46 protein-coding genes are annotated in these 44,552 nt (G+C 70.1%); 21 read left to right on the top strand and 25 right to left on the bottom strand.

Going from position 1 to position 44,552, the window contains the following annotated elements; translation table 11 throughout:
- On the top strand, positions 1-831 hold an 831-nt coding region (locus VF330_RS24290; protein WP_330853973.1), incomplete at its 5' end, for an aldo/keto reductase.
- 135 nt (positions 832-966) lie between these two features.
- On the opposite strand, the gene VF330_RS24285 is transcribed toward VF330_RS24290, so the two are convergent.
- The 6 genes from VF330_RS24285 to VF330_RS24260 form a co-directional block, all read right to left on the bottom strand.
- Positions 967-2,157: an acyl-CoA dehydrogenase family protein gene (locus VF330_RS24285; RefSeq protein ID WP_330853972.1), complete on the bottom strand. Its 1,191-nt coding sequence runs from the start codon at positions 2,155-2,157 to the stop codon at positions 967-969.
- The gene (locus tag VF330_RS24280) at positions 2,154-2,987 is read right to left on the bottom strand and encodes a 3-hydroxyacyl-CoA dehydrogenase NAD-binding domain-containing protein (protein WP_330853971.1); all 834 of its coding nucleotides are present in this window, start codon (positions 2,985-2,987) and stop codon (positions 2,154-2,156) included. Before VF330_RS24280 ends, VF330_RS24285 begins: the two co-directional genes overlap by 4 nt.
- A complete protein-coding gene (locus tag VF330_RS24275; RefSeq protein ID WP_330853970.1) occupies positions 2,984-3,703 on the bottom strand; it encodes an acetoacetate decarboxylase in 720 nt (239 codons plus the stop codon). Before VF330_RS24275 ends, VF330_RS24280 begins: the two co-directional genes overlap by 4 nt.
- A 2-nt stretch (positions 3,704-3,705) precedes the next feature.
- On the bottom strand, positions 3,706-4,449 hold the full coding sequence (locus tag VF330_RS24270; RefSeq protein WP_330853969.1) for a crotonase/enoyl-CoA hydratase family protein: 744 nt from the start codon (positions 4,447-4,449) through the stop codon (positions 3,706-3,708).
- Positions 4,446-5,594, bottom strand: coding sequence for a CoA transferase (locus VF330_RS24265; protein ID WP_330853968.1), 1,149 nt, complete (start codon positions 5,592-5,594; stop codon positions 4,446-4,448). Before VF330_RS24265 ends, VF330_RS24270 begins: the two co-directional genes overlap by 4 nt.
- Positions 5,595-5,703: 109 nt before the next feature.
- On the bottom strand, positions 5,704-6,609 hold the full coding sequence (locus VF330_RS24260) for a LysR family transcriptional regulator (RefSeq protein WP_330853967.1): 906 nt from the start codon (positions 6,607-6,609) through the stop codon (positions 5,704-5,706).
- 112 nt (positions 6,610-6,721) lie between these two features.
- Here VF330_RS24260 and VF330_RS24255 point away from each other — a divergent pair, with 112 nt between their 5' ends.
- Positions 6,722-8,011, top strand: a complete 1,290-nt coding sequence (locus VF330_RS24255) for an FAD-binding oxidoreductase (RefSeq protein ID WP_330853966.1) — start codon at positions 6,722-6,724, stop codon at positions 8,009-8,011.
- A gap of 4 nt (positions 8,012-8,015) precedes the next feature.
- Here VF330_RS24255 and VF330_RS24250 read toward each other — a convergent pair whose 3' ends face one another.
- Positions 8,016-10,562 (bottom strand): AfsR/SARP family transcriptional regulator, encoded by a 2,547-nt coding sequence (locus VF330_RS24250; RefSeq protein ID WP_330853965.1) that lies wholly within the window; start codon positions 10,560-10,562, stop codon positions 8,016-8,018.
- Between the two features lie 62 nt (positions 10,563-10,624).
- Between VF330_RS24250 and VF330_RS24245 the strand changes: the two genes are divergently transcribed.
- Genes VF330_RS24245 through VF330_RS24235 form a run of 3 tightly spaced genes read left to right on the top strand, consistent with a single transcriptional unit; the run spans position 10,625 to position 13,485 of the window.
- Positions 10,625-12,247 carry a C39 family peptidase gene (locus VF330_RS24245; RefSeq protein WP_330853964.1) on the top strand — a complete coding sequence of 541 codons (1,623 nt, stop codon included), beginning with the start codon at positions 10,625-10,627 and terminating at the stop codon, positions 12,245-12,247.
- A 42-nt stretch (positions 12,248-12,289) separates the two neighbouring features.
- Positions 12,290-12,754, top strand: coding sequence for a hypothetical protein (locus tag VF330_RS24240; protein ID WP_330853963.1), 465 nt, complete (start codon positions 12,290-12,292; stop codon positions 12,752-12,754).
- A complete protein-coding gene (locus tag VF330_RS24235; protein ID WP_330853962.1) occupies positions 12,751-13,485 on the top strand; it encodes an alpha/beta hydrolase in 735 nt (244 codons plus the stop codon). Before VF330_RS24240 ends, VF330_RS24235 begins: the two co-directional genes overlap by 4 nt.
- Here VF330_RS24235 and VF330_RS24230 read toward each other — a convergent pair.
- On the bottom strand, positions 13,455-14,054 hold the full coding sequence (locus tag VF330_RS24230) for a TetR/AcrR family transcriptional regulator (RefSeq protein ID WP_330853961.1): 600 nt from the start codon (positions 14,052-14,054) through the stop codon (positions 13,455-13,457). The two genes, VF330_RS24235 and VF330_RS24230, sit on opposite strands and share 31 nt — an antisense overlap.
- Before the next feature lie 90 nt (positions 14,055-14,144).
- On the opposite strand from VF330_RS24230, the gene VF330_RS24225 reads away from it, so the two are divergent.
- Positions 14,145-15,089 (top strand): beta-ketoacyl-ACP synthase III, encoded by a 945-nt coding sequence (locus VF330_RS24225; RefSeq protein ID WP_330853960.1) that lies wholly within the window; start codon positions 14,145-14,147, stop codon positions 15,087-15,089.
- A gap of 606 nt (positions 15,090-15,695) precedes the next feature.
- Here VF330_RS24225 and VF330_RS24220 read toward each other — a convergent pair.
- The 4 genes from VF330_RS24220 to VF330_RS24205 form a co-directional block, all read right to left on the bottom strand.
- Positions 15,696-17,075 (bottom strand): NAD(P)/FAD-dependent oxidoreductase, encoded by a 1,380-nt coding sequence (locus VF330_RS24220; protein ID WP_330853959.1) that lies wholly within the window; start codon positions 17,073-17,075, stop codon positions 15,696-15,698.
- Positions 17,072-17,875, bottom strand: coding sequence for a 4Fe-4S domain-containing protein (locus tag VF330_RS24215; RefSeq protein ID WP_330853958.1), 804 nt, complete (start codon positions 17,873-17,875; stop codon positions 17,072-17,074). The genes VF330_RS24220 and VF330_RS24215 overlap by 4 nt, the downstream gene beginning before the upstream one ends.
- Before the next feature lie 189 nt (positions 17,876-18,064).
- Positions 18,065-18,799: a DUF4142 domain-containing protein gene (locus VF330_RS24210; protein ID WP_330853957.1), complete on the bottom strand. Its 735-nt coding sequence runs from the start codon at positions 18,797-18,799 to the stop codon at positions 18,065-18,067.
- A gap of 37 nt (positions 18,800-18,836) precedes the next feature.
- Entirely contained in the window at positions 18,837-19,433 is a 597-nt protein-coding gene (locus VF330_RS24205) for a hypothetical protein (protein WP_330853956.1), read from the bottom strand.
- A 114-nt stretch (positions 19,434-19,547) separates the two neighbouring features.
- Between VF330_RS24205 and VF330_RS24200 the strand changes: the two genes are divergently transcribed.
- From VF330_RS24200 to VF330_RS24185, 4 genes are all read left to right on the top strand, one after another.
- Positions 19,548-20,117, top strand: a complete 570-nt coding sequence (locus VF330_RS24200) for a sigma-70 family RNA polymerase sigma factor (RefSeq protein WP_090055807.1) — start codon at positions 19,548-19,550, stop codon at positions 20,115-20,117.
- A complete protein-coding gene (locus VF330_RS24195; protein ID WP_330853955.1) occupies positions 20,114-20,851 on the top strand; it encodes a zf-HC2 domain-containing protein in 738 nt (245 codons plus the stop codon). The genes VF330_RS24200 and VF330_RS24195 overlap by 4 nt, the downstream gene beginning before the upstream one ends.
- 89 nt (positions 20,852-20,940) lie before the next feature.
- A complete protein-coding gene (locus VF330_RS24190; RefSeq protein ID WP_330853954.1) occupies positions 20,941-21,360 on the top strand; it encodes a hypothetical protein in 420 nt (139 codons plus the stop codon).
- A gap of 14 nt (positions 21,361-21,374) precedes the next feature.
- Positions 21,375-21,845, top strand: a complete 471-nt coding sequence (locus VF330_RS24185) for a YkvA family protein (protein WP_330853953.1) — start codon at positions 21,375-21,377, stop codon at positions 21,843-21,845.
- Here the strand turns inward: VF330_RS24185 and VF330_RS24180 are convergent.
- The gene (locus tag VF330_RS24180) at positions 21,780-22,265 is read right to left on the bottom strand and encodes a GNAT family N-acetyltransferase (protein ID WP_330853974.1); all 486 of its coding nucleotides are present in this window, start codon (positions 22,263-22,265) and stop codon (positions 21,780-21,782) included. The genes VF330_RS24185 and VF330_RS24180 overlap by 66 nt on opposite strands.
- A gap of 66 nt (positions 22,266-22,331) precedes the next feature.
- Here VF330_RS24180 and VF330_RS24175 point away from each other — a divergent pair, with 66 nt between their 5' ends.
- The 3 genes from VF330_RS24175 to VF330_RS24165 are packed head-to-tail and all read left to right on the top strand — an operon-like array spanning position 22,332 to position 25,427.
- Positions 22,332-23,477: a PP2C family protein-serine/threonine phosphatase gene (locus tag VF330_RS24175; protein WP_330853952.1), complete on the top strand. Its 1,146-nt coding sequence runs from the start codon at positions 22,332-22,334 to the stop codon at positions 23,475-23,477.
- Positions 23,474-24,994: a sensor histidine kinase gene (locus VF330_RS24170; RefSeq protein ID WP_330853951.1), complete on the top strand. Its 1,521-nt coding sequence runs from the start codon at positions 23,474-23,476 to the stop codon at positions 24,992-24,994. The genes VF330_RS24175 and VF330_RS24170 overlap by 4 nt, the downstream gene beginning before the upstream one ends.
- Positions 24,987-25,427: a response regulator gene (locus VF330_RS24165; RefSeq protein ID WP_330853950.1), complete on the top strand. Its 441-nt coding sequence runs from the start codon at positions 24,987-24,989 to the stop codon at positions 25,425-25,427. The genes VF330_RS24170 and VF330_RS24165 overlap by 8 nt, the downstream gene beginning before the upstream one ends.
- A gap of 351 nt (positions 25,428-25,778) precedes the next feature.
- Here the strand turns inward: VF330_RS24165 and VF330_RS24160 are convergent, their stop codons facing one another.
- The 5 genes from VF330_RS24160 to VF330_RS24140 form a co-directional block, all read right to left on the bottom strand.
- On the bottom strand, positions 25,779-26,219 hold the full coding sequence (locus VF330_RS24160) for a ClpX C4-type zinc finger protein (protein ID WP_330853949.1): 441 nt from the start codon (positions 26,217-26,219) through the stop codon (positions 25,779-25,781).
- Positions 26,220-26,280: 61 nt separating this feature from the next.
- Positions 26,281-26,430: a hypothetical protein gene (locus VF330_RS24155; RefSeq protein WP_330853948.1), complete on the bottom strand. Its 150-nt coding sequence runs from the start codon at positions 26,428-26,430 to the stop codon at positions 26,281-26,283.
- Positions 26,427-27,152: a lysophospholipid acyltransferase family protein gene (locus tag VF330_RS24150; RefSeq protein WP_330853947.1), complete on the bottom strand. Its 726-nt coding sequence runs from the start codon at positions 27,150-27,152 to the stop codon at positions 26,427-26,429. Before VF330_RS24150 ends, VF330_RS24155 begins: the two co-directional genes overlap by 4 nt.
- The gene (locus VF330_RS24145; protein WP_330853946.1) at positions 27,149-28,141 is read right to left on the bottom strand and encodes an MBL fold metallo-hydrolase; all 993 of its coding nucleotides are present in this window, start codon (positions 28,139-28,141) and stop codon (positions 27,149-27,151) included. Before VF330_RS24145 ends, VF330_RS24150 begins: the two co-directional genes overlap by 4 nt.
- 32 nt (positions 28,142-28,173) lie before the next feature.
- Positions 28,174-28,443: a GNAT family N-acetyltransferase gene (locus tag VF330_RS24140; protein ID WP_330853945.1), complete on the bottom strand. Its 270-nt coding sequence runs from the start codon at positions 28,441-28,443 to the stop codon at positions 28,174-28,176.
- Between the two features lie 39 nt (positions 28,444-28,482).
- Between VF330_RS24140 and VF330_RS24135 the strand changes: the two genes are divergently transcribed.
- From VF330_RS24135 to VF330_RS24120, 4 genes are all read left to right on the top strand, one after another.
- Positions 28,483-29,460: an LLM class flavin-dependent oxidoreductase gene (locus VF330_RS24135; protein WP_330853944.1), complete on the top strand. Its 978-nt coding sequence runs from the start codon at positions 28,483-28,485 to the stop codon at positions 29,458-29,460.
- 46 nt (positions 29,461-29,506) lie between these two features.
- A complete protein-coding gene (locus tag VF330_RS24130; RefSeq protein ID WP_330853943.1) occupies positions 29,507-29,995 on the top strand; it encodes a hypothetical protein in 489 nt (162 codons plus the stop codon).
- A 207-nt stretch (positions 29,996-30,202) separates the two neighbouring features.
- A complete protein-coding gene (locus tag VF330_RS24125; protein ID WP_330853942.1) occupies positions 30,203-30,973 on the top strand; it encodes an ABC transporter ATP-binding protein in 771 nt (256 codons plus the stop codon).
- Complete coding sequence (locus VF330_RS24120; RefSeq protein ID WP_330853941.1) at positions 30,966-33,485, top strand: ABC transporter permease; 2,520 nt, start codon at positions 30,966-30,968, stop codon at positions 33,483-33,485. Before VF330_RS24125 ends, VF330_RS24120 begins: the two co-directional genes overlap by 8 nt.
- 57 nt (positions 33,486-33,542) lie before the next feature.
- Here the strand turns inward: VF330_RS24120 and VF330_RS24115 are convergent, their stop codons facing one another.
- Positions 33,543-34,382, bottom strand: a complete 840-nt coding sequence (locus tag VF330_RS24115) for a dienelactone hydrolase family protein (protein WP_330853940.1) — start codon at positions 34,380-34,382, stop codon at positions 33,543-33,545.
- 241 nt (positions 34,383-34,623) lie between these two features.
- Here VF330_RS24115 and VF330_RS24110 point away from each other — a divergent pair, with 241 nt between their 5' ends.
- Positions 34,624-36,543, top strand: a complete 1,920-nt coding sequence (locus tag VF330_RS24110) for an endo-beta-N-acetylglucosaminidase (RefSeq protein ID WP_330853939.1) — start codon at positions 34,624-34,626, stop codon at positions 36,541-36,543.
- On the opposite strand, the gene VF330_RS24105 is transcribed toward VF330_RS24110, so the two are convergent.
- Complete coding sequence (locus tag VF330_RS24105; RefSeq protein WP_330853938.1) at positions 36,527-38,245, bottom strand: discoidin domain-containing protein; 1,719 nt, start codon at positions 38,243-38,245, stop codon at positions 36,527-36,529. The genes VF330_RS24110 and VF330_RS24105 overlap by 17 nt on opposite strands.
- A 215-nt stretch (positions 38,246-38,460) precedes the next feature.
- Here VF330_RS24105 and VF330_RS24100 point away from each other — a divergent pair, with 215 nt between their 5' ends.
- Genes VF330_RS24100 through VF330_RS24090 form a run of 3 tightly spaced genes read left to right on the top strand, consistent with a single transcriptional unit; the run spans position 38,461 to position 40,729 of the window.
- Positions 38,461-39,294: a DUF1996 domain-containing protein gene (locus VF330_RS24100; protein ID WP_330853937.1), complete on the top strand. Its 834-nt coding sequence runs from the start codon at positions 38,461-38,463 to the stop codon at positions 39,292-39,294.
- On the top strand, positions 39,291-39,752 hold the full coding sequence (locus VF330_RS24095) for a hypothetical protein (RefSeq protein WP_330853936.1): 462 nt from the start codon (positions 39,291-39,293) through the stop codon (positions 39,750-39,752). The genes VF330_RS24100 and VF330_RS24095 overlap by 4 nt, the downstream gene beginning before the upstream one ends.
- Before the next feature lie 5 nt (positions 39,753-39,757).
- Positions 39,758-40,729, top strand: a complete 972-nt coding sequence (locus VF330_RS24090; RefSeq protein ID WP_330853935.1) for a LacI family DNA-binding transcriptional regulator — start codon at positions 39,758-39,760, stop codon at positions 40,727-40,729.
- A 21-nt stretch (positions 40,730-40,750) separates the two neighbouring features.
- Here the strand turns inward: VF330_RS24090 and VF330_RS24085 are convergent, their stop codons facing one another.
- The 5 genes from VF330_RS24085 to VF330_RS24065 all read right to left on the bottom strand — a co-directional run bounded on the left by VF330_RS24085 (position 40,751) and on the right by VF330_RS24065 (position 44,264).
- On the bottom strand, positions 40,751-41,407 hold the full coding sequence (locus VF330_RS24085) for a hypothetical protein (RefSeq protein ID WP_330853934.1): 657 nt from the start codon (positions 41,405-41,407) through the stop codon (positions 40,751-40,753).
- Positions 41,404-42,258 carry an ABC transporter ATP-binding protein gene (locus tag VF330_RS24080; protein WP_330853933.1) on the bottom strand — a complete coding sequence of 285 codons (855 nt, stop codon included), beginning with the start codon at positions 42,256-42,258 and terminating at the stop codon, positions 41,404-41,406. Before VF330_RS24080 ends, VF330_RS24085 begins: the two co-directional genes overlap by 4 nt.
- A 20-nt stretch (positions 42,259-42,278) precedes the next feature.
- Positions 42,279-42,644: a GntR family transcriptional regulator gene (locus tag VF330_RS24075; RefSeq protein WP_330853932.1), complete on the bottom strand. Its 366-nt coding sequence runs from the start codon at positions 42,642-42,644 to the stop codon at positions 42,279-42,281.
- Between the two features lie 159 nt (positions 42,645-42,803).
- On the bottom strand, positions 42,804-42,998 hold the full coding sequence (locus tag VF330_RS24070; protein WP_330853931.1) for an MbtH family protein: 195 nt from the start codon (positions 42,996-42,998) through the stop codon (positions 42,804-42,806).
- Positions 42,999-43,016: 18 nt separating this feature from the next.
- A complete protein-coding gene (locus VF330_RS24065) occupies positions 43,017-44,264 on the bottom strand; it encodes a lysine N(6)-hydroxylase/L-ornithine N(5)-oxygenase family protein (protein WP_330853930.1) in 1,248 nt (415 codons plus the stop codon).
- Positions 44,265-44,552: the final 288 nt, after the last annotated feature.

The raw sequence follows: 44,552 nt of genomic DNA, 5'->3' as shown, positions 1-44,552 counted from the left end.
CTCGAGGCCGGGATCAATTTCTTCGACACCGCCGACATGTACTCGATGGGCGTCTCCGAGGAGATCACGGGTCGCGCGCTCCGCGCCCACGGGCGGATGGAGGAGATCGTCCTCGCGACGAAGGTCCATTTCCCGATGTCGGACGCGCCGAACATGGGCGGGCTCTCGAGAAAGCACGTCGTGCAGGGCTGCGAGGCTAGCCTGAAACGCCTCGGCGTCGAGACGATCGACCTGTACCAGATCCACCGCTGGGACGGCTCCGTGCCGCTCGACGAGACGCTCGCGGCGCTCGACCTGCTCGTGACACAGGGCAAGGTGCGCTACATCGGCGCCAGCTCCGGCCCGGCGTACAAGCTCGCGAAGGCCCTCGCGCTCTCGGACGCGCGCGGCTGGGCGCGGTTCGCCGCGATGCAGAACCACTACAACCTCCTCTACCGCGAGGAGGAGCGCGAGATGCTGCCGCTGTGCGCGGACCAGGGCGTCGCCGTGATCCCGTGGAGCCCGCTGGCCCGCGGCCGGCTGACCCGCGACTGGGACGCGACGACCGCCCGCACCGAGACCGACGAGTTCGGCTCGACGCTGTACGTGGAGTCGGACCGCGCGATCGTCGAGCAGGTCGCCGCCGTCGCCGCGGACCGGGGCGTGTCCCGCGCGCAGGTCGCGCTGGCGTGGCTGCTGCGCAACCCCGTCGTGACGGCGCCGATCATCGGCGTGACCAAGCTGGCGCAGCTCGACGACGCGGTGGCGGCGCTGGACGTGGAGCTGACCGACGACGAGGTGCGCTCGCTGGAGTCGGCCTACGAGCCGCACCGGATCGCCGGCCACTCCTGACCCGGCCCGGGACGCGGCGAGGGGTGCGGCACGACCTCGAAGGTCACCGCACCCCGTGCTCGTCCGCCGGCCGCCGCGGGTTCGCGAGGTCCGCCCGGCGCGGTCCTCGACGCGCGAGGCCACGCGCACGCCGGGTCACACGAAGGCGCTCTGCCCGGTGATCGCCTTGCCCACGATCAGCGTGTTCATCTCGCGGGTGCCCTCGAACGAGTAGATCGCCTCGGCGTCGGCGAAGAACCGCGCCACGTCGTAGCCGAGCACGATCCCGTTGCCGCCGAAGATCTCCCGCGCCCAGGCGACGACCTCGCGCATCCGGGAGGTGACGAACGCCTTCGCGAGCGACGAGTGCTCGTCCTGGAAGACGCCGGCGTCCTGGAGGCGGGCCAGCTGCACGAGCATGCCCCAGGAGGCGGTGATGTTGCCGAGCGACTGCACCAGCTTGTCCTGCACCAGCTGGAACCCGGCGATCGGGCGGCCGAACTGCTCGCGTTCCTTCGCGTAGGCGAGGGCGAGCTCGTAGGCGCCGATCATCACGCCGAGCGCCTGCCACGCGACGCCGCCGCGGGTGGCGCGCAGGATCTCCGCGACGTCGCGGAACGAGTCGATGCCCTGCAGCCGGTTCTCCTCCGGCACGCGGACGTCGGTGAGGGTGATCTCGGCGTTCTCGACGATCCGGAACGCGATCTTGCCCTCGATCTTCTCGGCGGTGAAACCGGGCGTGCCCTTCTCGACGACGAACCCCTTGACCTGGTTGTCGTCGAGGTCGCGCGCCCACACCACCACGTAGTCGGCGAAGGTGGCGTTGCCGATCCACTTCTTGGCGCCGTTGAGCACCCACGCGTCGCCGTCGCGCTGGGCCGTGGTGCGCATGCCGCCCGCCACGTCCGAGCCGCCGAGCGGTTCGGTCATCGCGAACGCGCCGATCTTGTCCATCGCGGCCATGGCGGGCAGCCAGCGGTCGCGCTGCTCCTGCGAGCCGCCGGAGTAGATCGAGTACATCGCGAGTCCGTTGTGGACGCCGAAGAACGTGGCGACGGACGCGTCCGTGCGGCTCATCTCCATCGCCAGCATGCCGGTGAGGAGGTTGCTGACGGCGGCGGGGTGCTCGCCGTAGCCCTCGTAGGACAGCGCGGCGAGGCCGGCGTCCTTGAACTTGCCGATCAGCTCGTGCGGGAACTCGCCCTTCTCCCAGTACTCGTTGACCATCGGCTTGATCTCGGTGGTCATGAACTCGCGGGCGCCGAGCAGGATCTTGCGCTCCTCGTCGCCGAGCAGCGCCTCGTAGTTGTAGAAGTCGGCGGTCAGCTGGTCTTCCACGCGGTTCATCGGGTCTCCTCCACTGCGGTCAGAACGGCGAGCTGCCTGCGGTCGCGCGACTCGGCGAGCGCCGGGTACGCGGAGGAGCCGTAAGCGTCTTCCACGGCCTTGATCAGCCGTTCGGGGTCGGTCGACGGGGTGCCGAGCCGCAGGCCCGCCATGGACCTGCCGATGTGCTCGGCGAGGTGGCGGTAGCCGCCGGGGCCACCACCGAGGTGGGCGCCGAGGAACGGGCCGACGGTCGCCCAGCGCGGGCCGAGCGAGCTCGTGACCACGGTGTCCAGGTCCTGCGGCGTGACGACGCCCTGCTCGACGAGGTAGGCGGCTTCGCGCGACAGCGCGGCCTGGAGCCGGTTGCCGACGAAACCGGGAACCTCCTTGCGTTCCACGACGGGCGTGCGGCCGACCGAGCGGTAGAACTCGACGGCGCCGCGCACGGACTCCTCGGTCGTCTGCTCCCCCGGCACGACCTCCACCAGCGGCAGCACGTGCGGCGGGTTGAACGGGTGCCCGACGAGGACGCGCGAGCCGTCGATGCCGCCGGTGAACGCGGTCGACGGGATGGCGGACGACGAGCTGAGCAGCAGGGCGTGCGCCGGGGCCTGCTCGACCAGCTCGGCGAACAGGGCCTTCTTGAACTCCAGGTCCTCCGGGCCGTTCTCCTGCACGAAGTCGGCGTCCCGCACGGCTTCCTCGACGGTCGCGCTGACCTCGACGCCCGCGGGGACCTCCAGGTCGGGACGCGGGTCCACGACGCGCACGGTCAGGCCGTGCTCCGCGAACAGGCGGGCCCACGACAGGCCGATGACTCCGGCCCCGATGACGGCGACGGTGCTCATGCTTCCTCCAGGTAGTCGTGCACCGGCTTGGCGGGAGCGAGCGTCAGGTCGGCGATGAGGTGGCTGGCGGAGACGACCTCCAGCACGGGGAGGTCCGCGAGCGGCGCGAGGACGTGCTGGAAGAGCTGCAGGCGCGCCGGGCCGGTGTACGCGGCCTTGACCACGACGTCGGTGATCTCCGTGCGCACGAGCTCCTGGACCCGCGGTGTTCCGTCATAGTCGGGGATGGTCTTCAGCATGAAGGTCGGAACCGTGATCTCCGCCTCAGCCCGGCGGGTGTCCAGTTCGCACTGCTTGTATCCCATGGTCGCCGTGGCCACCCGGATGGTGCCGTAGTCGAGGGTGCCGACCAGCGCGCCGTGGTCGGCGTAGAGCTCCGGCGAGCCCATGACCTTCGGGTAGGCGCTGACCTCGCGGCCGGACGCGGTGGCGGCGAAGCTGTCGAGGTACATGGCGTGCAGGTACTCGCCGCGCTCGCCGTCGAAGACGACCGGGATCGCCTGGCCGGCCTCGGTGTACGGGCCGTAGCCGGTGACGTCGTTCATCTTCATGACCTCGAACCGGACGAGCGGCTCGTCGATCCGCAGGGGCTCCGGGACGACGGCCCTGAGCGCCTCGGGGTCGGTCCGGTAGACGATGTTCAGGTACTCGCGGTCGAAGAACCGGGGCCGCACCGCGGGAAACGCGGGTGCGCTCAACGGGGTGGTGCCGAGCACGGTCACTCTCCTGTCCACTGTGGAGCGCGGCGCTCGGCGAAGGCGGTCATGCCCTCGCGGACGTCCGCGGTGGTCATCAGCCGGGCGTTCGCGGCGCGCTGGGCGGCCCAGGGGTCGCCGGAACGCACGACGGTCTTCACGGCGGCGAGCGCCAGCGGGGCGTTGACGGCGATCCGTTCAGCCAGCTGGAGCGCGACCGCGGCGGCCTCGCCGTTCGGGACGACCCGGTTGGCCAGGCCCAGCTCGGCGGCGCGGCGGCCGTCGATCGGCTCGCCGGTCAGCAGCATCTCCAGCGCGAGGTGGTGCGGGATGCGCCGCGGCAGCCGGACGACTCCCCCGGCGCCGGCGATGAGGCCGCGCTTCACCTCGGGCAGTCCGAACTTCGCGTCCTCGGCGGCGACGATCAGGTCGCACGCCAGTGCCATCTCGAAACCGCCGCCCAGCGCGAACCCCTCGACCGCGGCGATCAACGGCTTGCTCAGCGCGGCCTCGGTGAGACCGCCGAGCCCGCGCTCGCCGACCGCCGGTGACTCGCCCCGGAGCGCGGCCTTGAGGTCCATGCCCGCGCTGAACGACCCGCCGGCGCCGGTCAGCACGCCCACGCGCAGTTCCGGTGTGGACTCCAGCTCGTCCAGGGCGGCGGAGAGCTGCTCCGCGACCGCCGCGTCGACGGCGTTGCGGGCTTCCGGGCGGTCGATCGTGATCAGCAGCGCCGAGCCGACGCGTTCGGTGCGGACCTCGTTCATGCCAGCTCCTTCAACACTTCTGCGGTGTCCTGACCGGGCAGCGGGGCCTGGCGGCGGACGGTGGCGGGCGTGGCGGAGAACCGGACGGGGATGCCGATCGACCGGATCGCGCCCTCGCTCGGGTGCTGCACGACGTCGAGCAGGTGGCCGTCGCGGACATAGTCGTCCTCGTGCGCCCGGTCGAGCTCCAGCACCGGCCCGAACGGGATGCTGTGCTTCGCGCACACCTCGGCCCACCCGCCGGTCGTCAACGCGGTCGCGCACTCGTCGACCAGGCCCATCAGGTCGTCGCTGTCACCGGGGTCGATCCGCTCACCGGCCACCCGCGGGTCCTCGACCAGGTCGGGACGGCCCGCGGCGGCGAAGAAGTCGCGGAAGTTCCGCGGGGTGTAGGGCACGACGCACGCCAGGCCGTCCCGCGTGTGCACGGCGTGGTGACCCTTGGCCATCGACAGGGTGAACCCCGTCGGCCCCTCCTCCGGCACGAACGCGTGCCCCGAGAGGTGCTCGACCAGGTTGAACGCGATCATCGTGTCGGCCATGGGGACCTCGACCCGCTGCCCCTCACCGGTGGCGTTGCGGTGCACGAGCGCGGCGAGCACGCTGTAGGCGATGGTCAGCGACGACACCTTGTCGCCGAGGATCGTCGGCAGGTAGACGGGCCGCCCGAACGCGCGGTTCGCGATGTCGACGAGCCCGGACGCGCCCTGGATCGTCTCGTCGTAGGCGGCGGTGCCCGCGCGGCAGGAGTCGCCGCGGAAGCCCTGGGCGTGGGCGTAGACCAGTCCCGGGTTGCGTGCGGCGACGTCGGCGTAGTCCAGGCCGAGCCTGCTCAACGCGCCGGGACGCATGTTGGTGATCAGCACGTCGGCGGTGTCGACCAGCCTGAGCGCGGTCTCGCGGTCGTCTTCGTCCTTGAGGTTCAGCGCGATGCTGCGCTTGTTCCTGTTGACGTTGAGGCTCAGCGGCGTCATGCCCGGCGTGGTGCGGTAGCGGCCGTTGCGGACCGTGTCCACCGGCGACTCGATCTTGATCACGTCGGCGCCGAGGTCTCCGAGGATCTGGGCCGCGTACGGGCCCATCACCACGGTCGAGAGGTCGATCACCCGCACGCCGTCCAGCGGACCGGCGGTGATGTCCTTCATCGTTCGTCCTTTCGCACCTGTTCGTCCTGCACCACCGAAGTTAGTGACGAACCGCGGGAAGGGGAACGATCATGTCGCGAACAATGGTGCGACCACGGCGGTCACACCATTACCGGACAACGGGTTCCGGGAAGATCCCGCGAGCGGCTTCCACTATTTCCGCGATGTCCTGGGCGCCCCGGTCGCGCCGCCACAGCAGGCCGGTGTCGAGCTGCGCGCGGAAGTCCTCGAACGGCAGGACCGCCACGTTCTCCAGGCGATAACCGTGCATCGCGCTGTCCTCGTCGAGCATCGAGACGGAGAACCCGAGCCCGCTCGACACGATCTCCGACGTGCCCTGGTAACCGGTGTTGCTCAGCTGGATGCGCTTTTTGATGCCCAGCTCGTCCAACTGCCGGTCGAGCTGCTCGAAATACGCCGGCAGGATTTCCTCGGGCGACTTCGCATAGGCGAGGTCCGCGAGGTCGGCGAGTTTCACCGATTCCCTGTTCTCGAACCGGTCGGCGGGCACCACGGCACCGAGACGCTCCGTCATCACGTGCAGCGTCTCCAGCGACGCCTCCTGCACGGGCAGCCGTGCCAGCGTGAGCGCGAGCCTGCCGTCCTTCACCGCCGCGACCAGGTCGGCGGTCGTCCCCGGCCACCGCTTCACCTCGAACCGCTCGCCGACGCGGTCCGCCAGCACGCCCAGCCGTGCGCGCAGGACCGGGTGGACCCCGGCCGGCATGCCGACGAACACGGTCGACCGCGCGGGCTTCGCGGCCTGGTCGAGCCGCCACCGGATCGAGCCGACCCGGTCGAGGACGTCCCGCGCCATCGGCAGCAGGGCGCTGCCGGCGTCGGTCAGCGCCACGTGGTGGGTGCTGCGGTCGAAGAGCTGCCGCCCCAGCTCGTGCTCCAGGTCCTTGATGCGCTGGCTCAGCGGCGACGCGGCCATGTGCAGCTTGCGGGCGGCCGCCGAGAAGTTGAGCTCTTCCGCGACCGCGACGAAGTACCGGAGGTGCAGCAGTTCCACGCGACCCAGACTAGGCCGTTCGGATCAGCCCCACCCGAAGGCGATCGGATGCGCGCCGTATCGTGATGATCACTCACAGTTCCGCCGGCATCGATTCCCAGGGAGAGCCCACGTGATCCTCGACCGGCCCACGGCGTTCCGCCCGCGCACGATCGCCGGCGTCCTCCGGCCCGCCACGGCCGACGAGGTCGTGGAGGTCGTCCGCTCCGGCCCCCGGCCGCTGCACCCGACCAGCGCGGGCCGCAACTGGGGACTGGGTTCGGGCCTGCCTGTCGCCGATGGAGCGACCGTCCTCGACCTGGCGGGCCTCGACCGCGTCCGCGAGCTGGACCTCGAGCGCGGCTACGCCGTGGTGGAGCCCGGCGTCACGCAGGGCGCGCTCGCGGAGCTGCTGCGCGGCACCGGGCGGATCTTCAACCTGACCGGCTCCTCCTTGCACACCAGCGTCATCGGCAACGCCCTGGAACGCGGTGTCGGCGTGCACCGGGCGCGCGCGGAGGACCTCGTCGGGCTGGAGGTCGTGCTGGCCGACGGCGAACGCGAGCAGGTCGGCTGGTGGCCGGGCACCTCGGCCGTCCCCCGCCCGCACGGGCTCGGCCCGACGCTCACGCACCTGTTCACGCAGTCGTCGTTCGCGGTCGTCACCGCCGCGGTCGTCCGGCTGCTGCCCAGGCCGGAGGAGGTCCGGGTGCTGCCCTTCACGTTCGCCCCCGGCGACCTCGCCGACGCGGTCGACGTGCTCCGGTCGTGGACCGCGCAGAAGCTCGTGCCGCCGACCACGAAGGTCTACAACCCCGTCGCGGCGCAGGCGAGCGGCGTGCGCGACGAGTACCTGGCGCACATCTGCCTCAGCGGGTCGGCCGAGGTCGTGGAGGCGCTCGGCTCGGTGCTGTCCGCCGCCGCCCGGCGGTCGCCGCTCGTGCCCGCACCGGCCTCCGCCGCCGACGAGGTCGTCCGCGCCACCTACGCCGGTGACCCCGACCCGGCCGACACCTGGTTCCTGCGCAAGAGCCAGGGCTGCCCGGCGGACCGCTTCGACGCCGACCGCGGCCTGCTGATGTTCCTGCCGGTCGTGCCGTTCTCCGGCGCGGCCGCCACGCGCACGGCCGAGATGGTGCGGGCCTGCTGCGTCGCCGCTCCCGGCGTCACGATGAACGTCCTGGACAGCGACGCGGCCGACCACGTCATCGGGATCGCCTTCCCGGCGGACGACCCCGCGGGCGTCGCCGAGGCGCGGGAGACGCTCGACCGGTTGCACGAGGTGTTCGGCGCGGAGGGGTTCCTGCCGTACCGGCGCGACGTCGACCGGCCGGGAGACGCGGCCCGGTTGCAGAGGAGGATCGGGGACGCGCTCGACCCCGGCGGGGTGTTCGCGGCCGGCCGGTACGCGGGCCGGCGCTGACGGCTCAGCCGTCGAGCGCCGCCAGCTTCCGCGACGCCTCCGACTCGCCCCAGCGGAACCCGATCCGGCGCGACAGCTCCACCGCCTCGCCGTAGGAGGACCGCGCCAGCGCCGCCCGTCCCGCCAGCTCGTGCACCGTCCCGCGGTCGAGCAGCACGCCGGCCTCGATCTGCCGGTCCCCCACCGACCGCGCGAGCCGCAGCGCCTCCTCCGCCAGCTCCAGCGCCCGGTCCAGGGAGCCGAGCCGGCGGTGGGCGTCGGCCATGTTCGCGAGCGCGTGCAGCTCGCCCGACCTGTCGCCGCAGGCGCGCAACGTCGTCAGGGTCTCCTCGTAGCAGGTCAGCGCGGCCGGGAGGTCGCCGCGTGCCGCGTGCACGAGTCCCAGGTTGGTGCGCACGTAGGCGGCGCCCTGCGAGTCGTCCAGCTCCTCGCGCAGCGTCAGCGACGCCTCGAGCGACGTCACCGCCGCCGGGAGGTCGCGGCGGCGCCAGTGCACGATGCCGAGGTTGTTGAGCGTCACGGCTTCGAGCCGGCGGTCGTGCAGCGCGCGGGCGAGCGCGAACGCCGCGGTCCAGTGCTGCTGGGCCTCCGCGAACCTGAAGCCGCGTTCGCAGGCCGCGCCGAGCTCCTTCAACGCCAGCGCTTCGGCGCGGACGTCTCCCAGCGTCCTGGCCGCCTCCAGGGCCAGCGCGTTCAGCTCGGTCCAGTCCGCGACCTCGGAGCGGCGGCGGAAGTACCAGGACAGCCCCGCCGCGAACGCGATCGCGTCGGCCGGTGAGGCCTGGTGCGCGGCGGCGAGGAGGTTGTCGCGTTCCTGGGCGAGCCAGAGGTCGGCCGGGCTGTCGGCCAGTGCCTCCAGGTAGTGCTTGTGCAGGCGTTCCAGCGCGAGCGACCGCTCCTCGGCCGACTCCGATCCGCGGCAGCGTTCGCGGGCGAACAGCCGCAGCAGGTCGTGCAGGGCGAAGCGGCCCGGCACCGGTTCCTCGACGAGGTGCGCGTCGGCCAGCTCGGCGAGCAGCTCCTCCACGTCCGGCACGTCGGTGAGCGCGCGTGCCGCCTCGACGGCGAAGTCCGGGCCGTCCACCAGCCCGAGGAGGCGGAAAACCCGTGCCACGGCGGGAGAGCCGAGCTCGGCGTAGCTGACCTCGAACGCCGAGCGCACCGCCACGTCACCGAGCTTGAGCTCGTCGAGCCGCCGGGTCTCGTCGGCGAGCCGCGCGGCCAGCAGCGGCGCGGTCCACTGTGGACGGGCGGCGAGCCGGGCGCCCGCGATCCGCAGCGCCAGCGGAAGGCCGCCGCACCAGCGCACGAGCTCGGCGGCGTCCTCGACCTTCCCCGCGACCCCTTCGAGCAGCGGGAAGGCCTCCTCCAGCGGCAGGGCGCCGAGCTTGACGTACGACGCGCCATGCAACGACGTCAGCGGACGGCGGGACGTGATCAGCACGGCCGAGCCGGGCCCGGTCGGCAGCAGGCGCTTGACCTGCGCGGCCGTCGAGACGTTGTCCAGCACCACGAGCAGCCGTCGTGACGCGGTGAGCGAGCGGTAGCGCAACGCCTCCTCGTCGCCGGGCCGTTCGCCCAGCGCGCGCAGGAACTGGCTCAGCACCCGGCCGGACGCGCCGTCGGAGAGGTCGGCGTAGAGCTGGCCGTCGGGGAACCCCGGCGCGATCTCGTGGGCGGCGCGGACCGCGAGCGCCGACTTGCCGATGCCCGCCTGACCGGTGATCACGCACACCGCGACCCTGTCCCGGCTCAGCCGCGCCTTCACCAGGCGGAGCTCGCGGCCGCGGCCGGAGAACGTGACCACGTCCGGCGGCAGCTGCCGGACCGCCGCCGCACCGGCGGGTTTCGCGCGCAGGATCTCGGCCTGCAGCCGCCGCAACGACTCCCCCGGCTCGACGCCGAGCTCGTCGAGCAGCACCCGGCGGCACTCCCGGTAGGCGGCGAGGGCCTCGGCGGGCCGTCCCGCGCGGTGCAGCGCGAGCATCTGCTGTTCGCGCAGGCGTTCGTTCAACGGGTGTTCGCGCACCCACTCGCCGAGGTCCGCGACGACCTCGACGTGCCGGCCGAGGTCGAGCTCCGCCTCGGCGCACTCGACCCGCGCGGCGAGCCGCAGCTCCTCCAGCTGCGCGACTACCCCGCGCAGCAACCCGGACGCGGCGAGGTCGGCGAGCGCCGGTCCGCGCCACAGCGCGAGCGCCTCCCGGTAGCGCTGGGGCGTGCGGTCGCGGCGGGCGACGTCGAGCAGCTCGGTGAAGCGGGTGAGGTCGAGCTCGGCCGGGTCGACCGACATCAGGTAGCCGGGCGGGCGCGACAGCAGCCGCGAGCCGACGATCTTGCGCAGCTGGTAGACGTACACCTGGAGGTTCTTGAGCGCCGTCTTCGGCGGGGCGTCGTCCCAGAGGACGCTGATCAGCCGGTCGACCGACAGCACCCGGCCGGGCTGGGCCAGCAGCAGCGCGAGCACCGCCCGTTGCTTGGGCGGCCCGAGGCCCAGGCGCGCGCCGTCGTCGGCGCGGCACTCCACCGGCCCGAGCACCCGGAACTCCACGCTCCCGATCGTAACTACCGGACGCATACCGAACACATGCCACGCGGGCTGACGTTTGACCCATGACGAGAACCTCACTGGCCCTGGTGGTGGCGTTCGGCACCCTCGCGGCCGCCGTGTCCCCCGCCCAGGCGGCCGAGCCCTACACGGACAGCCCCTCGAAGTCCTACGCCGTCCGGTCGGCCAACGGCTACGACGTGGTCGTCGGGGGCGCCAAGAGAGCGACCATCGACGTCAGCGACCCCGCCTACACCGTCCGTTCCACCTCCTCCGCCGACGGCTCGCTGGCCGCGGTGATCTCGGACTTCGACGGCACGCACGGCACGTCCCTGCGCACCGTCGACCGCTACGGCAAGTCGCGTCTCGTGGCCCGCGGCTCGATCACCTCGGCCGTCTTCCACGGCTCCACGCTGGCCTACGCCGACGGCGAGGACGTGGTGGTCGGCGGGGTGGCCGTGGGCAAGCTGAAGGGCCGTGCGCCCCAGCTGCTCGGCTTCACCACCGACGGCACCGGCCTGCTGGCCGTGCAGCACCCGGACGCGGCCGACGACAGCACGTACGTCGGGTCGCTGGTCAGGTTCGACCTGAAGTCGGGCGCCGCCAAGCCGTTGGTCACCTCCGACGCCACGGCGCTGTACCGCGACTTCAAGCTCGTGGACGTGCGGGGCGAGCGGCACGTCAGCTTCATCAAGCACAACGAGGTCTACCGCTGCGGCGGCGCCGAGCCGCAGTGGCTGGGGCTGGCGTCCGAGAACGGCGAGATCCGCTCGCTCGTCGGTGAGACCAAGCACCACTACCGCAGCGCGGTGTGGAGCACCGACGGCACGAGTGTGGCGTACGAGGTCATGGGGTGTGTGTCCGACAAGACCCTCGGACCCGACCAGTTCGCCGGCTTCAACGGCGTCTACGTCCAGGACCTGGCCTCCCGCAAGGCTTCCCGGGTCGTCGAGGGCCTGTCGTTCAACTACGCGCTGACCGGACTCGACGGCGCCACGCCCGTCATCGGCAGCCCGCAGAAGGGTTACGTGAAGGCCGCCGGGCTGTCCGCGGCCACGTTGGACGGCCAGGTGACCACGATGGGCCGACTGAACCGCGCCGAGTACATCCACCAGCTGTGGGACACGCGCAACGAGTTCAACGGCAACTCCTCGTGCGGCCCGACCAGCGCCGTGATCGACCTCGTCACCTACCAGCTGCCGAACGAGTTCGGCGTGCAGGTCTCGCAGCCGTCGTCGCACTGGTCGAAGTGGGGCCGCTACATCACCGACGAGTTCTCGAACGCCGGCACGACCTTCAACCGCAGCATGAACGACTGGTCGCGCACCGGCAGCTGGAAGGGCGCGCACGGCTGGATCACCGGCTACTACTGCGGCGGCAACCCGGCCCGCCCCTGCGCCTCCTGGGAGTCGGAGCGCGACTTCCTGGCCCGCAACGGCGCGGCCGTCCAGCAGGGCAACTTCACCCCGGCGCAGGTCCGCGCGTTCCTGGACCAGGGCAAGTTCGTGATCATGAGCGGCACGTGGGGCTCGACGGCCGGGCACCTGTCCGTGGTGATCGGCTACCACGACAACGGTTCGTTCTACGTCCACGACACGTACGGCGCGGGCACGGACGGCAGCTACGACGGCGCGAACCAGCTCTACACGTGGAACTACATCGCGCCCGTGCAGATGTGGGCGGCCTAGCTACTTGACGACTTAGGTCAAGTACTTGCTATCGTCTGTCAAGTGGCGACCACCTCGGAGCACGTGGACCTGCGGAACGACCTGATCCGGCTCGTGACGAGCCGGCTGCTCGACCCGCTGGAGATCCTGCTGCCGCAGGCCGATCTCGTCGGCCTGCGGCAGTCCGTCGAGGCCGACGCGGAGATGTGGGCGGCCCAGCTGCTGGGCCCCGACGACGCCGTGGCCCGGCAGACCGCGGTCCGCCTGATGACCGTGCTCCACCCCGGCGACACCCCGTTCGACCCGCCCGACTCGTGGTGGGCGACGCCGCTGGGCCGGGTGGCCGCCCGTCGCGTCGGCCACCCGAGCAGGGCGGGCGTGTCGTTCGGGGTGGCGGGCGCGATGCTCGGCATCACGCGTCAGGGCGTCCACGACCTGGTCAACCGCAACAAGCTGGTGCGCCACGACGACGGCGGCGTGACCGTCGACTCGATCCGCGCCCGGCTCGTCCTGAGGAGGCAGCAGTGAAGTTGGCGGCACGCGAACACGGAACGGACGGTCGGCCGTTCCTGCTCCTGCACGGCCTCGGCGGCGACAGCTCGGCGTGGGAGACGCTTGCGCCGCACCTGGACGGCCGCGCGGTGGCCGTGGACCTGCGCGGGCACGGCGAGTCGCCCGACGGTCCGTGGGACTGGGAGGCGGTGCTGGACGACCTCGACGACACCGCCGTCCACTTCGGACTGGACAACCCGGTCGTCGTCGGGCACTCGCTGGGCGGCATCCTCGCCGCCATGTGGGCCCTGCGGCACCCGGAGTGCCCTGCCGCGATCAGCCTGGACGGACACCGTTCCGCCACCACGGACCCGGCGAACTACGCGGGCCTGCCCGACGACCGGCTCCACGCCGGCCTGGCCCGCCTGAACGCGATCTTCACCGCCCAGCTGGAGACGGTCACGCGCCCGGACCGGTCGATCACGTCGGTCCTGCGCACCGCACCGGAGTTCCTGGACGCGCTACCGGTCTTCGCGAAGGTGACCAGCCCGTTCCTGCTGGTGCTGGCGACGAGGAACCTGCCGGTGCCACCCGACCTGCTGCCCCTGATGGACGCCCACCGCGCGGGCCTGCGCCGCGACCTGCCCGCGGTGTGCCCGAACGTCGACGTGCACGAGATCGACGCGACGCACGGCATGGTCGTCGAGCAGCCGCACGAGGTGGCGGCGGTCGTGAATCACTTCGTGAGCAACCGCTTCAACGCCTGACGGGCCCGGCGCGGCGCGGCGGCGTCGCGCTCCAGCTGCAGGAAGTGGTTGAGCGCCAGCATGACCCCGAGGATCTCGTAGACCAGCTGGTCGACGTCCGTGTCCGCGGGCAGCTCGTCGTCGCTGACCGCCCGCCGGATGTGGATCCGCAGATCCCTGCGCCACAACGCGTTCATGCCGGCCAGCGCGTCCCGCACCGGCCCGCTCCGCCCGTCGAACTCGGCCGTCGCCGCCGTGAAGAAGCAGCCGCCGGGCAGCACGTTCCGCTCCAGGTACGACACCCACGCCTCGGTGACGGCCTTGAGCCGCGTGAGCCCGGACGGCATCTGCTTGACCTTGCGCGGCACCTCGCGCTGGAAGACCTCCGCGGCCTGGTCGACGACGGCGAGCTGCAACGTCTCCTTGGTCCCGAAGTGCCCCAGCAGCCCGGCCTTGCTCATCCCGAGCTCCGCGGCCAGCCGCCCGATCGTCAACCCCTCCAGCCCTTCGGCCGACGCGATGGCCAGGCTGCGGTCGAGGATGCGCTGCCGGGTCGCCAGCGTGTCGGCGACGGATCGGCGCGGGCTCATCGTCACAGTCTACGACCCTTTAGCTACCGACCGATCGGTTGCTATATTCGCCGCGTCGCAGCCAGCGCCGCCTCGCAGAAGGAGCAGCCAGTGTCCGGATCCCGTGTCGTAGCGTTGGGCCACCACCAGCCGGAACGGGTGTTGACGAACGCCGACCTGGAGAAGATGGTCGACACCAACGACGAGTGGATCCTGCAGCGCACCGGCATCTCGACCCGCCGCATCGCCTCCGACGCGGAGTCCGTCGCGGACATGGCCTCCGAGGCAGGCGCCAAGGCCCTGGCCGCCTCCGGCCTCGCCCCGGCCGACATCGGCCAGGTCATCGTGGCCACCTGCTCGGCCAAGGACCGCTCCCCGTCGATCGCCGCCCAGGTGGCAGCCCGCCTGTCGATCCCGTCCCCGGTCTGCTTCGACCTGAACAACGCCTGCGCGGGCTTCTGCACGGCCCTCGCCACCGCGGACCACACCCTCAGGGCGGGCGCGGCACGACACGCACTGGTCATCGGCGCGGAGAAGATGTCCGACCTGGTCGACTGGACCGACCGCTCCTCGTGCATCCTCCTGGGCGACGGCGCGGGCGCGGCCGTCATCAGCGCCTCCGAAGACCCCGGCATCGGCCCGGTCACCTGGGGCTCCGACCCCTCCCGCGGCAACGCGGTCCGCCTCGTGGACGAGTGGCAGCCGCGCTTCGCCCAGGAGGGCCAGGCCGTCTTCCGCTGGGCGACCAGCGAACTCCCCTCGATCGCCGCCTCCGCCTGCGAACGCGCGGGCATCGCCACCACCGACCTGGCCGGCATCGTCACGCACCAGGCCAACCTCCGCATCATCGAGGCCATGACCCGCAAGCTGAAGCTCTCCGACACCGCCGTGATCGCCCGCGACGTCGTGGTCTCCGGCAACACCTCCGCCGCCTCGGTGCCTCTCGCCCTCTCGAAGATGGTGGAGCGCGGGGAACTCCCCTCGGGCCAGCCGGTACTGCTCTTCGCGTTCGGCGGCGGCCTCTCCTGGGCGGGCCAGGTCATCACCACCCCGTGACAAGGGCAGGCAGCACCGGATCAAGCAATGCCGAAGGCGAGCCGTACAAACCCCCGCACTTCCAAGCGAAGCCGAAGGCGAGCAGTCACCCCTGACGCCGATTAGAGCCGGTGAACCCATCCGTGGTTTGCGATTGGGGCTTGACTTTGGGTGCGAGGTGCTACCCCTTACGGGCTCGGCCGGTCGCGAAGCGTCCGGCCTTTTCCGGCCGACCACAGCACCTCGCAAGGGCCCCGAAGTCAAGCCCCAATCGCTATCGACGCGCCAGCGGCGATGAACCCTACTCTTTCGTCCGAGGTGCACGCCCACGCTGGAACAGGCACGGAAACCAACGCAACAGGACCACGCTGGAACCAAGGGCCCCACAACCAAAAACCCGCGCCCCCCGAACGGGAAACGCGGGAAAAGACCGGTGTGACGGCCCGGGAGCCCGCCGAGCCGCCACACCGCCGATGAACGCACGAGAGAGGGAGAACCACCCACCGACGCGGGGTACGAGCGCATCGCCCGCGTGACGTCGTAGGTCCGCCACCTGGCCACGCGGGACGACGTCGGAGTCGCCGTCCCCGCTTGCCCTGTGCCGGCAGGCGGTCCTCCCGGACCTGGTTAGGGCCTCGCGCGTCCTCCGCCCGTGCGCACCATCTCCGGCCTCGACCGCGAGTGCCTCCGCCGCTGCAATGGCGGGGACATCGACGACGAGACGGACGGGGGAACCGATGATGCGAGGGCGGCGACCGGTTCTGGAACTGGGATGAGCGCGGTGGGCAGGACCTCCGGCGCGGCGGCAGCGGCGGGTTCCTCCGGCTGCGTCCACACGGGGGTGTTGGTGTCCACCTGGTTCTGCCGGAACAGCTCCGGCGTCTCGGTGATGATCTTGCCCGGCTCCTCCAGGCCCACGATGCCGACGAGCTTGCCGTTGGCGATGAAGCCGGTGAGGCCGTTGACGTCCGTGGTGTCGGTGCCGAGGACCGGCAGGCCGGCGCCCTGGACGCGCATGCCGTACTGCTCGGTCCAGAAGCGCGGGACCGGGGTGTAGGTCTTGGCGTGGTTGCGGCCCACGAGGAGGTTCTCGGCCGCCGCTCTGCCGCCTTCGACGGCGTTGAGCCAGTGCTCGACGCGGCGCACGACGCCGTTGAAGCGCATGTTGGGCCAGCGCGCCACGTCACCGCAGGCGACGATGTTCTCGGCGCCCACCACGTGGTTCGTGGCGTCGCACAGCACGCCGTCCTCGATGTCGAGGCCGGAGCCGCGCAGCCAGTCGACGGCCGGCGAGGCGCCGACGGCCAGGACCACGCACGACGCGAAGAAGACCTGGCCGTCGCTCAGGTGGATCCCGATGCCGCCGGGCTGGCGCACCCAGTGCTTGATGCCGACGCCGGTCGCGAGGCGGACGCCGTGGTGGACGTGCGCCTCGGTGATCTTCTTGCCGATCTCGTCGCCGACGACACCGCCGAGCAGCGCGGGCGACCGCACGATCAGCGCCACGTCGCGGCCCATGTGGCGGACCGAGCAGGCGAGCTCGCAGCCGATGAACCCGCCGCCGATGACGGCGACGAGGCCCTGCGACTGCCGGATGTTCTTGCGGATCGCGACCGCGTCGTCCAACGTCCGCAGCACGTGCACCCGCGGGTCGTGGCGCGGAGCCCCGCCCATCGCCCTGGCGTCGACGCCGGTGGCGATGATCATGCCGTCGTACTTGATCTCCTCGCCGCCGGGCACCCAGACCGACTGCTTCTTCGGGTCCAGGTGCAGCGCCGGGGAGTTCAGCCGCCACTCGGCGTCGAGGTCACCCGAGAACGACAGGAGGGAGTCGTCCGGGGTCCACTCGCCGGTGATGATCTGCTTCGACAGGCAGGGGCGGTGGTACGGGAGGTGCCGTTCGGCGGACAGGATCGTGATCTGCCCGTCGAAACCCATCTCCCGCAGCCGTTCCGCGGAACGGACTCCACCGAGCCCACCGCCGACGACCACGATCCGTTCGCTCACTTCACTCGCTCCCTGATCTCGATCGCGCGCATCGGACACGCGCGCTGTGCCGCACGGGCCTGCGCGAAGTGCTCCTCCGGCGGCCTGCGGTTGTAGGTCAGGCGGTTGTCCTCGATCAGCTGGAAGACATCCGGTGCCTCCGCCTGGCAGGTGCCGTAGCGGTGGCATTTCTCGTTGTTGACGCTCACGTCCATCGCGTCGCCCTCGCCGACGCCGGGTTCCTTGCCGCGTTCGGAGTCGAGCATGCCGATGCGGACGAGGACCTCGGGCGGCAGGAACCTGGCCAGCGCCAGGGTCGCGGTGGGGACGAGGACGGTGAGGCCGGCGAGCCACAGGACGGACAGGTTGCCGTTCGCAATGGCGCCGAACCAGGAGTGCACCACGGTGATCGTCACCGCGATGTACGCCGTTTGGTGGAACCGCAACCACTTGCGGTAGAAGACCTTGTGCCTCATCGAGGCGAGGACGGCGATCGCGAGCATGACCTCCAGGCCGAGGATGCCCAGCGCGTGCCGGAAGAGACCGCCGTCGACGAACGGCAGGACGAGCTTGATGAAGCTGAAGGTACCGGTCTGGATCAGCGTGAAGGCGAACGCGTGGATGCAGCCGAACGCGATCGCCAGGGAGGCGAGCACCATGTGCCCGTTCTTCAGACCTTCACGGCCGGTGAGCTTCTCGGCCCAACCGGTCGCGATGAGCACGCCCCAGGACAAGGTCGCGCACATCATGACGTAAGCCAGCCTGGCAGACAGCTGTGCCATCTTCTTGACGCCCGAGTCGAACTCTGACGACTGGGCCACCAGGAGCGGAATCTGGCTCGACAACAACTCTTCCTCCGGAAAGAACTTTCTCGCGGGAACCCGCCCGGCCCTGCGGTGCAGGAGTGGACACTTCAGAGCCGGGCGGGTGGGAACAGGTCCGCGTTGGAGTGCCTCTGACGTTGCGACACCACCTCCGTTTCCCGTTGTCTCCGACGGGGTCTTGCAGAATCACCGCACCGGTCGTCGCGGGCGGAGTACTCGGAGCAGCAGGACCGTGAGGACGGCTCCCGCCGCGGTGACCGTGAGGATCACCCACATGTTCGGCCCCTCTCCGGAGGCCAGGGTCGCGTTGATGATGCCGCCGGCCGGCTGCGGTTCCGCGAACGACGAGTCGCCCGCGAGGCCGGTGCTCTCCAGCAGCGTCATGTGCTTCATCACCACGTCGATGCCGGCCTGCGCGAACCCGCGGATGACGTCGTTGCGGGTCTGCGTGCGGACCTTCGCGATGAAGTTGAAGACCTGGCCGTGCGCCGCCCGCAGCCGGGCGACGAAGGCCTGGTCGAACGCGTCTCCCTCGAGACCGTTGAGCTCTTCCATCCACGACTGCTGCGAGGGGTTCGGCACGTCCGGCGTGGTGAGCCCGAAACCGGCGGCCGTCTTCTTCGTCAAGGTGTCGAGCATCATGTGGTCGAGCATGATCATCTTGCCGATCTGCTTGACCCTGGCGTTCGACGCCTTGGTGGCCGTGAGCTCACCCATGGGCATCTCCCACAGGCCTGCCTGGCGCACCTTGTTCAGCAGTTCGCGGTCGTTCGCGGTCAGCGGTCCGCTCGGGGTGTCCATCACTCCCCCGGTGTCCGCGGGCTGCGCAGCAGCGGTGGCGGACAGGCCGGAGAAGAGGAACAACATCGCCAAGACGGTGGCGAGGGCTCTGGTCATCGTCTTGATGTCCTCGTTGTTCAAGGGAAGTCGGTGGGGGACGGGAACTGGAGCAGCGGGCTCAGTAGCCGGGCGCGCTCGGCGGCGGTTCGGACTGCGGCGTCCGACCGGCCGAACTGGGGGGTGCGCTCGGCGCGGTGCTGCTCTTGTTGCTGTTGTTCTGCGCTTTCCCGCCGGTGATCTTGGCTCCGTTGGGGGCGGTGGCGAACCACACCCCGCCCTTGCCCTGACCCTTCATGTCACCGGCCGCCTTGTCCTCGGCGAAGGTGTACTGCGGCCACCCGGCGATCGTCAGCTGCTTGCTGCCGTCCGACCTGGTCACGGTGCCCATGGAGATCGGGTCCACCCCGGTCGCCATGGCCGGCTTGTCCGCCGGCACCGGCTTCCAGGCCTTCGCGCACTCGCCCTCGCAGTTGGACTTGGACGGCTTCGCGACGTCCTTGTCGTAGCGGTAGAGCGGGAGCCCGTCGCCGTCGGTGACGAACCAGCCCATCTGCTCGGTGTTGGAGATGAAGAGCAGCATCGAGTCGTTCAGGTCAGCGTTCTTCGCCTGCAAGCCGCCCGTCGCGGCCCCTCCGGGAGGGGTCTGGGTGCTGCCGCACGCCGTGAGGCTGAGAGCCAGTGCCGCCAGGGCGGTGATGGCCTGTCCACGTCGCATCGGCTGGTCCTTTCTCGGCTTGGGTACCGAGGAGTACGGACACGATCCGGCAACGGTTCACGAACTTCGTGAGGAATATTTGCCTCTCGACTTGAGACGGTTGATGGGGCAAGGATGTCCCCCGTGGCGCGGCATAGACGTCAACGCGAGTTAGACGAGCAATCACCAAGACCGGGGTCTCTCGAGGAAGAGTTGATCCGTCGGCTGTACGAGGAATTCGGGAGTGCCCTGCTGGGACACTGCATGAGGTTGACGGGCCACGATCGTCAGTGGGCCGAGGACATCGTGCAGGAGACCCTGGTCAGGGCATGGCGCAACGCCGAGAAACTCGAGCGTGACCCCGTGCTCTTGCGGTCGTGGTTGTTCACGGTGGCAAGGCGGTTGGTCATCGACGACAGGCGCAAGCGAAGCGTCCGTCCGCAGGAGTTCGAACTGACCCCTTCGGACGAGTCGCCCTCCGGGAGTGAAGAGGATCGCACCCTCGCGGCGATCGTCGTGGCGGAGGCGATGAACGGTCTCTCCGAGGAACACAGGGAGGCTATTCTCGAAACATATCTGCGGGACCGCACCGTCGGTGAGGCCGCGGCGGCACTGGGAGTGCCGCCGGGAACGGTCAAGTCGAGGGTGTACTACGCGCTCCGTGCGTTGCGGCGTGCGTTGCACGAACGGGGAGAGACGCGGTGACAACGGCACCAGATCACCTCGACGTCGCCGCCTACGTGCTCGGCATTCTCGATGCCGAGGAGGTGGAGGCGTTCGAGAACCACCTGACGGAATGTCGCCGGTGTGCTCTTGACCTGCGCGACTTCGCGGTGGTGCCGGACCTCATCGACGAGGCCGACGCGGGCGGCATGCTGCGCGGCACGGCCCCGGAACGTCCGGACGGCAAGTCGGTCCGGGTCATGCTCGACGCCGTCTCCGCTCGCAGGAAGCGCAGGCGTTGGTTCGTCGCCCAGGGTGTCGCGGCCGCCGCCGCCGGCATCGTGGCGGTGACGATCGTCGCGACGACCCTCGTGGTCCGCGACGGCGACGACGGTGCGAACCAGGCAGCACCCCAGAACACCACGACGTCGCAGACGCCCGTGGCGAACAACTCGAGCGACGCCACGATGAAGGTCCAGCACCAGGACCCGAACAGCGGGGTGTCCACGAAGATCGCCGCGTCGGACGAGCCGTGGGGCACCACGATGGACATCGAGGTCAGCGGCATGTCCGGTCCCAGCAGGGGATCGCTCGTCGCCGTCGGACGCGCGGGCCGCGTCGCCCAGGTCACCTCCTGGTACGCGCCCGAGAAGGTGGCAGGCGACTCCAAGACCATCCGGCTCCAGGCGAACGTGGCCATGCGCTGGCACGAGATCGCGACGTTCCGGATCGTCGACGAGAACGGCAAGACCCTGCTCGAGGCCGTCGCGTCCTGACGTTTCCCGACACCAGCCCACTGCCCCCGCCGGATCCGTGAGATCCTGTGGGGGCAGTAGTCGTTTTCGGGGAGGCTTTCTACGTGGTGATGGGACCGTCAGCGGTCGAGCGCTGGCTCGATCTGTCCACAGAGGAGCTGCGCGCTCAGGTCAAGCAGCTCGTGTCCGCCCGGCTACCGGGTGATCACGCGGTGTGGCAGGCGGTCCGGCGGCATCCCGCGCTGGTCCCCCGCGTCCGCGGAGTCCTTTCCGGACTGGCCGCCACAGCTGCCGGCAGCAAGGACGAGGCGATGCAGAAGGTCTGGATCTCCAAGGCGCGCGCCGCCCTGGACCAGCCCTACGTCGCCCCGGTGAGGGCGGCGCGCAAACCCGCCGTCAAGGAAGTGCCGGTTGAACAGGCCCCCGCCGGGGAACCCGAACAGGCGATCGACCTGCGCGAGCCGGAGCCGTCCCAGCCGAGGCCACCGCACAAGGCCGTTCCGACGATGCTCTTCCAGGAACCCAACTAGGAGCCGCAGCCAAGATGGTCGTCTTCGGGTCGCTCATCTCCCTGTCCGGTCTGCTGATCCTGCTGTTCCGCACCGCCACCCTGGGCGGCCTGAGCCCCGCGGTGGTCGGGTGGGTGATGATCCCGCTCGGCCTGGTGTTCGCGGGACTGGGCGTGCTGCGCAACCGCCGCAAACGCGCTCAGAGGGGCCCCGGCCCGGTCGGGAACCCGATCCAGCGCGCGAAGGCGTTGCCGCGGCTGTGGAAGGCCTGGCGCAGCGGCAACTACCCCGACCTGCCCCGCAGCCAGGTGGTGCTGTGGGCGGTCGCGCTGGTCTACCTCGTGTCGCCGATCGACTTCGTCCCGGAGCTGCTTCCGGTGATCGGGGTGACCGACGACGCGGGCGTTCTCGTCTGGCTGCTGAGCAGCCTGTCCCTCACCTCAGGCGCGTACCTGCGCTGGGAGAAGGACCATCGCGAGCCTGTTCGCGGGATCGAGGCCCCGTGAGGCCTCCTCGCGCATGATCGCGGCCAGACCGGGTGAGGTCTCGGTCACGGCCTGGAAACCCAGGCGCTCGTAGTAGGGCGCGTTCCACGGCACGTCTCGGAAGGTCGTCAGCGTCACGGGACGGTCGCCGCGGGTGACGTGCTCGATCAGCGCGGCGCCGATCCCCTGGCGCGCGTGCGACGGGTGCACGCTGACCTGGTGCACGTGGACGGCGTCGTCGACGTCACCGATCGCGATGAACGCCACAGGTACTCCCTCGGCGCCGATGGCGACCCACACCTCGTGCTCCGCTAACGCGTCGAGGGACATCGGGTCGTCGTCGGCGATCTCGGGCATCCCGATGTCGCGGAAGACCTCCCCGGAGGCGTTTTCGATCTCCTGGAGGTACGTCAGTTCGGCTGGTTGGGCGAGACGGATCAACACGCCCACCATCCTGGTAGGTCAGACGCGAGCCCCGCAGCCCGGTCGCGTTAAAGTTCAGGCTTGATGCGAACGAAGACCGTGCGCGTCCTCCTGGTCGAGGACGACGATGGCGATGCCCTGCTCGTGGAGGCGCTGCTCGAAGAAGTGAGCGCGCCCTTCGTGCTGTCGCGCGCACGCACGCTCGCCGAAGCCGAGAGCAAGCTCTCCGACGCCCAGTGCGTGCTCCTCGACCTCGGGCTGCCCGACTCGCAGGGCCTCGACGGCCTGCACCGGCTGCTCCGCAGGCCGAACGCCCCCGCCGTCCTCGTGCTCACGGGCCTGCACGACGAACGCGGCGGCATCGACGCCGTCGCCGCCGGCGCGGAGGACTACCTGGTCAAGGGCCAGGTCGACGGCGAGCTGCTGATGCGGGGCATCCGGTACGCGGTCGAGCGGCGCCGGGCCGAGGAGGCGCAGCGCCTGCTGCGCGAGGCCGAGCTGAGCGCCGCGGAGCGGTCCCGCCTCGAACGCGGCCTGCTGCCGAACCCGCTGCTCAACGACTCCGACGTGCAGCTCGACGTCCGCTACCAGCCCGGTGGCCAGCGCATGCTGCTCGGCGGCGACTTCTACGACGTCGTCGGCATGCCGGACGGCACCGTGCACGCCATCATCGGCGACGTCTGCGGCCACGGCCCGGACGAGGCCGCGCTGGGCGTGTGCCTGCGGATCGCGTGGCGCGCGCTGGTGCTCGCCGGCGAGCCCGCCGAGAAGGTGCTGCGGACGCTCGACCAGGTGCTGGTCGCGGAACGGCACGGCGACGGCATCTTCACCACGGCGTGCATGGTCACGGTGGCGCCGGACCGGAGCTCGGCGCGCTACTTCCTCGCCGGGCACCCCGAACCGCTGCTGATGGCCGGCCGCCAGATCGTGGACCTGCCCCAGTCGAAGATCGGGGTCCCGCTCGGCGTGCTGCCCGACTACGCCTGGACCGGCGTGGACGTGCAGCTCCCGACCGGCTGGTCGCTCGCCTGCTACACGGATGGACTGATCGAGGGCCGGGTACCCGACGACACCGACCGGCTCGGTGTCGAGCGGCTGTGCGAGATCCTGGACAGACACCTGCGGACCGGCCCCGACTGGATGGACTCGGTCATCGCGGAGGTGACGGAGCTCAACGGCGGGCCGCTCGACGACGACGTGGCCATCCTGCTGTTGAAGGACGGAAAGTGACACTGCCGGAAAGGCTGCCGGCGAGCCGCCTGCTCGCCGCCATCGTGGTGGTCCTGCTCGCGATGACGGCGGTGGTGATCGCGTCCACCGTCATCGCCCTCGACAGTCTGGGCAACGCCCGCTCGCGCTCGGTCGACCGGGTCGAGCCCGCCGGCCGCGTGGCCAGGGACCTGGCCCGCGCGCTCCTCGACGAGGAGACGGGCCTGCGCGGGTTCGTCCTGACCGGCCAGGACGACTTCCTCACCCCCTACCTCGACGGCCGCCGGACCGAGGTGGAGTCCGCGGAACGGGTGCGCGACCTCGTCGGCGACGTGAACGGCCGGGTGAAGCGCATCGAGGACCTGGCGCGGCAGTGGCGTGGCCAGTACGCGGAACCGGCGATCGCGGGCATCCGGCTCTCCGGGCCGGGCAGCGCCACCACGCAGGACACCGACCGCGGCAAGGCGATCTTCGACCAGGTCCGGGCCGAGGTGTCGGCGCTGCAGAACGACATCGCGGAGCTGGGCAGGACGGCCCGCGCGGAGCTGGACCACGCGGCCGCGGTCGTGCTGTGGCTGGTCATCGGCATGGGCGTGCTGCTGGTCGCGGTGATCGGCGGCCTGTCGTTGCTGCTGCACCGCCTGCTCATCACGCCGCTCGCCGACCTCGCCGAGCACACCCGGCAGGTCGCGTCCGGCGACTTCGAGCACGCGATCGACGCGAGCGGCCCGCGCGAGACGGTCATGCTCGCCGAGGACGTGGACGCGATGCGCCGCCGGATCGTGCAGGAGCTCGAGACGCTCGCCGCGGCGAAGACGGAGCTGCAGCGCTCCAACTCGGAGCTGGAGCAGTTCGCCTACGTCGCCTCGCACGACCTCCAGGAGCCGCTGCGCAAGGTCGCGTCGTTCTGCCAGCTGCTGCAACGCCGCTACGGCGGCCAGCTCGACGACCGCGCCGACCAGTACATCGACTTCGCCGTCGACGGCGCCAAGCGCATGCAGGGCCTGATCAACGACCTGCTGGCGTTCTCCCGCGTCGGCAGGCTGACCCGCGAGCAGACGGTGATCGACCTCAACGAGGTCGTGCGCCAGGTCGTGGACAGCTTCTCCGAACGCATCGAGGAGACCCGCGCGCTGGTGGTGGCCGAGGACCTGCCGTCCGTGCGCGGCGAGGCGACCCTGCTCAGCGCCGTGTTCCAGAACCTCATCAGCAACGCGCTGAAGTTCCGGGGCTCGTCCGACCCGGTGGTGAACATCGGGGCCGAACGCGACGGCGACATGTGGAAGTTCACGGTGCACGACAACGGCATCGGGATCGAGCCGGAGTACGCTGACCGGATCTTCGTCATCTTCCAGCGCCTGCACCCGAAGGACGCCTACCCTGGCACGGGCATCGGACTGGCGATGTGCCGGAAGATCGTCGAGTACCACGGCGGCACGATCTGGCTGAAGACCGATGTGGACTCCGGGACGAGTTTCCAGTTCACCCTGCCCGTGGTACCCGAGCTCGTCGCACAAGCTGAGGAAGTACATGTCTGAGTCACCGCTGAACGTGATCGACGTCCTGCTCGTCGAGGACGACCCGGGCGACGCCCTCATGACGCAGGAGGCGTTCGAGCACCACAAGATCCGCAACGTGCTGCACATCGTCAAGGACGGTGTGGAGGCGCTGGAGTTCCTGCGGCGGGAGGGGCAGTACGCGAACGCGCCCCGGCCCGGGCTGATCCTGCTGGACCTCAACCTCCCCCGCAAGGACGGGCGCGAGGTGCTGAGCGAGATCAAGGCGGATGCCGAGCTCCGGTCGATCCCCGTGGTGGTGCTGACCACGTCCGAGGCCGAGGAAGACATTCTGCGCAGTTACAGCTTGTACGCGAACGCCTACGTGACCAAGCCGGTGGATTTCGACCGGTTCATCGATGTCGTGCGGCAGATCGACGACTTCTTCGTGACCGTGGTGAAGCTTCCCCGGTAGTTCCAGCGTGGTTCTGTCGCGTTGTCCCGTACCTGTTCCAGCGTGGTCATGCACCCCCGGATGAAAGATCTGGGTCCATCGCCGCTCCGCGACGATTGCGATTGGGGCTTGACTTCGGGGCCCTTGCGAGGCGCTGAGTCGGCCGGAAAAGGCCGGACGCTTCGCGACCGGCCGAACCACTAGTGGTAGCACCTCGCACCCAAAGTCAAGCCCCAATCGCAAACCACGGGTGGGCTCACCGGCTCTGATCGGCGCAAGGAAAAGACGGCTCGCCTTCGGCATCGCTTGGAAGTGCGGGGGTTAGGTCGGCTCGCTTCGCATCGCGCTTGATAGCGGCGTGCGTGCTGCTCGTCAGCGCAGTGATGCCGCTCCGCTCATCACCGCCGCGCTGAAGTCCAGGCATGCCTGGCAGATCTGGGCTTCCGCACCGGAGTGCACGGGCCTGGTCTCGCTGCAGAAAGAGCAGTCGCCCATCTCACCCACCCGGGCGGCGGCGACGCAGTGGTCGCAGATGAGGGCCGCCGGGCCTGCCATCAGCTTGCCCACGTCGCCGGCGTTGAGGCCGCAGAACCAGCAGCGCTCCACGCGCTTGGACTGTTCGACGATCTGGTGCACGCGCTGGTGGCTCATCTTGAGCGCTTCCGCGATCTCGCGCATCGATCCGCCCGCGCGGTGCAGGCGCAGGACGCTGTGGTGGTAGACGGCCTTCGCTATGTCGGCCTGGTCCTGGGCGGCGGCGGAGGCGGTGCCCGCCTTCCTCGCCGCTGCCAGCAGTTCTTCATCCAGGGTCATGCTGTCTACGTTAGGTAGACGCGTCTATCGGCACTAGACGCCGTCCAGGTGATGCGGACGGTCAGTCGACGCTTCGCACGATCACCGGTTCCTCGTCGGCCTGCACGACCCACTCCTGTGGTTCACGCGGCTCCGGGAAGACCGGGGCCCAGATGCCCGTGCCGCCCGGACGACGGCCCTTGCGCAGCTCGAATTCCTCTCGTGTGGTCATGCGCTTTGGTTACCCGTTCGGGCGGAACGTATGCCCGACAGCATGGTCGTGATGGCGTCCATGACGCGTGCGGTGGCCTCGTCCAGCACCTCGGCGGTGAGCTCGCGGCCGTACAGGTCGGAGAGGTCGACCGGTGCGCCGGCCACGACCTCGATCTTCTTGCGGGGCAGGAGCCTGGGCAGGATCGAGCCCCTGGGCAGGAGGTCCTGCGTGCCCCACTCCGCCACCGGCACGACGGGCACGCGGGCTTCCAGGGCCATCCGCGCGACTCCGGACTTGCCCTTCATCGGCCAGTTGTCCGGGTCCTTCGTGAAGCCGCCTTCGGGGAACGCCATGACGCACTGGCCGGCGCGCAGCGCCTCCACGGCGGGGCGCAGTGCCTCCGAGGCCTTCACGGTGCCCCGTTCCACCGGGATGTGGCCTCCGGAGCGCATGATCCAGCCGACGACCGGAGCGCGCCACAGGGACGCCTTCGCGAGCACGCGCGGGACGCGGCCCGACAGCAGGGAGAAGACGACGGCCGCGACCGCGTCGGCGTTCGACAGGTGGTTGAACGCGAGGACCACGCCGCCGTTGCCCGGCACGTTGTGCCTGCCGCGTATCCGCAGGCGGACGAACAGCACGACGAAGGGCCACAGGACGTCGATCGCCAGGGAGAACCAGAAGCCGCGGCCCCTGCGGGGCATCTTCCAGGTCCAGGCGGCCAGCTCGAGCGGTGTCACGCCGAATATTCGAGCACGCCGGCGTTCTCAGTTCTGGTCAATTCGCCACGTTCGACGAGAACGTCCAGGTGCGCGGCCGTCTCGCCGACCGCCAGGACCTGGTTGAACATGTCGAGGTCGTCGAAGCGGCGCTGGCGGCGGGTCCAGCCGATCTTGCGCGCGGTCTCGAACGCGGTGCCCGCCACGGCGCGGCCGATCTCCTCCAGGCGCTGCTCGTGGAAGTCGAGCAGCTCGTCCACGCGGGCGTGCGAGCTGTCGGTCACCGGGCCGTGCGCGGGCAGCAGCCGGAGGTCCGGCAGTTGGCGGGTGAGCCGGAGAGACGACATGTAGTCGCCCAGCGGCAGTGCGGGGCGCAGCGGCTCGAAGCCGATGGACGGCGTGATGTGCGGCAGCACGTGGTCGCCGGAGAAGAGCACCTTCGCGGTGTGGTCGACGAACACGACGTGGCCGCGCGTGTGGCCGGGGGTCGGGACGACCTCCAGCTCGCGGTGCTCCAGGCCGAGGACGCCGCGGTCGAGCCACTCGTCCGGTTCCTCGTAGTCGCGCAGGGCCTCGGCGCCCCGGTCGGAGCGGTGCATGACCTTGATCCACAGCTCCGCCAGGTCGCTCGCGCCCCATTTGCGCAGGTCGGCGACGTTGCCGTCCTCCCGCACGTGCATGAGGTGCCGCAACGACGGTTGCTCGCCCAGGCCGAGGCCCACCTTCGTGCCGAACAGGCGGCGCAACGACACCGCCATCGTGAAGTGGTCGCGGTGGACGTGCGTCACGAGGAACCGGCGGATGTCCTCGAAGCCCTTGCCCAGGGTGCCGAGCGCGGCTTCGAGCTGGTCCTTGGCCTCGTCCAGCGCCCAGCCGGAGTCGACCATGACCAGGCCGTCGCCGTCCTCGATCGCGTAGACGTTGACCGCGCGCAGCCCGTCGTTCGGCAACGGCAGCGGGATCCGGTGCACACCCGGTGCCACCTCGAACGCGCCAGGCTCACTCCACACGCCGCCACCTCGTCGTTAGCGCTCGCAACTATCTACCGGACGGTAACACGGTATTCCGGGTGCTTCTCGATGTACTTCGCCACGAACGGGCACAGTGGGGAAACCTTTACACCACGGGCTTGTGCGTCGTCGAGCGCGAACTTCGCGAGCTGGGCCCCGAGGCCACGGCCGCCGTACTCCTCCCCGACCTCGGTGTGGACCAGCGCCAGGACGCCGCTGACGTCCCGGTACTCGAGGAAGCCGGCGAGCTCGCCGTCGACGTGGACCTCGTACCGGCTCGCGGCTTCGTTGTCGGTGACCATGTCAACCATCTTGCACGGGACGGATGGAAAATGGCGGTCATGGACGTCTACCTGCTGATCCTGGGTGACCACCTGCCCAACCCGTGCACGGGCGACGAGGTCTCCCAGGCCGACCGCCTGCGGGCGATGGTCGAGCAGGCGGTGGTGGCCGAGGAGGCGGGGTTCGCCGGTGTCGCGATCGGCGAGCACCACTTCACCCGCTACATCGTGTCGGCGCCCGAGCTGCTGCTGGCGGCCGTGGCGGCGCGCACGTCGACGTTGAAGCTCTCGACCGGCGTGACGCTGCTCGCCCACCGCGACCCGGTGCTGGTGGCCGAGGCGCTCGCGACGCTCGACGTGCTGTCGGACGGCCGCGCGGAGCTGATCGTGGCGCGCGGCGTCGACCAGCAGACCGACGCGGCGTTCGGGGTGCAGCCCGGTGAGCTGCGGGCGCGGTTCGAGGAGCACCTGCGACTGCTGCTCAAGCTGCTGGAGGAGCCGTCGGTGAGCTGGGACGGCCGATTCCGCGGCCAGCTCAGCGAGGTGACGACGACGCCGCGGCCGGTGCAGAAGCCGCGGCCGGCGGTGTGGATCGGGTCCGGCTCGGCGGCGTCGGCGGACCTGGGCGCGGAGCTGGAGATGCCGCTGATGCTGCCGTCGACGCTGCGCGACCCGTCGATCTACCGCGAGGTCGTGCAGCATTACCGCGAACGCTTCCCCGGCGGCCGCGTCGGCGTGCCCAGCCACGTGTTCGTGGCGCGGGACAACGCCCGCGAACGCTGGCGGCCGCACCTCGCCGAGTACGCGCGGTTCGCGGACATGTGGCGTGGTGACGGCGACATCGACGTCGACGCCATCATGGACGGTGCGGCGGTGTGCGGGACGCCGGACGAGGTGGCGGAGCGGCTCAACGCGCTGGCGGAGCTGCTGTCCATCGACACGCACCTGGTGATGGTGGACATCGGCGGCATGCCGCACGAGTCGGTCATCGAGACGATCCGGCTCTTCGGTGCCGAGGTGCTCCCGAAACTTGTTTAACGCGAGCGCTGCCAGGGGTTAACACTGGCCGGGCAGGATGGAGTCCGTGGGCATCACCGTCATCGGCATCACGCATCCGGACCACGTCGGGGCACTCCCCGGCGGCACCACCGTGCTGGTGCTGGCCGACGACGGCACGTGCGCCGAGCAGTTCCTCGACGCCGACTTCCGTGCGCACCAGTTCGCGGTGCGCGCACACGGGCGCGGGTCGGCGTTCTTCGGAGTGGCGGACAAGGCACGTGAGCTGGGCGCGGACCAGGTCCTCTTCGGTGACTTCCGGGACGGCGCGCCGGACCTCGTCACCGGGGAGGACCCCGTGCTCCTGCTGGGCTCCCCCGGCCTCGTCGCGTTCAACGCGGCCTTCGGCGAGCACCTCGCGGAGTGGGTCCGGCCGGCGAGCGCGTACGGTGACGGCCTCGTCACGTGGCTCGTCCAGAACTGCGCCAGGGCCGGGATCGCGGTGGTGCGCGGCGGAGTCGGCTGGAATCCATTGAGGACTGATGAGATCACGTCGCTGCGAAAGTTGACGGCGTAGTCCTCCAAGGGCGGAAGACACTTGCGGCAGCAGTGAAATATCGTTCCCTCCGCAGCACCTCGCGCAGCTGAGAGTTCTCTCAGCGCGGTCGGGCGGGGCGGGCTCACCGGGGCTAATCTCAGGGTCGTCTCAGTGGAGATCCTGACCCTTCGGTGTGCCCGGGTAGCCGAAGATGGTGCGCACTAGACCCACAGGAGGGGACAGACAGTGAGCGCGTCCGATGGAGTCGCGGCCAGAGCCGTTGACGTGTGGAAGTCCTACGGGTCCGGCGATGCCGCCGTGACCGCGCTCGCGGGGGTGAGCGTCGACCTGGAGAGGTCCAGGTTCACGGCGATCATGGGCCCGTCGGGGTCCGGCAAGTCGACGTTGATGCACTGCCTCGCGGGGCTGGACGACGTGACGCGGGGCGAGGTCTGGGTGGGTGACACCAAGGTGACCGGGTTGAAGGACCGCGGGCTCACCGAGCTGCGGCGCGACAAGGTGGGCTTCATCTTCCAGCAGTTCAACCTGCTGCCGACGCTCACCGCCGAGGAGAACATCACGCTGCCGCTGGCGATCGGCGGCAAGAAGGTCGACCGCGACTGGTTCGACGTCGTCATCGACACGGTGGGGCTGAGGGACCGGCTGACCCACCGCCCGACGCAGCTCTCCGGCGGCCAGCAGCAGCGCGTCGCGTGCGCGCGGGCGCTCGTGTCGCGGCCGGAGGTCGTGTTCGCCGACGAGCCGACCGGCAACCTGGACTCGCAGTCCGGCGCGGAGGTCCTCGGGTTCCTGCAGCGCTCCGCGCGGGAGTTCGGCCAGACGATCGTGATGGTCACGCACGACCCGAACGCCGCCTCGTACGCCGACCGCGTCATCTTCCTCAAGGACGGCCAGATCGTCCGCGAGCTGCTGTCGCCGTCGGCCGACGAGGTCCTCGACACCATGAAGCACCTCGACCAGCCGAACCTCGAGCACAGCGCGGTGCCGGGTGCTTAAGGCGACGATCAAGAGCTTGCTGTCGCGCAAGCTCCGGCTGGTGCTGTCCGCCCTCGCGGTGGTGCTGGGCGTGATGTTCGTGTCCGGTTCGTTCGTCCTGACCGACACGCTCCAGCGGTCGTTCACCGACCTGTTCTCGTCGGCGTTCGCCAATGTGGACGTCTCGGTGTCACCGAAGCAGGAGAAGGGCAAGGAGCCGGAACCCCTGACGCCCCAGGCGATCGCGGACGTCAAGTCCGTGCCGGGCGTGGCGTCGGCGGTCGGCGACGTGCAGGGGTCCGCGCGGCCGATCGGCAAGAACGGCAAGGTCATCACCACCTCCGGCGCGCCGCGGTTCGGCACGAACTGGACGGGCACTGGCCAGGAGAAGATCCGCGACGGCAGGGCTCCCCAGGCGGCCGACGAGGTCGTCATCGGCGCCTACCTCGCCTCGACCGGCGGTTTCAAGGTCGGCGACGACATCGCGCTGCTCACGCTGGAGCCGAAGAAGACCTTCAAGGTCACCGGCGTCTACGAGTACGCGGGCGGCCGCGAGTCGCTGGGCGGCGAGCTGTCGGTGGCGTTCACCGAGCCGGTCGCCCAGCAGTTGTTGCTGGGCAAGGAGAACGTCTTCTCGTCGATCACGGTCACGGCGGCGCAGGGCACGTCCGACGACGCGCTGCGCGACGCGGTGGCGGCCAAGCTCGGCTCCGGCTACGACGTGAAGACCGGTGCGGCGCTGGCGAAGGAGCAGGCCGACCAGATCAACGAGGGCCTGAAGTTCTTCAACTACGTGCTGCTCGGGTTCGCCGGGATCGCGTTGTTCGTCGGCATCTTCATCATCCTCAACACGTTCTCCATCATCGTCGCCCAGCGCACCCGCGAGCTCGCGCTGCTGCGGTCGATGGGCGCCTCCCGCGGCCAGGTCATCGGCTCGGTGGTGCTGGAGGCGTTCGTGATCGGCCTGATCGCGTCGGTCGCCGGCCTGGGGGCGGGCGTCGGCGTGGGCGCGCTGCTGGCGAAGATCTTCAGCTCGGTGGGCGGCACGAACCTCCAGCTGGCGGGCATCGGCGTGCCGATGTCGGCGGTGATCTCGTCGTTCGCGGTCGGCATCGTCGTGACCGTGGTCGCGGCGGTCATGCCGGCGCTGCGGGCGTCGCGGATCGCACCGGTCGCCGCGATGCGCGAGGCCGCCACCCCCGACCGGCCGCTCACCAAGATCACGGTCATCGGCGCGCTCGTGCTGGCCGCGGGTGGCGCGGCGCTGGGCTTCGGCTTCAGCTCCGCCTCGCTGCCGCTGATCTTCGGCGGCATCCTGGTGGCGCTCATCGGCGTCGCGCTGCTGACCCCGTTGCTGTCCAAGCCGATGGTGTCGCTGATCGGCCGCCTGCTGTCGTGGTCGATGCCGGGCCTGCTGGGCCGCCGCAACTCCGCGCGCAACCCGCGCCGCACCGCGATCACCGCGGCCGCGCTGATGGTCGGCATCTCGCTGATCACCGGCGTGAGCGTGGTGCTGACGTCGGCGACCAAGTCGATCGAGAAGCTGGCCGCCGGTCAGCTCCAGACCGACCTGATCATCTCCGGCGAGGGCCAGGTGGAGGGCCAGCCCGCGACGTTCAAGCGGGACGTGCTGACCCGGGTCGAGAAGACCGACGGCGTCGATGCGGCGTTCGGCTGGTCCTCCGACGGCGTGCTGCAGGGCGACGACCGGATGTTCGCGACGGCCATCACGAACGTGCCGGCGATGAAGGACATGTTCGCCCTCAAGCCGCTGTCCGGGGAGATCGCGCCGCTCGAGGACGACCAGGTGGCGCTGCCGGAAGGCCTCGCGACGGAGAAGGGCTGGAAGGTCGGCACCCCGCTGACGCTGCAACTCGCCAAGGGCGAGCCCCGCACGTTCACGGTCGCGTTCATCTGGGCCAAGTCCCAGGTTCTCCAAGGCGCGCTGGTGCTGCCGGAGTCGGCGGCGAAGGACTTCCGCTCGGACCAGATCGGCCAGGCGTTCGTGAAGGTGAAGCCGGGGACGAACACCGCGGACGTGCAGAAGCGCGTCGAGCCCCTGTTCGCCGACAACCCGGAGATCACCGTCCAGGACCGCAGCGCGTTCGTGAAGCAGACGACCTCGCAGTTCGACACGGTCCTGCTGATGATCCAGATCCTGCTGGCGCTGGCGATCCTGATCGCCGTGCTCGGCGTCATCAACACCCTCGCCCTGTCGGTGATCGAACGGACCCGCGAGCTGGGCCTGCTGCGCGCCATCGGCATGCGGCGCGGCCAGGTGATGCGGATGATCACCGTCGAGTCGGTGGTGATCTCGGTGTTCGGCGCGGTGCTCGGCCTCGCGGTCGGCCTCGCGCTGGGCGTCGCGACCGTGCAGGCGTTGAAGGACCAGGGCATCTCGGAGATCGGGCTCCCCTGGGCCACCATGGTCCAGTACCTGGTGGTGGCGGCGTTCGTCGGCGTGGTGGCGGCGATCCTGCCGGCGATCCGCGCGGCACGGCTGAACGTGCTGGACGCGATCGCCTACGAGTGAGCCGGGAGGAGGGGCTGTGCCGGGCCGTCGCGTGCCGGCACAGCCCCTTCACCGTGCTCAGGCGTGCGGGCAGGTGTCCCGGTACGCCGAGATCGCCGTGTTCGGGGCAGGGGCCGGACACAGGAACTGGTCGTACCGCAGGTCGTCGTCCACGAACCGCTTGAGCCACGAGAGCGTGTACTTGCGCACCGTCACGTTGTCGCTGCGCGGGGTCGAGTGGTCGCCGCCCCGCAGCTCCAGGAACGCCTTGTCGGGCGCCGCCGTGATCGAGTTGTAGAACGGGATCGAGTGCTGCGAGTCCGGGGCGGTGGGGTCGTTCTGACCACCGATCAGCATGGTGGGAACCCGGACCGACGACCAGTTCTTCGTGCTGTGGTAGCCGGCCATCGGGATCGAGGCCTGCAGGGCCGGGCGCGAGGCGGAGGCGCGCAACGCCCCGCCGCCGCCCATGGAGTGGCCCATCACGGCGAGCCGGGAGGCGTCGACGCGCGGGTTGGTGCGGGCGACGTAGTCCAGCGCGGCGAGGAGCTGGGCGCCGCGGCTGTCCGGGTCGTCGAGGGTGGACAGGGTGTTGATGGTGATCACCACGAACCCGTAGGACGCGAGCCGCGGGCCGAAGTGCGCCACGGACGTCTGGGTCGCGGTGAACCCCGGCGAGATCGCGATCGCACCGAACGTGAGGTCGCTGGTGGGCGTGTAGACCGTGCCGCCGCCGAAGTTCGACTGGCGGGCGACGGCGGCGGACGTGACGGCGAACGTGCCGCGGGAGGCTTCCACGGAGGTGGCCGTGGGTGCCGGGCCGCGTTCGTAGGGGTTGGCCGCCGCTGTGGCGGTGGCCGGCAGGGTGGCTGGGATCAGCGCCAGGACGAGCGCCGCCAGCGCGGTTTTGATGCGCATGACGAAGACACCTCGATTGGTTGCAGGGGAACCAAAAGCGACGGCGGCGCTCACGCTACCGCCCGGTAGCCACGTCCGGGTTGGGCCACTCGGATGGTTACCCGGACATTTCGACGGCGTTCGACCGCGCGTCATCGAATTCGACGCGGTCACCCAGCGCAGCGGACCGGGACGTTGTCGTCCTGTCCGGTCACCGCAGCGGCGGTATGCGGCGAATCAGACGGCCCACGAGGGTGATCACGTGCCCACTCGGAGACAGTTCCTCGTTCTGAGCTCGACGGCAGCTCTCACCAGTCTGCTGCCCGAGGCTCCCGCGTCCGCTGCCGACACAGCGCAGCCCTACGCGTCCTACTGGCACCCGGCGACGATCCTGGACTGGGACCCGTCGACCGACCGGGACGCGAAGTACAACCGCAGCACGGTGCCGCTCGCGAGGCGCGTCGTCCCGGCGAGGCCCGCCAACGCGCACGCGCGTCCGAACGAGGCACGCGTGCAGGCGTTGGTGGCCTACGCGCCGACGAGCTTCAACCCCGCGCAGGGCTCGCTCGACATGAACTACTACGCCACGAACTACTGGCAGTACATCGACGAGCTGGTGTTCTGGGGCGGGTCCGCCTCCGAGGGCCTGATCCTCGCGCCGAACCCGACCGTCACCGACGCGGCGCACCGCAACGGCGTCAGGGTGATCGGCAACGTCTTCCTCCCGCCGACCGCGTACGGCGGCCAGATCCAGTGGGTCCGCGACTTCGTCAGGCGCGACGGCGACCGGTTCCCGGTGGCGGACAAGATGGTCCAGGTGGCGCGCCACCACGGCTTCGACGGCTGGTTCCTCAACCAGGAGACCGCCGGCGGGAACGCGCAGCTCGCGAACGACATGCGCGACTTCGTCACCTACATCCGCAGGAGCGGGCTGCGGATCATCTGGTACGACGCGATGACCGACACCGGCAGCGTCAGCTGGCAGAACGCCCTGACCGCGCGCAACAGGACGTTCTTCGAGCAGTCCGACGAGATGTTCCTGAACTTCTGGTGGAGCGCGCAGGGACTCGCGAGCTCGGCGGCGCTCGCGCGGCAGATGGGCCGCAGCCCGTACGACCTGGCGTCCGGCGTGGACGTCGAGGCGGGAGGCTACAACACGAGCGTCGGCTGGGCGAGCGTCTTCCCCGAGGGCAAGCCGCACGTGACGTCGCTCGGCTTCTACCGTCCGGAGTGGACGTTCAAGTCGTCGACCGGTCCCGCCGACTTCTACGCGCGGGACAACAGGTTCTGGGTCGGCCCGAACGGCGACCCGGCCAACACCACGACGACGGCGAGCTGGAAGGGCGTCGCCCACCACATCACCGAGCTGACGCCGATCACGTCGCTGCCGTTCGTCACGAACTTCAACACCGGCCACGGCCGGAAGTTCGCGGTCGGCGGCACGGTCCGTTCGACGCAGGCGTGGAACAACCTGTCCCTGCAGGACGTCCTGCCGACGTGGCGCTGGAGCGTCACCGGGACGGGCACGAAGGTCACGCCGTCGCTCGACTGGGACGACCCGTACGACGGCGGCACCGCGCTGAAGATCACCGGAACCCCGTCGGACACCACCGAGGTCAGGCTGTTCGCGACGTCGTTGCCGATCACCGGCGCGAGCCAGTTCGAGATCGTCCACCGCACCGGCACCGGTCCGTCCCGGCTGCAGGCGGTGCTGCGGTTCGGCGCCACGGAGGAGGTGCTCGATCTCGGCGGCCTCAGCGAAGCCTGGCGGCGCAGCGTGTTCCCGCTCGCCGAGCACTCCGGCACCACGCTCACGGAGATCTCGCTGCGGGTGCTGGGCGGCGCGGCCGTCACCGCGCTGATCGGCCGGATCGGCGTCACCAACCCGGTTTTGACGCCGCCCGCCGCTCCCAGGAACGTCCAGGTCGAGCAGGTGAGCCGCACCGACTCCACGACGGTGTCGGCGCGGCTCACCTGGACCCGGTCACCCGGTGCCCGGCAGTACCGGGTCTACCGGGCCGGTACCGACCGGGTCTTCCTGGGCGGCACGGCGAACGACGCGTACTTCGTGCCCGTGATCCCGCTGGCGAACGGCGAGACCGCGCGGATCGAGGTGGAGGCCGTCAGCGAGGCGTTCGACGTCTCGCCACCGGCCCGCGTCTCCATCACTGGTACACCCTGACGTAGTCCAGCACCATGTCCTGCGGTAGCTGCGTCCCGGCCCCCGGCGGGCCGGGCCAGTCACCGCCCACGGCGTTGTTGATGATGATGAAGAACGGGTGGTCGAACACCCACGGCCCGCGGGTGGTCTCCAGGACGTTGCGGTCGACGGTGAAGAACCTGTTGCCGTCCACGCTGAACGTCATGTGGCTGGAGTCCCACTCGACCGCGAAGGTCCGGAACGCCGACGACGCCGACGACGCCGGCTGCCCGAGGTCGAGCGGGGAGCCGTAACCACCCGCGCCGTTGTACGCCGGCGCGTGCAGCGTCGAGTAGACGCGGTTCGGTTCCTTGCCGACGTGCTCCATGATGTCGATCTCGCCGGTGTAGGGCCACGGCCTGCGCTGGTCGAAGAAGTCCGCGCCCAGCATCCAGAACGCGGGCCACAGCCCCTGCGTCGACGACACCTTGATCCGCGCCTCGACCCGGCCGTAGGTGAAGCTGAACTTGCCGTAGGTGTTCAGCCGCGCCGAGGTGTACTGGCAGGTGCCGCTGCCGCTGACCGGGTCCACCGGGCACGCGCTGCCGGGCGTGACCTCGCGACGGGCCTGGAGCACCAGGTTGCCGTTGCCGTCGTGCCGGGCGTTGTTGTTGTTCGTGTAGTACTGGAGCTCGTTGTTCACGCCGGGACCGGTCTCCGGCTGCCACTTCGAGGCGTCCGGCGCGGTGCCCGCGGGCAGGTTGAACTCGTCGGACCACACGAGCCTGCCGGGAAAGGTCGGGTTCGGCGGCAGCGGCGGAGGCGTGGTCGGTGCGCCGCCCGTGCCGTAGACCTGGAACTCCCACAACGAGTAGCCGTAGCCGTTCGACCTGGCCGTGCCGTACATCCGCACGTACCGGCCGGTTCCGCTGACCGTCAGCGTCTCCTTGAACCCGCGGCCCGTGGTCGTGGAGTAGATCTGCCGCCAGTTCGCGTTGTCGTCCGAGACCTCCAGCCGGTAGGCCGTGGCGAACGCCGGGTCCCACTGCAGGACGACCTTCGAGATCGTCGCCCGCGCGCCGAGGTCGACGGAGATCCAGCCGGGGTCGACCCAGCCGTTGGTGGGACTCGTCGCCCAGCGGGTGGCCGGGTCGCGGTCGAACGCCTTGGCCGGGGTGCACCCGCCGCAGTTCGCGTCGTCCTGGAACGTCGAGGCGGAGCCGGACTTGCCGTAGGACAGCAGCGTCTCCCCTCCGCCGGTACCGCCCGAGGTGCCGAACACCTGGAACTCCCACAGCGAGTAGCCGTACTGCGTGGCGCGCTGGGTGAGGTCGAGCCGCACGTACCGGCCGGTGCCGCTGACCGCGAGCGTCTCGGTGCCGCCGGGGCCGGTCGTCGTCCGGCGCAGCTCCTGCCACGAGGTGCCGTCCGCGGAGATGCTGAGCGTGTACGCCTTGGCGCTCGCGGCCTCCCACGCGAGCGTCACCTGGTCGACCTTCGCGGACGAGCCGAGGTCGATCTGGATCCACTGCGGGTCGCCGAACGCGCTGGACCAGCGGGTGCCGAGGTCGCCGTCGACCACGGCGGTCGCCGGGAACGCGACACCCTCGCTGCTGGAGGCCGTGACCGGGCGGTTCTGGGAGATCAGCGGACCGGCGGCGTGCGCGGCAGGGGTGAACGTCGCGGCGACGACCGCCGCCGCGACGAGGAGTGCGGGTCTTCCTCGGTGAAGCCTTCCTGACATGGGTGCTCCTGAGGCCGGAGAACGGGGCGACGGGTGTGAGAGAGCGCTCTCTCCGACAGGAGTTCGAAGCCGAGAGTCGGGGCAACCGGCGGGCGGTGTCAAGAAAACCGGGACTTCTGAACGTTTCTTGCGGATTGACGCCCCGTTACGACCTGCGCCATGCTCGATGAGCGTGAGAGCGCTCTCCCAATCCTGCTGCGGAGAGGAAAGCTTCGATGAAGAAGTTGTTCCACCTGGCGACAGTCCTCGCCCTGGCTGCGGGCGTGCTGAGCATTCCCGTTGCGGCACAAGGAGAACCGGTGCGGGTCGCCGAGTTCCTCGCGGAGTGCCCGATCAGCCACCGGCTCCCCGACGACCCGATCGTGCTGCCGAACCTCCCCGGCGCGTCCCACTCGCACGACTTCTTCGGCAACCACTCCACCGACGCCCGGTCCACCCAGCAGTCGCTGGAGGGGCAGACGGGCAACTGCAACCCGGTCGCGGACATCTCGTCGTACTGGGTTCCGACGCTGTACCGGAACAACACGGCGATCGCACCGACCGGCGTGACGTTCTACTACCTCGGCGAGGGCGTGAACAACCCGGCGGCGATCCAGCCGATGCCCTACGGGTTGAAGATCGTCGCGGGCAACGCGAAGGCCACGGGCGACGCCGACAGCATCGCGCGCTGGTCCTGCCTGCACGCCGGGCACGTCAACCCCTCCAAGAACTTCGTGGAGTGCCCGTCCGGCACGATGCTCGAGACCTACCTGGACTTCCCGCAGTGCTGGAACGGCAGGGACCTCGACTCGTCCGACCACAAGTCCCACCTGTCGTACCCGGTCGCGGGCGGCTGCCCGTCGACCCACCCGGTTGCGGTGCCGAAGCTGCGCATGGTGCTGCGGTACCCGGTCAGCGGCAGTCCCGCCGGCCTCCGGCTGGCCTCGGGCACAGGGCAGACCATGCACGGCGACTTCTTCAACGTGTGGCCGCGGTCCGAGATGGAACGCCGCGTCCGCAACTGCATCAACGTGGTGCTGAAGTGCGATCACGCCGGCAACCACGGATGACAGTGCTCCTGCTGGCAGGCCTTCTCGCGGCCTGCCAGCAGGCTCCACCCGAACCCCAGGCACCACCGCCGGCCCAGCAGAACGGTTACGGCGCAACGGAACGGGCGTTCGTCGAGCTGTCCATCGCCACCGACGAGCAGGCCCTCAAGCTCGTCGACCTGACCGGCCGCGCCGAGCTCAGGCAGAACCGCGCGACCGAGCTCGTGGAGCTGCGCAAGCTGCTCGACGCCCCGTTCGTGAACAACCACGCGGGGCACGACATGCCCGGCATGCCGACGGACGCGGAGATCGAGCTGGCCGCGACGAGCCCCGACGCGCTGAACCAGTTCGTGCACAACCACCTGACCGAGTCGCTGGAAGTCCTGCGCTCGGCGGGGTCCGCGATCACCCACCCTCCCACCGCCGAGGTGGTCAAGCTGATGGAACGCCACCGCACGGCGGAACTGGCGGCCGGGTGAAGCGCGTGACGCTGGAGGAGGTGGCACGGGTGGCCGGGGTGTCGCGCGCGACCGCGTCGAGAGTGGTGAACGGCGCCTCCACCGTGGACGAGTCGCTCCGCCACGCCGTCGAGAAAGCCATCTCCACCACCGGGTACCTCCCGAACATCGCCGCGCGCTCGCTCGTGACGCGCCGCGCGGACGCCATCGGGCTGGTGCTGCCCGACGAACGCCGCATGCTCGGCGACCCGCACCTGGCGAGCGTCGTCAGCGGCGTGACCAGGGTCGTCCGGCCGTTGGGCGTGCAGCTCGTGCTGATGATGACCGGCCCCGGCACGCGCGAGCAGGCGCTGAGCGACCTGCGGTGCGGACGGCTCGACGGCGTGATCCTCGTGCACACCGACTCGGCGGACCCGGTGCCGGGCCGGCTGATCGCGGCCGGCCTGCCGGTGGTGCTGGCGGGCCGGCCGCTCAAGCCGATGCCGATCACGTACGTCGACGTGAACCAGACCGCGGGCGCCGCGCTGGCCGGGCGCCGCCTGAAGGAGCTGGGACGGCGCCGCATCGCCACGATCACCGGCCCGCAGGACACCCCGGCGGGCCAGGACCGGCTCCAGGGCTTCCTCGCCGAGGTGCCGGACGCGTGGGTCGTGCACGGCGACTTCACCCGCCAGTCCGGTGTCGCGGCGATGGAACAGCTCATCGCTCTCTGCCCGGACGTCGACGGCGTGTTCGTCGCGTCGGACCTCATGGCCAACGGCGCGATCCCCGTGCTGCACCGCCACGGCCGCAAGGTCCCCGACGACGTGGCGATCGTCGGGTTCGACGACAGCACCGCCGCGCTGACGTGCGAACCCGAGCTGACGACGGTCCGCCAGCCGATCGCGGACATGGCCGCGGAGATGGCCCGCCAGCTGCTGCGGCAGATCACCGACGACCGCGCACCGGTCACGTCGGTGACCTTCGAGCCGTCACTGGTGGTGCGCGACAGCGGCTAAGCGGCTAGGTCCGCACGCACCCTAGGTCCGCACGCGGACAGGCATGTCCCGCGCGATCGCCCACGTCCCGGCCAGCGCGACCGCGAACGCCACCGCCGACACCCCGTACCACCCGGTCCCGAGCAGGCCGGGGACCTCCGGGATGAACGGCAGGGTCCCCGATCCCGGGATCTGCGCCCTCGTGAGGGCGATGAACGCGAACGCGACGGGCAGCGAGAAGACCCCGCCCACCCCGAACCTGCCGAACGCCGCCGAGCACAGCGTGCCGGTCACGAACCACACCAGGTACATCAGGAAGTACGCGGGCACCGCGCCGTGCCGGTCGGCGTTCCAGTCCATGAGCGCGTAGATCCCGCCCTCGACGACGAACCCGAGCCACGCGATGACCGTCCCCACCAGCGCCAGCACGACGGAGAGCACGGACGTCCCGACGAGGAGCTCTCGGCGCGTGCGGCCGTGGGCGACGGCGATCGGCAGCACGTTGTGGATCGCGTAGACCCCGACCCACAGCAGGAACCAGGGCGCCACGTGGGACGCGACGATGTTCCACGCGCTGATCTCGACGCTCCGGAAGAACGAGATCACGAACGTCAGCGCCACGACGAACGCGAACGCTCCGCCCGCGACCAGCACGCAGAACGTCAGCAGGGTCTTGGCCAGGTGGCCGAACAGCTTCACCGCTTCCCCCCGACGGGTTCGGTGAGGTGGACGAACAGGTCCTGCAACGCGATGGGGCCGAGCTCCAGGCCGAGCTGGCGCGCACGGACGAGCCGCGCGTCCTCCAGCACCCCGTAGACCATCGCGGACTTGGTGCGCCCCAACGACTTCTCGCTGAGCACGGTCAGCCCGGCGGTGAACTCGTCGACGTCGGCGGCGTTGCCGGTGACCTCGGTGCCGCGCGACCGCAGCACGTCCGCCTCCTCCTGGAGCACCAGCCGTCCGGCGTCGATGATCACGACCTCCTCCAGCAGCGAGGCGAGCTCCTCGATGAGGTGCGTGGAGATCACGATGGTGCGCGGGTGGGCCATGAAGTCGCTGAGCAGCGTGTCGTAGAACGCGTACCGCGTCGGCGTGTCCATGCCGAGGTGCGACTCGTCGAGCATCGTCAGCGGCGCCCGGCTGGCGAGCCCGATGACGACGCCGAGCGCGGACCGCTGCCCCAGCGACAGCTCGCCGACCTTCGCCCTGGGCGAGATCCCGAACAGCTCGACCAGCTCCCGCGCGTACACGTCGTCCCACGTGTCGCGCCAAGCCGCGCCGTACTCCAGGACGTGGGAGACCCGGTCGCCCTTGTCCGCGGCGTCGGCGGTGTGCCGGACCAGGCAGACCTGCCGCATCGCGGCAGCGTTCTCGAACACCGGCAGCCCGTCGAGCGTCACGGCCCCGGCCGGCCTGCGGTACCCCGCGAGCGCCGACATCAGGCTGGTCTTGCCCGACCCGTTGCGCCCCAGCAGGCCGTAGATCTTGTTGCCCTCCAACGAGAAACTGATGTCGTCGACGGCCGTCACGTCCCCGTAGCGAACCGTCAAACCCCGTACCTCGACCCGCATCACACGCCCCCGTCCTCGTGCTGCTCGATGCGCCGGATGACCTCGGCGAGCGGAATGCCGATGGCCCGCGCCTCCGCGACCATCGGATCGACGACCTCCCCGAAGAAGGTCTCCCTCCCCTGCGCCCGCAACATGTCGCGAGCCTGCCCGCTCACGAACATCCCGATCCCCCTCTTCTTGTAGAGCACCTGCTCGTCCACGAGCTGCTGGAAGGCCTTCGCCGCCGTAGCCGGGTTGATGCGGTAGTACGCGGCGTACTGGTTGGTCGACATGACCTGCTCGTCGGCCTTCAACGCCCCGTTCAGCACGTCCGCCTTGATCCGGTCGGCGATCTGCCGGTAGATCGGGCTCCGGTCGTCGAACACGGCGTCACTTCCTGGGTTCGTTACTCATGTAATGAACCATAGCAGCAAAGAGGCCCTGAACGGCAAAACGCGACGGTGCCACGTTCTGCGGCACCGTCGCGTCAGTCCGAACGGTCGATACTGCCTGCGAGCGCGACCGGCGAGGTCACGCCCGCGGGATCACCTGATGGAAGCCGGCCGCAGGTCCGTCCAGTTCTCCTCGACGTAGGCCAGGCACGCCTCGCGGCTCTCCTCGCCGTAGACCTTGGTCCACCCGGCGGGCACCTCCGCGAAGACCGGCCACAGCGAGTGCTGCTGCTCTTCGTTGACCAGCACGAAGAACCGGCCCTGCGGGTCCTCGAAGGGGTTGGTCATGACGATCCTTTCACCGAACTACTTGACTGCCTGAAGCCCCGGCGACGACACCACAGCGGGCCGCCGCGACACCGAGTCGAGAATCTCGCCGACACGCACAGCCGTGTTGGACAACAACGAGGACGTGATCCCGTGCGTGTGCTCGGTACCGCCCTGGAGGTAGATCCCGCCGGGCACGTCGTCACCGGTGACCACCCGGTAGTCCCGAGTCACCTCCAACCGCCCGTGCTCGTCCCGCGAACACCGGTCAGCCAGCTCCCCCAGCACCCGAACGGGGTCGGCGGGCCGGTACCCGGTCGCGTAGACGATCACGTCGGCATCCACCGAAACCCGCCCGCCATCGGCAAGCGACTCGATCACGCACGTCCCGTCGACCTGAACGTCCGTCAGCCGCGACGTGTTGTGCAACAACAACCTCTGCCGCCCGACGACCTTCTCCCGGTACACCCGCCGGTACAGCTCCTCGATCAGGTCCCCGTCGACCACGCCGTAGTTGGTGTTCGCGTGGTACCCCATCAACCGAGCCTTGACGTCCTCCGGCGCGGCGTAGAAATCATCCACCGCAGCAGGATCGAAGATCCGGTTGGCGAAGGAACTGTCATCAGCCGGGCTGTACCCATACCGGGCGAACACCCCGTGCACCACCACGCCGGGAAACCGGTCGTGGAAGAACGCGACGGCCTCGGCCGCACTCTGCCCGGCACCCACGACCACGACGTGCCGCGGGTCCGACACCGACTCCACCCGGTGCAACAGGTCCTTGTTGTGCCAGATCCGCTCCCCGGTCTCGATCCCCTCGGGAAGGTTCGCCTCGAGCCCGGTCGCCAACACGAGGTTCCGCGCCCGAACCTCAGCCCCACCGGCGAGGAACGCGAACCCGTCCCCCTCCACCCGGACGTCACTGACCGCAGCCCCGTACGACACGTGATGAGCAACCCGCTCAGCGGCCCACTCGAAGTAGTCGTGGAACTCCTTGCGCAACGGAAAGAGGCTCTTGTGGTTGACGAAGTCGACCAACCGCCCCCGGTCCCGCAGGTAGCACAGGAAACTGAACGAACTGGTGGGGTTCCGCAACGTGACCAGGTCCTTGAGGAACGACACCTGCATGGTCGCGTCCTCGAGCAACATCCCCCGATGCCACCCGAACCGAGCCTGCCGCTCGAAGAACCGAGCCCGCACAGGCAGCGGGTGCTCCTCCACAGCGATCGCGAGAGCGAGGTTGGACGGTCCGAAGCCGATCCCGGCAAGGTCCAGCACCGGTTCCATCGCATCCTCCTGGTCACGGGCAGCAAAGCAACCCTAACTTAACTAAGGCATACCTTAGCTAGTGCATTCGGACGTGATCCACGTCCTAGACCAGCCCCCCAAGAACAAGCAAGCACAACTCAAGCGTGCCGACGCGATGCCGACGCCGAAGGCGAGGCGAGCAGTCCTTCGCTCTTCGCTCTTCGCTCTTGAGCGAAGCTCTCCGCGGTGGGGTTCCCGTCACGAGTCGCGCCACAGCTCTTGCTGCACGCGAAGAGGGGTGTCAAGCGGGCACGCTTTTCGCCCGCT

The organism is Lentzea sp. (assembly GCF_036380075.1).
Classification (GTDB): domain Bacteria; phylum Actinomycetota; class Actinomycetes; order Mycobacteriales; family Pseudonocardiaceae; genus Lentzea.
Note: the sequence above shows the minus strand (reverse complement) of the source record. Positions and strands in the feature narration are given on the sequence as shown.

Bases quoted from the DNA above. Each gene is read 5' to 3' on its own strand.
- VF330_RS24285 (WP_330853972.1), bottom strand. From the start codon at position 2,157: ATGAACCGCGTGGAAGACCAGCTGACCGCCGACTTCTACAACTACGAG.
- VF330_RS24280 (WP_330853971.1), bottom strand. From the start codon at position 2,987: ATGAGCACCGTCGCCGTCATCGGGGCCGGAGTCATCGGCCTGTCGTGG.
- VF330_RS24270 (WP_330853969.1), bottom strand. From the start codon at position 4,449: ATGAACGAGGTCCGCACCGAACGCGTCGGCTCGGCGCTGCTGATCACG.
- VF330_RS24265 (WP_330853968.1), bottom strand. From the start codon at position 5,594: ATGAAGGACATCACCGCCGGTCCGCTGGACGGCGTGCGGGTGATCGAC.
- VF330_RS24245 (WP_330853964.1), top strand. From the start codon at position 10,625: ATGACGAGAACCTCACTGGCCCTGGTGGTGGCGTTCGGCACCCTCGCG.
- VF330_RS24230 (WP_330853961.1), bottom strand. From the start codon at position 14,054: ATGAGCCCGCGCCGATCCGTCGCCGACACGCTGGCGACCCGGCAGCGC.
- VF330_RS24205 (WP_330853956.1), bottom strand. From the start codon at position 19,433: ATGCGACGTGGACAGGCCATCACCGCCCTGGCGGCACTGGCTCTCAGC.
- VF330_RS24200 (WP_090055807.1), top strand. From the start codon at position 19,548: ATGTCCCCCGTGGCGCGGCATAGACGTCAACGCGAGTTAGACGAGCAA.
- VF330_RS24190 (WP_330853954.1), top strand. From the start codon at position 20,941: ATGGGACCGTCAGCGGTCGAGCGCTGGCTCGATCTGTCCACAGAGGAG.
- VF330_RS24185 (WP_330853953.1), top strand. From the start codon at position 21,375: ATGGTCGTCTTCGGGTCGCTCATCTCCCTGTCCGGTCTGCTGATCCTG.
- VF330_RS24175 (WP_330853952.1), top strand. From the start codon at position 22,332: ATGCGAACGAAGACCGTGCGCGTCCTCCTGGTCGAGGACGACGATGGC.
- VF330_RS24165 (WP_330853950.1), top strand. From the start codon at position 24,987: ATGTCTGAGTCACCGCTGAACGTGATCGACGTCCTGCTCGTCGAGGAC.
- VF330_RS24160 (WP_330853949.1), bottom strand. From the start codon at position 26,219: ATGACCCTGGATGAAGAACTGCTGGCAGCGGCGAGGAAGGCGGGCACC.
- VF330_RS24155 (WP_330853948.1), bottom strand. From the start codon at position 26,430: ATGACCACACGAGAGGAATTCGAGCTGCGCAAGGGCCGTCGTCCGGGC.
- VF330_RS24140 (WP_330853945.1), bottom strand. From the start codon at position 28,443: ATGGTCACCGACAACGAAGCCGCGAGCCGGTACGAGGTCCACGTCGAC.
- VF330_RS24135 (WP_330853944.1), top strand. From the start codon at position 28,483: ATGGACGTCTACCTGCTGATCCTGGGTGACCACCTGCCCAACCCGTGC.
- VF330_RS24115 (WP_330853940.1), bottom strand. From the start codon at position 34,382: ATGCGCATCAAAACCGCGCTGGCGGCGCTCGTCCTGGCGCTGATCCCA.
- VF330_RS24105 (WP_330853938.1), bottom strand. From the start codon at position 38,245: ATGTCAGGAAGGCTTCACCGAGGAAGACCCGCACTCCTCGTCGCGGCG.
- VF330_RS24100 (WP_330853937.1), top strand. From the start codon at position 38,461: ATGAAGAAGTTGTTCCACCTGGCGACAGTCCTCGCCCTGGCTGCGGGC.
- VF330_RS24095 (WP_330853936.1), top strand. From the start codon at position 39,291: ATGACAGTGCTCCTGCTGGCAGGCCTTCTCGCGGCCTGCCAGCAGGCT.
- VF330_RS24070 (WP_330853931.1), bottom strand. From the start codon at position 42,998: ATGACCAACCCCTTCGAGGACCCGCAGGGCCGGTTCTTCGTGCTGGTC.
- VF330_RS24065 (WP_330853930.1), bottom strand. From the start codon at position 44,264: ATGGAACCGGTGCTGGACCTTGCCGGGATCGGCTTCGGACCGTCCAAC.